Origin of the sequence: Priestia taiwanensis, from assembly GCF_014638355.1 — a bacterium.
GTDB lineage: Bacteria > Bacillota > Bacilli > Bacillales > Bacillaceae_G > Priestia_D > Priestia_D taiwanensis.
Map to the genome: position 1 here is coordinate 1 of NZ_BMFK01000002.1, position 57,671 is coordinate 57,671.

At 37.1% G+C, this 57,671-nt stretch carries 60 protein-coding genes and 1 tRNA gene; 11 read left to right on the forward strand and 50 right to left on the reverse strand.

Annotated elements, in window-relative coordinates; translation table 11 throughout:
• The 6 genes from IEV41_RS12150 to IEV41_RS12175 all read right to left on the reverse strand — a co-directional run.
• Window positions 1–5,410, reverse strand: a 5,410-nt coding sequence (locus IEV41_RS12150) for a DNRLRE domain-containing protein (RefSeq protein ID WP_188388787.1), incomplete at its 3' end; no start/stop codon positions are given.
• Window positions 5,411–6,206: 796 nt separating this feature from the next.
• Complete coding sequence (locus tag IEV41_RS20370) at window positions 6,207–6,299, reverse strand: Imm26 family immunity protein (RefSeq protein ID WP_205181490.1); 93 nt, start codon at window positions 6,297–6,299, stop codon at window positions 6,207–6,209.
• A 255-nt stretch (window positions 6,300–6,554) separates the two neighbouring features.
• Window positions 6,555–7,121: an elongation factor P gene (efp, locus tag IEV41_RS12160; protein ID WP_188388788.1), complete on the reverse strand. Its 567-nt coding sequence runs from the start codon at window positions 7,119–7,121 to the stop codon at window positions 6,555–6,557.
• A 10-nt stretch (window positions 7,122–7,131) separates the two neighbouring features.
• Complete coding sequence (locus IEV41_RS12165) at window positions 7,132–8,193, reverse strand: M24 family metallopeptidase (protein ID WP_188388789.1); 1,062 nt, start codon at window positions 8,191–8,193, stop codon at window positions 7,132–7,134.
• A 3-nt stretch (window positions 8,194–8,196) separates the two neighbouring features.
• The gene (aroQ, locus tag IEV41_RS12170; RefSeq protein ID WP_188388790.1) at window positions 8,197–8,640 is read right to left on the reverse strand and encodes a type II 3-dehydroquinate dehydratase; all 444 of its coding nucleotides are present in this window, start codon (window positions 8,638–8,640) and stop codon (window positions 8,197–8,199) included.
• Between the two features lie 209 nt (window positions 8,641–8,849).
• Window positions 8,850–9,359: a YqhR family membrane protein gene (locus IEV41_RS12175; RefSeq protein ID WP_188388791.1), complete on the reverse strand. Its 510-nt coding sequence runs from the start codon at window positions 9,357–9,359 to the stop codon at window positions 8,850–8,852.
• Between the two features lie 175 nt (window positions 9,360–9,534).
• Between IEV41_RS12175 and IEV41_RS12180 the strand changes: the two genes are divergently transcribed.
• A complete protein-coding gene (locus IEV41_RS12180) occupies window positions 9,535–10,458 on the forward strand; it encodes a DUF1385 domain-containing protein (RefSeq protein ID WP_188388792.1) in 924 nt (307 codons plus the stop codon).
• A gap of 105 nt (window positions 10,459–10,563) precedes the next feature.
• A complete protein-coding gene (locus tag IEV41_RS12185; protein ID WP_188388793.1) occupies window positions 10,564–10,941 on the forward strand; it encodes an SA1362 family protein in 378 nt (125 codons plus the stop codon).
• Window positions 10,942–10,971: 30 nt separating this feature from the next.
• Here the strand turns inward: IEV41_RS12185 and mntR are convergent, their stop codons facing one another.
• A complete protein-coding gene (gene mntR / locus IEV41_RS12190; protein WP_188388794.1) occupies window positions 10,972–11,406 on the reverse strand; it encodes a transcriptional regulator MntR in 435 nt (144 codons plus the stop codon).
• A 282-nt stretch (window positions 11,407–11,688) separates the two neighbouring features.
• Window positions 11,689–12,525 carry an octanoyltransferase LipM gene (gene lipM, locus IEV41_RS12195; RefSeq protein ID WP_188388795.1) on the reverse strand — a complete coding sequence of 279 codons (837 nt, stop codon included), beginning with the start codon at window positions 12,523–12,525 and terminating at the stop codon, window positions 11,689–11,691.
• Between the two features lie 179 nt (window positions 12,526–12,704).
• On the opposite strand from lipM, the gene IEV41_RS12200 reads away from it, so the two are divergent.
• Window positions 12,705–13,085, forward strand: a complete 381-nt coding sequence (locus IEV41_RS12200; RefSeq protein WP_188388796.1) for a rhodanese-like domain-containing protein — start codon at window positions 12,705–12,707, stop codon at window positions 13,083–13,085.
• A 59-nt stretch (window positions 13,086–13,144) separates the two neighbouring features.
• Here IEV41_RS12200 and IEV41_RS12205 read toward each other — a convergent pair whose 3' ends face one another.
• From IEV41_RS12205 to gcvT, 4 genes are all read right to left on the reverse strand, one after another.
• On the reverse strand, window positions 13,145–13,636 hold the full coding sequence (locus tag IEV41_RS12205; RefSeq protein WP_188389257.1) for an NUDIX hydrolase: 492 nt from the start codon (window positions 13,634–13,636) through the stop codon (window positions 13,145–13,147).
• 66 nt (window positions 13,637–13,702) lie between these two features.
• The gene (gene gcvPB / locus IEV41_RS12210) at window positions 13,703–15,160 is read right to left on the reverse strand and encodes an aminomethyl-transferring glycine dehydrogenase subunit GcvPB (RefSeq protein WP_188388797.1); all 1,458 of its coding nucleotides are present in this window, start codon (window positions 15,158–15,160) and stop codon (window positions 13,703–13,705) included.
• Entirely contained in the window at window positions 15,157–16,497 is a 1,341-nt protein-coding gene (gcvPA, locus tag IEV41_RS12215; RefSeq protein ID WP_229722232.1) for an aminomethyl-transferring glycine dehydrogenase subunit GcvPA, read from the reverse strand. Before gcvPA ends, gcvPB begins: the two co-directional genes overlap by 4 nt.
• A 17-nt stretch (window positions 16,498–16,514) precedes the next feature.
• Entirely contained in the window at window positions 16,515–17,615 is a 1,101-nt protein-coding gene (gene gcvT, locus IEV41_RS12220; protein ID WP_188388798.1) for a glycine cleavage system aminomethyltransferase GcvT, read from the reverse strand.
• A gap of 236 nt (window positions 17,616–17,851) precedes the next feature.
• Here gcvT and IEV41_RS12225 point away from each other — a divergent pair, with 236 nt between their 5' ends.
• Both IEV41_RS12225 and IEV41_RS12230 read left to right on the forward strand, forming a co-directional pair.
• On the forward strand, window positions 17,852–19,525 hold the full coding sequence (locus tag IEV41_RS12225; RefSeq protein WP_188388799.1) for a DEAD/DEAH box helicase: 1,674 nt from the start codon (window positions 17,852–17,854) through the stop codon (window positions 19,523–19,525).
• Window positions 19,512–20,324 (forward strand): YqhG family protein, encoded by an 813-nt coding sequence (locus IEV41_RS12230; RefSeq protein ID WP_188388800.1) that lies wholly within the window; start codon window positions 19,512–19,514, stop codon window positions 20,322–20,324. Before IEV41_RS12225 ends, IEV41_RS12230 begins: the two co-directional genes overlap by 14 nt.
• 92 nt (window positions 20,325–20,416) lie before the next feature.
• Here IEV41_RS12230 and IEV41_RS12235 read toward each other — a convergent pair whose 3' ends face one another.
• From IEV41_RS12235 to comGA, 9 genes are read right to left on the reverse strand one after another with little or no spacing between them, the layout of a single operon-like run.
• Entirely contained in the window at window positions 20,417–20,611 is a 195-nt protein-coding gene (locus IEV41_RS12235; protein ID WP_188388801.1) for a YqzE family protein, read from the reverse strand.
• Window positions 20,612–20,646: 35 nt separating this feature from the next.
• Window positions 20,647–21,159, reverse strand: coding sequence for a shikimate kinase (locus IEV41_RS12240; RefSeq protein ID WP_188388802.1), 513 nt, complete (start codon window positions 21,157–21,159; stop codon window positions 20,647–20,649).
• 3 nt (window positions 21,160–21,162) lie between these two features.
• A complete protein-coding gene (gene comGG / locus IEV41_RS12245) occupies window positions 21,163–21,540 on the reverse strand; it encodes a competence type IV pilus minor pilin ComGG (protein WP_188388803.1) in 378 nt (125 codons plus the stop codon).
• Window positions 21,537–21,971 carry a competence type IV pilus minor pilin ComGF gene (comGF, locus tag IEV41_RS12250; protein WP_188388804.1) on the reverse strand — a complete coding sequence of 145 codons (435 nt, stop codon included), beginning with the start codon at window positions 21,969–21,971 and terminating at the stop codon, window positions 21,537–21,539. The genes comGG and comGF overlap by 4 nt, the downstream gene beginning before the upstream one ends.
• Window positions 21,961–22,281: a competence type IV pilus minor pilin ComGE gene (gene comGE, locus IEV41_RS12255; protein WP_188388805.1), complete on the reverse strand. Its 321-nt coding sequence runs from the start codon at window positions 22,279–22,281 to the stop codon at window positions 21,961–21,963. Before comGE ends, comGF begins: the two co-directional genes overlap by 11 nt.
• Window positions 22,265–22,711, reverse strand: a complete 447-nt coding sequence (gene comGD / locus IEV41_RS12260) for a competence type IV pilus minor pilin ComGD (protein ID WP_188388806.1) — start codon at window positions 22,709–22,711, stop codon at window positions 22,265–22,267. The genes comGE and comGD overlap by 17 nt, the downstream gene beginning before the upstream one ends.
• Window positions 22,692–22,997, reverse strand: coding sequence for a competence type IV pilus major pilin ComGC (comGC, locus tag IEV41_RS12265; protein WP_188388807.1), 306 nt, complete (start codon window positions 22,995–22,997; stop codon window positions 22,692–22,694). Before comGC ends, comGD begins: the two co-directional genes overlap by 20 nt.
• 17 nt (window positions 22,998–23,014) lie before the next feature.
• Window positions 23,015–24,046, reverse strand: a complete 1,032-nt coding sequence (gene comGB / locus IEV41_RS12270) for a competence type IV pilus assembly protein ComGB (protein WP_188388808.1) — start codon at window positions 24,044–24,046, stop codon at window positions 23,015–23,017.
• Window positions 24,043–25,089: a competence type IV pilus ATPase ComGA gene (gene comGA, locus IEV41_RS12275; RefSeq protein WP_444544317.1), complete on the reverse strand. Its 1,047-nt coding sequence runs from the start codon at window positions 25,087–25,089 to the stop codon at window positions 24,043–24,045. The genes comGB and comGA overlap by 4 nt, the downstream gene beginning before the upstream one ends.
• A gap of 159 nt (window positions 25,090–25,248) precedes the next feature.
• Between comGA and IEV41_RS12280 the strand changes: the two genes are divergently transcribed.
• Both IEV41_RS12280 and IEV41_RS12285 read left to right on the forward strand, forming a co-directional pair.
• On the forward strand, window positions 25,249–25,953 hold the full coding sequence (locus tag IEV41_RS12280; RefSeq protein WP_188388809.1) for a helix-turn-helix transcriptional regulator: 705 nt from the start codon (window positions 25,249–25,251) through the stop codon (window positions 25,951–25,953).
• Between the two features lie 76 nt (window positions 25,954–26,029).
• Window positions 26,030–26,266, forward strand: a complete 237-nt coding sequence (locus IEV41_RS12285; RefSeq protein WP_188388810.1) for a DUF2626 domain-containing protein — start codon at window positions 26,030–26,032, stop codon at window positions 26,264–26,266.
• Window positions 26,267–26,304: 38 nt separating this feature from the next.
• Here the strand turns inward: IEV41_RS12285 and IEV41_RS12290 are convergent, their stop codons facing one another.
• Window positions 26,305–27,396, reverse strand: coding sequence for a class I SAM-dependent methyltransferase (locus tag IEV41_RS12290; protein WP_188388811.1), 1,092 nt, complete (start codon window positions 27,394–27,396; stop codon window positions 26,305–26,307).
• 4 nt (window positions 27,397–27,400) lie between these two features.
• Window positions 27,401–28,024, reverse strand: a complete 624-nt coding sequence (locus IEV41_RS12295; RefSeq protein WP_188388812.1) for an MBL fold metallo-hydrolase — start codon at window positions 28,022–28,024, stop codon at window positions 27,401–27,403.
• A gap of 156 nt (window positions 28,025–28,180) precedes the next feature.
• Here IEV41_RS12295 and IEV41_RS12300 point away from each other — a divergent pair, with 156 nt between their 5' ends.
• Window positions 28,181–28,354 (forward strand): DUF2759 domain-containing protein, encoded by a 174-nt coding sequence (locus IEV41_RS12300; RefSeq protein ID WP_188389260.1) that lies wholly within the window; start codon window positions 28,181–28,183, stop codon window positions 28,352–28,354.
• 50 nt (window positions 28,355–28,404) lie between these two features.
• On the opposite strand, the gene IEV41_RS12305 is transcribed toward IEV41_RS12300, so the two are convergent.
• The 19 genes from IEV41_RS12305 to IEV41_RS12395 form a co-directional block, all read right to left on the reverse strand.
• Window positions 28,405–30,036, reverse strand: a complete 1,632-nt coding sequence (locus tag IEV41_RS12305; RefSeq protein WP_188388813.1) for a peptide ABC transporter substrate-binding protein — start codon at window positions 30,034–30,036, stop codon at window positions 28,405–28,407.
• 110 nt (window positions 30,037–30,146) lie between these two features.
• The gene (locus IEV41_RS12310; protein WP_188388814.1) at window positions 30,147–31,205 is read right to left on the reverse strand and encodes a M14 family metallopeptidase; all 1,059 of its coding nucleotides are present in this window, start codon (window positions 31,203–31,205) and stop codon (window positions 30,147–30,149) included.
• A 104-nt stretch (window positions 31,206–31,309) separates the two neighbouring features.
• Complete coding sequence (locus IEV41_RS12315) at window positions 31,310–31,516, reverse strand: YqgQ family protein (RefSeq protein ID WP_229722234.1); 207 nt, start codon at window positions 31,514–31,516, stop codon at window positions 31,310–31,312.
• A gap of 72 nt (window positions 31,517–31,588) precedes the next feature.
• Entirely contained in the window at window positions 31,589–33,052 is a 1,464-nt protein-coding gene (locus tag IEV41_RS12320) for a spore germination protein (RefSeq protein ID WP_188388816.1), read from the reverse strand.
• A gap of 123 nt (window positions 33,053–33,175) precedes the next feature.
• Entirely contained in the window at window positions 33,176–34,711 is a 1,536-nt protein-coding gene (locus tag IEV41_RS12325; RefSeq protein ID WP_188388817.1) for a rhomboid family protein, read from the reverse strand.
• A 167-nt stretch (window positions 34,712–34,878) separates the two neighbouring features.
• Window positions 34,879–35,826 carry an L-lactate dehydrogenase gene (locus tag IEV41_RS12330; protein ID WP_188388818.1) on the reverse strand — a complete coding sequence of 316 codons (948 nt, stop codon included), beginning with the start codon at window positions 35,824–35,826 and terminating at the stop codon, window positions 34,879–34,881.
• 122 nt (window positions 35,827–35,948) lie between these two features.
• Complete coding sequence (locus IEV41_RS12335; protein ID WP_188388819.1) at window positions 35,949–36,512, reverse strand: 5-formyltetrahydrofolate cyclo-ligase; 564 nt, start codon at window positions 36,510–36,512, stop codon at window positions 35,949–35,951.
• A gap of 97 nt (window positions 36,513–36,609) precedes the next feature.
• Entirely contained in the window at window positions 36,610–36,759 is a 150-nt protein-coding gene (rpmG, locus tag IEV41_RS12340; RefSeq protein ID WP_028394888.1) for a 50S ribosomal protein L33, read from the reverse strand.
• Window positions 36,760–36,881: 122 nt separating this feature from the next.
• Window positions 36,882–37,652 carry a nucleotidyltransferase family protein gene (locus tag IEV41_RS12345; protein WP_188388820.1) on the reverse strand — a complete coding sequence of 257 codons (771 nt, stop codon included), beginning with the start codon at window positions 37,650–37,652 and terminating at the stop codon, window positions 36,882–36,884.
• Between the two features lie 161 nt (window positions 37,653–37,813).
• The gene (gene phoU, locus IEV41_RS12350; protein ID WP_188388821.1) at window positions 37,814–38,473 is read right to left on the reverse strand and encodes a phosphate signaling complex protein PhoU; all 660 of its coding nucleotides are present in this window, start codon (window positions 38,471–38,473) and stop codon (window positions 37,814–37,816) included.
• A gap of 12 nt (window positions 38,474–38,485) precedes the next feature.
• A complete protein-coding gene (gene pstB / locus IEV41_RS12355) occupies window positions 38,486–39,286 on the reverse strand; it encodes a phosphate ABC transporter ATP-binding protein PstB (RefSeq protein ID WP_188389261.1) in 801 nt (266 codons plus the stop codon).
• Between the two features lie 67 nt (window positions 39,287–39,353).
• Window positions 39,354–40,235 (reverse strand): phosphate ABC transporter permease PstA, encoded by an 882-nt coding sequence (pstA, locus tag IEV41_RS12360; protein WP_188388822.1) that lies wholly within the window; start codon window positions 40,233–40,235, stop codon window positions 39,354–39,356.
• Window positions 40,235–41,188, reverse strand: coding sequence for a phosphate ABC transporter permease subunit PstC (pstC, locus tag IEV41_RS12365; RefSeq protein ID WP_188388823.1), 954 nt, complete (start codon window positions 41,186–41,188; stop codon window positions 40,235–40,237). The genes pstA and pstC overlap by 1 nt, the downstream gene beginning before the upstream one ends.
• A 73-nt stretch (window positions 41,189–41,261) precedes the next feature.
• The gene (locus IEV41_RS12370) at window positions 41,262–42,212 is read right to left on the reverse strand and encodes a PstS family phosphate ABC transporter substrate-binding protein (RefSeq protein WP_188388824.1); all 951 of its coding nucleotides are present in this window, start codon (window positions 42,210–42,212) and stop codon (window positions 41,262–41,264) included.
• A gap of 201 nt (window positions 42,213–42,413) precedes the next feature.
• On the reverse strand, window positions 42,414–44,705 hold the full coding sequence (locus IEV41_RS12375; protein WP_188388825.1) for a peptidoglycan D,D-transpeptidase FtsI family protein: 2,292 nt from the start codon (window positions 44,703–44,705) through the stop codon (window positions 42,414–42,416).
• Window positions 44,706–44,855: 150 nt separating this feature from the next.
• The gene (locus tag IEV41_RS12380; RefSeq protein ID WP_188388826.1) at window positions 44,856–46,133 is read right to left on the reverse strand and encodes an MFS transporter; all 1,278 of its coding nucleotides are present in this window, start codon (window positions 46,131–46,133) and stop codon (window positions 44,856–44,858) included.
• A gap of 92 nt (window positions 46,134–46,225) precedes the next feature.
• The gene (gene sodA / locus IEV41_RS12385) at window positions 46,226–46,837 is read right to left on the reverse strand and encodes a superoxide dismutase SodA (RefSeq protein WP_188388827.1); all 612 of its coding nucleotides are present in this window, start codon (window positions 46,835–46,837) and stop codon (window positions 46,226–46,228) included.
• A gap of 247 nt (window positions 46,838–47,084) precedes the next feature.
• A tRNA-Ile gene (locus IEV41_RS12390) sits at window positions 47,085–47,158 on the reverse strand.
• A gap of 110 nt (window positions 47,159–47,268) precedes the next feature.
• Entirely contained in the window at window positions 47,269–48,897 is a 1,629-nt protein-coding gene (locus IEV41_RS12395; RefSeq protein WP_188388828.1) for a Na/Pi cotransporter family protein, read from the reverse strand.
• Between the two features lie 209 nt (window positions 48,898–49,106).
• Between IEV41_RS12395 and IEV41_RS12400 the strand changes: the two genes are divergently transcribed.
• From IEV41_RS12400 to ispG, 3 genes are all read left to right on the forward strand, one after another.
• A complete protein-coding gene (locus IEV41_RS12400; protein WP_188388829.1) occupies window positions 49,107–49,877 on the forward strand; it encodes a DUF1189 domain-containing protein in 771 nt (256 codons plus the stop codon).
• Window positions 49,878–49,974: 97 nt separating this feature from the next.
• Entirely contained in the window at window positions 49,975–50,328 is a 354-nt protein-coding gene (yqfZ, locus tag IEV41_RS12405) for a protein YqfZ (RefSeq protein WP_188388830.1), read from the forward strand.
• A 172-nt stretch (window positions 50,329–50,500) separates the two neighbouring features.
• Window positions 50,501–51,619, forward strand: a complete 1,119-nt coding sequence (gene ispG / locus IEV41_RS12410) for a flavodoxin-dependent (E)-4-hydroxy-3-methylbut-2-enyl-diphosphate synthase (RefSeq protein ID WP_373284216.1) — start codon at window positions 50,501–50,503, stop codon at window positions 51,617–51,619.
• Window positions 51,620–51,667: 48 nt separating this feature from the next.
• Here ispG and IEV41_RS12415 read toward each other — a convergent pair whose 3' ends face one another.
• The 8 genes from IEV41_RS12415 to IEV41_RS12450 form a co-directional block, all read right to left on the reverse strand.
• Window positions 51,668–53,245 (reverse strand): L-lactate permease, encoded by a 1,578-nt coding sequence (locus IEV41_RS12415; RefSeq protein WP_188388831.1) that lies wholly within the window; start codon window positions 53,243–53,245, stop codon window positions 51,668–51,670.
• Window positions 53,246–53,339: 94 nt separating this feature from the next.
• Complete coding sequence (locus tag IEV41_RS12420) at window positions 53,340–53,855, reverse strand: DUF2812 domain-containing protein (RefSeq protein WP_188388832.1); 516 nt, start codon at window positions 53,853–53,855, stop codon at window positions 53,340–53,342.
• Window positions 53,856–53,867: 12 nt separating this feature from the next.
• A complete protein-coding gene (locus tag IEV41_RS12425) occupies window positions 53,868–54,386 on the reverse strand; it encodes a DUF2812 domain-containing protein (protein ID WP_188388833.1) in 519 nt (172 codons plus the stop codon).
• A gap of 4 nt (window positions 54,387–54,390) precedes the next feature.
• On the reverse strand, window positions 54,391–54,708 hold the full coding sequence (locus IEV41_RS12430) for a PadR family transcriptional regulator (protein WP_188388834.1): 318 nt from the start codon (window positions 54,706–54,708) through the stop codon (window positions 54,391–54,393).
• Window positions 54,709–54,926: 218 nt separating this feature from the next.
• Window positions 54,927–55,286 (reverse strand): YxeA family protein, encoded by a 360-nt coding sequence (locus IEV41_RS12435; RefSeq protein WP_188388835.1) that lies wholly within the window; start codon window positions 55,284–55,286, stop codon window positions 54,927–54,929.
• Between the two features lie 162 nt (window positions 55,287–55,448).
• Window positions 55,449–55,865 (reverse strand): Fur family transcriptional regulator, encoded by a 417-nt coding sequence (locus IEV41_RS12440; protein ID WP_188389263.1) that lies wholly within the window; start codon window positions 55,863–55,865, stop codon window positions 55,449–55,451.
• A gap of 18 nt (window positions 55,866–55,883) precedes the next feature.
• On the reverse strand, window positions 55,884–56,711 hold the full coding sequence (locus IEV41_RS12445; RefSeq protein WP_188388836.1) for a metal ABC transporter permease: 828 nt from the start codon (window positions 56,709–56,711) through the stop codon (window positions 55,884–55,886).
• 1 nt (window position 56,712) lies between these two features.
• Window positions 56,713–57,513 (reverse strand): metal ABC transporter ATP-binding protein, encoded by an 801-nt coding sequence (locus IEV41_RS12450; protein ID WP_188388837.1) that lies wholly within the window; start codon window positions 57,511–57,513, stop codon window positions 56,713–56,715.
• Window positions 57,514–57,671: the final 158 nt, after the last annotated feature.

Genomic DNA, 57,671 nt, shown 5'->3' on the forward strand with positions numbered 1-57,671 from the left:
AATCATATTTATACGTGGTTTCTTCTGTTTTACCGTCTTTTGTACGTATGATGTTTGTACGATTACTGTCGGCATCGTACTTGTATGTTTCATGTAGGAGGCTATTTCCTTGTTGATCCCCAATAGAGAGTAAATCAACCTTCTTCGTATGGTCGTAATGGAATGCTGTACCTATTCCGTTACTAGATGTATACGTTCGGACGTTTCCATATTCATCATAGTCGAAGCGGTATGTTTTGTCTCCATCTTTGACTTCTGTGTTTTGGTTTAGTTGGTCGTATACGTAACTCGTTGTATTTTGGTAGGAACCATGTGCAATCTTCGTTTCTTTTAGTTTGAATGTTTTATCGTAGTAGCTCCAAGAAACGGTTCCATTCCGATCTGTCATACTTGTAATGCGGTTTCCTACATCATATACTTTATCACGCGTTATATTGTTTACTGAATCAGTAACTTTTGTCTCATTACTATTCGCATCGTATTGGAATGAATATGCAACTTGTCCATCTCGCTTGTTTTCTGTTAAACGGTTCGCTGCATCATACGTTAACTCGATTAAATTACCATTTGGTGTCTTTGTGCTAGCAAGATTTGCATTTGCATCATACGTATTTGTAACCGTACGTCCCAATGCATCTTTAAAGACTAGTGGCTTATTGTCAACATCATATTCATACGTCACTTTTTGTGTTTTACCATTCGCTGTAATAAGCTTTTCGGTTGTATTGCCGTTATGGTCATACGTATACGCAACAGATGTACCGTTCGCTAGTATCGTCTTTGTTAACTGGCTATCTGCGTTATATTCATATTTCTTCGTGTTATTTGCTTGATCTATCTCGCTTAGTTTCTTCCCATATTCATCGTATGTGAATGATACTTTGCGATTTTCTTCGTCGTAGACAGCTGTGACAAAGTTGCCATTTGGATCGTATTCTTGTCGCGTTAAAATACTTCCTTCGAGTAATCGAATCGTATCAAACCATGCTTTTCCGGTATGTGCCCCTTTATAGCTTACAGTCACGTCAATTGTTTTGATTGGTTTTGTCTCATTAATGACTACCGCACTTCGATTCCATTCATGTGTACCAGTTGGGAACATCGCATGTGCCTCTCCTGTTGTTCCATCCTGGAATGTATAATATGCAGAAATAGCATAATCCTTAGACTCTTTCACACCCCCAGTATGTAAGACATTCTCAGCTTTAGACATACCAGTTAGTGTCAGAGGTTTGGCTTTATCTTGATTCACATTAACTTGTTGTTTGTAAGATTTCGTTGGATCAGATGTACTTGCTCGTTGCATAAGAATGGAAAATTCTCCATCGAATCCTCCGTAACCTAAGTTGTTAGGTTCACATCCATTTGAACAACTCCATTCCCAATGTGGAAATACTCCCATGTCGTTCATCGTTCGTTCAAAACTGCTGTTCATAATTGGATTGAACGATGATGAAACAGGACTTTCCTCTACTTGTACATTATCAAACCAAGCCGTACCTACTTCATTTGCTGAAGTACCTACCTGTTCTTCTAATTGAAGATGAAGACGGGCTATATATGCTTTACTATCTGCAGTAAAGGTCATTTGACGCTCTGTCCAATCGGTTGTACCAGGCACTTGGTTAGATCGATTATCTATCCAACGATAAGTATTACCATCTCTATCAACGAAGCTTATGTTAAAGAACGCTCCACCATTTCGCACGCCTGCTGTTTTAATAAATGAACTAATTGTATAGGCTTTATTTGGTTCAATACCGAAATCTTGATAAGCCATAACATGGCCTTTTTGATTTGCGGAAGGCTTTGAAGTTAGTTTCAGTGAATAATTCCCACCAATTTCTGGCGCACGTAGGCTATTATCACGCTCCATGGATCCAGCTTCATTATTACTTTTCCATATGTTCCATCCTACCCCATACTTATCAAGTAAATCAGTTTCAAAGCCAGGAACCATTAGTTGGTTATGACTTGTTGTTAAATCTCCACTACTTGTTATTAAATTTCCAAATGAGTCAAAACGAGATACAGAAGATACCTTTCCAGCTATTTCTGTTTCAGATACTGGATCAACACCACTATATGCAACAGTTGTTTCTTTCCCCTCCGTATCTGTTGCTTTTTTTACATCATTGTTTTTATTATATTCAAATTTTTCCGTTCCAATTGTATCTGTTGAAGTAAGTATGTTCCCATTTCCATCATACGTATACGATTCTGATACACGTTTCCCTTGGTCATTCGGATGGATAGTCTTAGTTAAGTTGTTCGCTTGATATTCAAATGTTGTTGTTAGCTTTAGACCAGCTGTATCTACTACAGTCTTTTCAGGATTTCCAGCTGCTGTATACGTGTATAAGTCTTTTACACCTTTTGAATCTGTAACGGTCGCTTCCCTTACCCCATCATTGTATGCAATAGTTGTTTCTTTTCCTAACGGATCCGTTACTTTTACTAATTTATCATTCTCGTACGTGTACGTAGTTTTATATGGTGTAGCATCTGTATGCTTTGGATCGTACGTATAGCGTAATTTCCCACCTTCATACCCATAACGATAGGCCTTTCCACTTGGTGTAGTAGAGCCGACTAAGTGCTTATTATCATACTCAAACGTAACGGTACGATTTTCTGGCCCAGTAATCTTACTTACAAGATCTCCACTGTAAGTAAATATAAACTTCCTACCAGAAGCGTCAGTAATGGTTTGTAATTTCCCACCTGTATACTGATAAGAAACTTCATTCCCATGTGTATCTTTCTCTTTCAGCAGTTTTCCTTCTTTTGAGAAATACGTAACTGACTGATCTTTACCTTTTATTTCAAAACCCTCTGCTGTCTTCTTCACCTCAAGGAAAATGCCAGTTGGTGATTGATACTGATTTTCTCCTAATCTCGTGAATACAATGGTTCCTTTATCCGCCTCTGTGAAAAGAATATTTTTACTCTCGTCTTCTTTTACAGACTCTTCAATAGAACTAAACCAACTTGTTCCAAATAAACCTGTACCTGTATCTTGACTATTATATGTTCGATTAATACTTACTCCCGGCCCTCGTCCATCCAATTGAATATCTGTTTCATCCATGATGAAATTACCATTGGAAGCATTAACACTACCTCCAATTACAGCAATACTTGGCCAGTAATCCTTCATCCCTAACCAATCTGTTTTCGAAAATACCGGCATAAATGCTTCTGATATCTGACTTTCTCGATGACCATCTTTACTGTATGCTGTCACACGGAACCAATAGTTTTTATAATTCGGATAAGCTCCACCGGAATTTTTATATACAGGTGATGGATCTAATGCTAAATCTGTTCCTTTCTTATCACTGTGTAACTTATACGCTCCAGCCGTAATCTCAGTCAAAGTTGGCCAAATATTCTGATTTTGAGTTGTCCAATTCGTTACATTTCCAACGTCAAATGCTTCATACTCTTTTCCATTGTATATCCATACTTTATAACCAGCTGCACTAGGAACGCTCTCCCAACTAAGATTTATATAGCCTGTATCTGATCCACTTAAATTAGGATAAGCTCCCCCAAGAGGTGCTTTAAGTGTTTCCATTGGCATATATACCGTTGTTCCTGCTGATAATGGACTATCGCCACTTGGGTACTCTGCAACAATACGAATCCAATATTTATGTTCATTGCCATAATCACCGAAAGGACTCCCCGCAGCAAATGCATTTTGATACACAGGAGCTGGATCAAAGGCAACTTCTTCTCCCTTACCATCTAAGTGGAGACTAAATGCCCCTTTCTCAATTTCCTCTTTCGTCGGCCATAATTTCTTTCCTTTTGAACTCCAACTTGTCACATTTCCAACTGGGATATACTCATATTCATACCCGTTAAAGATAGCTACTTTATATCCGGTTGCACCTGGTACTGCATCCCATTTCACATCGAAATAGCCGGTACCACTTCCTGGGCCATTAGAATATGTTGTAGCAGTAGGACCTGTTGGTTGTGAATAACTATAAGTAATAGATAAATACGGAGCATTCGTTGAGTTCTCAGAAGAAACGAATTTTTTCCAATGAGTTATTCCATTTGCATTTGTATGCAACATAAACCCATTGTTATTTTTGGTTCCATTCACCCAAGATTGTACAGTTTTTGTTACATTAAATTTTGCCCACTGACCTCTACCTACATTTACCTGTGTTAAATTTGTTGTGCTTGGTTTATTGTTCCATGTTAAGGCAGAAGGATTCCAACCACCATTTACTTCATCTAACCAAACAGCATTTGGGGTGTTCCCATAGTAATGCCATATTGCATACATGTTTAAGGTAGCTTCTTGTATAACTGCATGTTGGAAAGAACTCACATCGTGCTTAATATATGCATGATTGTTACCCGTGCTACTATCGTACTTTCCGACTTTTAATGTGAACGCCCCTTGTCCAGAATCCCATAACTTGGCGCCGGAGTAATTCGTTCCTTTAGCAATATCTGATACATAAGCATTTGAAGAATTCTCAATCGTAATAGTTGGATCAATATAGACAGGATACTTACGTTCAGGAGCTTTCAACCAATCTTTATCGGCAGTCAATGTTAAATGATAACTATTATCTTCCTGTTTTTCTAATTTATACGATACTTTCTCTGATTGCTGAGATTCACCAGACTCGGGATGAACTGCTGAATCAGTCATAATTGGTTTCGGTAAGACAAATATTTCTGTATCTGATTTATCCGTAAATGAAATAGACCCATCTTTATTTATCTTTGGGGTCAGTGCTGTATCTAACTTATATGAAAAAATATTATGTCCTGTATATCCATGTAACACGATATCTTCTTTTACTGTCGTGTTAAACGTAATACTACGTAGATCAATTTTAGGGAATATTCCTTTGTGCCATATTGTATTCCCTTCGAATATCGATGGAACATCAGTAACTTTAACTTTCCCCTGTTCACCACTTGCTTCTAAGAGAGAGTACTTTACCTTATGTCCATCTTTTTCAAATTGTACATATTCACCTTTCTCCATCTTAGATTTAAAGGTAGCGCTTAATTGCGTATTTTCTGTAACAACTGCTTTTTGTGGAGATTTAATTAATTCCGGAGATATCTCTTTCCATTCGTCTCCTTTTTTAATATGAATAGGATCTTGATAAATTTTTTGAGTATACGTACCATCTTTATTATCAAAGATTTTGGACGTTTCGCTCCGTTCCTCTATTATTTCCTGTGGAGTTTCTTGTGCTATGTTACTTGCTTCCTTTTCCTTTTTTTTCGTCTCTTCCAAGATTAAATTTTCATGCTTTTTACTTTCCGTTTCTGCTAGTACATGTAGCGGCATAGAAGAAACTATTAAAGTAAATAACATCACATGGATAAGGAATTTTACATACCATTTCCTCTTCTTTTTGGTCATCTTTTGTGTCCCCTCTTTACACATAATAAGATTAATCAATAAATTTTAATATTATTCTGAAGTTTCAGAATAATATTAAATTAACCTTTATTATTAAACAAGTCTTTATTTATGTAAATTTAAATGTTAAAATAAATTGTCATAATTTGTAATATTTAATAAAATTAAATATTCATAAGAGTAACTAAAATACCAAAATACTGTGTGACAGCTTTTTATATAATCTTTCAACACATCAACCTTTATTTTTTCTCTACAGAAACGAAAACAAAAAGGCCCTAATAGTTAAAATACTATTAGAGCCTTTTTTTGTTGGATGACAGTTTATTTATGTTTCAAATTTAAGATATACTATTATACCTTTATCATTTGGTAGTCCTCATCTAGTAAAAAGTTGTTCAATTTCTTTGTATTTATATCTTCTAAGCATGAAAGTAAAGGGAATTACTCTTAAAATACCAATCCTATTTACTCACACACTTCCCATTAAAAGGAGTCGCTATTTAACTAAACCACTCACTAATTCAAAATATTATCTCCCATCAGTCTATCAAGGATATGGTTTTCATCCGATACTGATGCCTTTTCTAATCCTTCACAGTCAGCTTGACTAGCATCTATAAATTCACCCTTATAATAAATTAAATACTTTCCAGAAATAACATCCTTCATATATAAAAAGCCTTTAATCAACAATTATCCAGATTTCAGTACATGTTCATATATTCCTACGATAAAATGATATTCTTCCCTTTTTGGGATATCATTTATTGAATCTCCGATATGTTATATATAGCTAACCATCCTCATAGACCCTTCCAAAACCGAATATATTATTTTGAAGAGGTATCGCAAAGACATCTCCTAATTTGTATTTTTTTCTTGTCAAATGTAACCACTCCTATCATTTTAATTTTAAATCTTACCTTAAATAATATTGACGTTTTGGATTAGATAAGAAAATACCATTACTCTTATTCCTAGATTCCCTCCATTGACTTAGCACCACCATAGAAATCCATCAGTTGTTATCCCTTCTTCTAATCTAATTACTCTCTAACTATTTTCTCTGAGATATACTGCAACTCCTCTTGAAACATAAAAAAACCTCCCCTAGCTAAGCTAGAGGAGGCTTAATACTTTATTAACCTTTTGAAGCACGTGATACGTATTTAGATTCACCTGTGTTGATGATTAACTTCTCACCTGCGTTGATGAAGATAGGTACTTGAACAACAAGTCCTGTTTCCATAATAGCTGGTTTTGTTACGTTAGAAGCAGTATCACCTTTGATTCCTGGCTCTGTTTCTGTAACTGTTAATTCTACAGTGTTCGGAAGTTCTAGACCAAGCGTCTCACCTTGGTAAGACATGATGTATATTTCCATGTTTTCTGTTAAGAACTTTAACTCATACTCAATTTGAGTAGCTGCAAGTTCAAGTTGCTCGTAAGACTCGTTATCCATGAATACATGTTGGTCGCCCATTGCGTATAAGTATTGCATTTTACGGTTTTCGATGTGTGCTTTCGCTACTTTTTCACCAGCACGGAACGTTTTCTCTTGTACTGCACCTGTGCGAAGGTTACGAAGTTTTGAACGTACGAACGCTGCACCTTTACCTGGTTTTACGTGTTGGAATTCGATTACTTGCCATAGGCCTCCATCAACTTCAATTGTTAAGCCTGTGCGAAAATCGTTTACTGAGATCATAAAAATCCTCCTACAAAATAATTAATTCTTTTGGTGAATGAGTTAATACTTCGTTTCCGTCTTCCGTGATAACTGTATCATCTTCAATACGAACGCCACCAAGACCAGCTATATAAATACCAGGTTCTACTGTTACTACCATATTTGGTTCTAACACAAGGTCTGATTTAGATGCAAGCGATGGTCCTTCATGCACTTCCATACCTATACCATGCCCTGTTGAATGGCCAAAGTATTCACCATAACCCTTTTCTGAGATAACATCTCTCGTTAAAGCATCTGCTTCACGACCAGTCATTCCTGCTTTCAATTCTTTCATGCCTCTAAGCTGTGCTTCTAACACGGTATTATAAATTTCGCGTAATTTAGGGTCTGGTTCCCCAATAGCGACAGTTCTCGTAATATCCGATATGTAGCCTTTATAATAAGCACCAAAATCAAGTGTAACCATGTCACCTTGTTCGATTACTTTGTCAGTTGCCACACCATGAGGCAATGCAGAACGATAACCTGAAGCAACAATTATATCAAATGATGATGACGTAGCACCATTCTTTCTCATGAAAAATTCAAGTTCGTTCGAAACTTCAATTTCTGTTACTCCTGGACGAATGAATGTTAAGATATGTTTAAATGCAGCATCTGCTATCTCCGCTGCTTCCTTTAATATCTTAATCTCTGATGGATTCTTAATCAAGCGTAACTTTTCAATAACACCCGAAACAGGAACAAGATTTGTATCAATGCTTTCTTCATATGACTTAAATGTCGCATATGTTACATGACTTTGTTCAAATCCTAATTGTGTAATACCCATTCTTTTTGCTTGTTTTGCTACTTCTTCTACAATGCTTCCTTCATGTTTAATGATTTCGAAGTTTGCAATCTCTTTAGCAGCTTGTTCTGTATAACGGAAGTCTGTAATAAATACCGCTTCTTCTTTTGATACAAGCGCAACTCCTGCCGTACCTGTAAAGCCAGTCATGTAGCGACGATTATATCCATTTGTCACTAATAAACCATCAATATTGTGCGCTTCAAAGCTAGCACGTAAATTTGCCAATCTCTCCATCTTCTATTCCCCCTCTAATATATGTAGTAACGCGAAAAGCGCTAACTGATAACCGTGAAATCCTAAGCCAACAATTTGACCTGCACAAACAGGTGCTAGTACGGATGTATGCCTGAACTCTTCACGCTTATGAACATTACTAATATGTACTTCGATACACGGAACATGAACACCTGCGATTGCATCACGAATTGCATAACTATAATGTGTAAAGGCACCGGGATTCATAATAATCCCATCATATACTTCCCCTGCTTCGTGAACCCAATCAATGATATGCCCTTCATGATTGGACTGCTTGCATGTTAACTCCACTCCGTGTTGCTTTGCTACTGCGCTAACTTCTTCTTCTAAATCTGGTAATGTCTTTGCACCGTATACTCTAACCTCTCGTTTTCCTAGTAAGTTCAAGTTCGGACCATTAATAAGAAGAATCTTTTTGCTCATATACATCACCTACTTTTTATCATTCCCTCTTCTACAATACAGGAGAATATATGAATCTTACATTCTGTTAACAAAAGGTATATCCTCACAGCTATATCCCTCATTAACCAACACGCCAAAGAGCTGTAGGAAAGTGAGGGCATATATGTATGTAATACCATTTATAATCCTATATTTACGAAGGAATTGTCCACTCTATTCTACCATATTCACGACTTGTTTGAATAGTTCGACTCATTCCGTTTTCGCTCCATCGCTTCAAATGAAACAGAATATGCAATAAAGACGCCGTATAAAATAAAAATACAGACACTTGTTGTAATTGTTGCTATTTGTAACTCCTTCACTGGTCGAATAACTGACATGAATAACGGACTCAAGAGAAATAGAATCGCCCACATTGCAAGTCCGTAGATGATACCAGGCAGCACTCCTTGAAATTGCTTAAAGAATGCTTGGTACAAAAAGGCCACAGCAATAGATACAACCGACAACACAAAAATACTAACAAGTTGACCGGTAACAGCATTCGCCCATCCACCTACTTGAAAGGATGTTAAGAAGAAATTTGGACCAACCTCTGTAAAATGAAAAATAAACGAAATATACGCAATAACACTCCAGATTAAACCACCCACAAATCCAATAATAGTAACTTTGGAAAAGGAAGACTGTGGTTTTTCTTTCTTATTTTGATCTAATTGTTTACTGTTTTCCATTGGTTATTACACCTCCTTCCACTAGTATGTTCAAAAAAATCACTCTTATCAGCAGAATATAGTTTAGAAACAAAAAAGGTTGGCAATAAAGAAAATAGACAAACGTGTAATTGTTACTTGCAAGAAGCTACTCTTCCTAGATACAATAAAAGTAAAACAACAGGTTGGTGTATGTATGCAAGAGAGGAAAAAAGTATACGGCGGTCAAGCTGTAGTAGAAGGAGTTATGTTTGGTGGAAGAGAATATACTGTTACAGCAATCCGAAGAACAGATAACTCAATTGAATACTACCGTTTACCACAGCAAGAAAGCAAGACAGTACGCACGTTAAAGAAGATACCATTCATTCGAGGTATTGTTGCGATAATGACAGCTAGTATTACTGGCTCAAAACATTTAAACTTTGCAACGGAACGCTACGAACAAGATCCAAGTGAAGACGAAAAGCTTGAAGAAAATAAGCAGAAAGAATCGAAACTTGTAACCTATCTTGGTCTATCCGTAGTAGCAATCCTATCATTCCTATTTGGAAAAGTTATTTTCACGTTAACACCTGCGATTGCTGCAGATTTCTTACGCCCGATTTTCCCATCGGATTTTGGTCAAATCGTTGCAGAAAGTATCCTAAAGGTTATTCTCTTACTATCGTATCTTTATTTCATCTCCCTCACTCCGCTTATTAAGCGAGTGTTCCAATACCATGGTGCCGAGCATAAAGTAATTAACGCATATGAAAACAATATGCCGTTAACTATCGAACATGTTCAAGCACAAACGAGATTGCATTATCGATGTGGTAGTAGTTTTATTATGTTCACTGTTGTCATTGGAATGTTCTTATACGCATTCTTCCCAACGGATCCATTATGGTTCCGTATCGTCAATCGTCTCCTATTAATTCCGGTTGTATTAGGTCTTTCATTCGAATTCTTACAACTTACGAATAAATTACGAGACGTTCCTGTATTACGTTACTTAGGATTACCAGGACTATGGCTACAACTACTCACAACAAAAGAACCGACAGACGATCAAGTAGAAGTAGCAATCTATTCATTCAAAGAACTATTACGCTTAGAAAATGAAAAAGCAAGTTGATTGTTCCTAAATACTTATTTAGAAACGTCTAATTGATGTATCTACGTAGGATGGTCCAAACTATCCTACGTACCATTTTAATGATTTCATGAGGAGGGGTTCACAATGAGCAATCGATTATTTACTCCTATCGTGCTTACCATCATTGGATTAGCTATTTTAGGAATTGCCTCTAATCCAACTGGATTGTTGAAACAAGTAGCTACAATTGCAATTATTGTATTAGTATTCTATTTACTGTACAAAATGTTTACTCAGTCCTCAAGCAGAGGAAATAATGGGAAGTCAGGTTATAATCGTGCGGCACGAAAGTCAGCAAAAAAATATGCTTCATCCACGAAGCAAGAGGGCAACGCTTCAAAAAAAGTCGCTCCAATTCAATTATTAAATCCGAAAGCAAGTACAATTAAGAAGCGAAAACAAACGCACTTAACTGTAATAGAAGGAAAAAAAGGCAAGAAAAAAGACCGAGCGTCGTTCTAAAGAAAAAGGCTAAGAGATATCCCTTATCTCTTAGCCTTTTTCTTCGTCGTTCTCATTATTCTTCTGCACTAGACGTAACGCTTCTATTCGTTCATCTTTTTCTTCGAAATATTGTACTAAATCACCAATTCGATCGATTGCTTCCCAACTTAAATGATGTTCAATTCCCTCTACATCATCATATATCTTACTTTCATCAACACCAATAATACGCATAAATTGTTCAAGTAACTCATGACGATACACAAGTCGTTTCCCAATCTTCTTTCCTTTTTGCGTTAGTACTAAGCCTCTATACTTCTCATAGATAAGATAATCATCTTTATCTAACTTTTGTACCATCTTCGTGACAGACGATGGATGCACCGAAAGCGCTTCAGCAATATCAGACACACGTGCGTACCCTTTTTCTTCAATTAACAAATATATTTGTTCAATATAATCTTCCATACTAGGTGTAGGCATCGAATTCCTCCATTATCTTTCACTTTTCTTTCGCATTAACACGGAACTACAATATGCTCATACCACTTTCAATTGGCATAGCATCCTTATACTTATGCCTTTGTAAATACTCCGTAAAAATGAAACCAATAAAAGCATACAATAGAAACATCCCAATGACAAGGAAGAATACATTCTTCTTTTCAAATACCTTCTTTTTACTTATGTACATAGCAGCATGTAGATTATACCAGGATACTACTTCCTAGACAGTGAAAAAACAGGAAGAATTTCTTCCTGTTTTTATCTACGATGATTCCATTCATCTGATTCATATTTTTCTTTCGCAAGAGCTAATACGGCTTGCTCTTCCTCTTCTGACAATGTGTATAGTTCTAACTCAATGTTCAGACCTCGCTCAAAGCCAACTTCAAATGCACGAAGTAAGTCATCCATTGTGAATACTTTATCTGTTAGCTCACTCATTGCAACTGCTTTTGTTTTGAACATGCTTTTCATACGTTCTTTTACTTTCTCATTCGAGAACAAGAATAGATCATACAATTCATCTACATCGATTGTTAACGGAATAGAGCCGTGTTGCAAAATAACACCTTTTTGTCTTGTTTGTGCACTTCCGGCAGTTTTACGACCTTCTACAACAATTTCATACCATGATGGAGCATCGAAGCACACTGCTGAACGTGGATTCTTTAACGCTGCACGCTCTACTTCTGATTCAGGAATAGAGAAGTACGCATCTAACCCTAATTCTTTAAATCCTTCTAAAATCCCACGTGAAATGACACGATATGCTTCTGTTACTGTTTTTGGCATTTCAGGATGGTCTTCTGGCACAATTACGCTATACGTTAACTCATTATCATGAAGAACCCCGCGTCCGCCCGTCTGACGTCGTACGAAGCCGAATTCACGCTTCTTTACTTCCTCCATGTCAATCTCTTTCTCTGCCTTTTGGAAGTATCCTACTGATAACGTCGGAACTGCCCATTGATAGAAACGAACCGTTGGAGGGAACTTCTTTTCACTTTGCCAATTTAAAATCATTTCATCTAATGCCATATTGTAAGACGGCGAACAACTACCCGATTGGATAAAGCGCCATGTTTCTTTTTGCATATGTAAACACCAACTTTTTATTGTTATTTTCCTATAGTGTAACAAATCACGTACAAAACGTAAAAATTTTTCGTATAAAACGACAAATTACCTAACCAAAAAGATGAATCTATTGCAAAACATACCCTCTCATTATAATATTAAAGATAGAAACTAGATAAAAAGGAGTCGATCAAACCATGACTTCATGGATGATACTTATAATAGTAGTTGTAGCAATTATCGCATATTCAGCTATTATGTATTTCTACCAACGCAAACTTGTGAAGCCTATGTCACAAGAAGAGTTTATTAATGGCTATCGTAAAGCACAGTTAATCGATTTAAGAGAATCTGAAGAATACAAAGCTGGTCATATTCTAGGCGCTCGTAACATCCCAATGTCACAGCTTAAAATGCGTATAACAGAGATCCGTGCTGACCAACCAGTATACTTATACTGTCACCAAGGCGCTCGTTGCGGACGTGCTGGACAATTATTAAAGAAAAAAGGCATCACTAATTTATACCAACTACAAGGCGGATTTAAGCAGTGGACTGGTAAAATCAAAAAGAAATAACGCACAAACACTCTACTTAGTTACTTCTCCCAAAGAAGTGGACAAGTAGGGTGTTTTTTCTATTCTCCTACCTCTAAAGCAGCACAAAGAATTCCTTCATACAAGTCATTCCACTTATGATAGTATACCGACACCTCATCTGGATGAATGAACACCCTGTCCTTCGACTCAAACTGACCATCAAAAGAATGAATGGTATCAATATCCATCCGGTAAAATACTTGATACCCTACTTTTGGATACGGACTATTTTCATTCCATACCGTATTCTCACTATGATCAACAATGATATGTCCTAATAATTCACAAACACCTTCTACATACCCCTCTTCCAACGCTTCACGCTTGAAACACGCTTCTGCGCTCTCTTCTTCAATATGTCCACCTGGAAAATCCCAGCCTCGTTCATGTAAATTCACTAACATGATTTTATCATCCTTAAAACAAAAGCCATGTACACTCGTAATTAACTGGCTTGGCGGAAGCTCTTGATGATGTATCCATGTTAACTTCACGCTTGCCTCTCCCCAATGCACATACTTAGTAATCATCATCTCTCTCCTCCCCATAAAAAACGGGTATAAAACCAAGGATGATTTTATACCCGATGTTGATACTTATTTTTGATAACGTAAGATCGGCTTACGTGCTGCTGCTGTTTCATCAAGACGATTAACAACTGTTGTATGTGGTGCTTCTTGAACGATTTCTGGATTCTCTTCTGCTTCTTTAGCAATTTGAATCATAACATCAATGAATCCATCTAACGTTTCTTTGCTTTCTGTTTCCGTTGGCTCGATCATCATGCATTCCTCTACATTCAATGGGAAGTAGATTGTTGGTGGATGGTAACCAAAATCTAATAAGCGTTTTGCAATGTCTAATGCACGAACACCTAATTTCTTCTGGCGTCTTCCTGATAATACAAACTCATGCTTACAATGACGGTTGTACGGTAGATCAAAATGCGGCTCTAAACGACGCATCATATAATTCGCATTTAATACCGCATCTTCCGTTACTTGCTTCAATCCATCTGGTCCCATTGAACGAATGTACGTGTACGCACGAACGTTAATGCCGAAGTTTCCGTAATAAGGTTTCACACGTCCAATTGCTTGTGGGCGGTCATAATTGAAACGGTATCCTTCTGACGTCTTTTCTAATATTGGCTTCGGTAAGAATGGGATTAAATCTGCTTTTACTCCTACTGGACCAGAACCAGGACCGCCACCACCGTGAGGACCTGTAAATGTTTTGTGTAAGTTCAAGTGAACAACATCAAAGCCCATGTCACCTGGACGCGCTTTATTTAATACCGCGTTCAAGTTCGCTCCGTCATAGTATAATTTACCACCAGCGTCATGGATGATTGCTGCCATTTCTAAAATGTTCTCTTCAAATAATCCAAGTGTATTTGGATTTGTTAACATTAAGGCTGCTGTATCACTACCAACAACTCGCTTTAAATCTTCTAAATCTACTAAACCATTCTCATCTGATTTAACTGTAATTGTCTCAAATCCAGCTACTGTTGCAGATGCAGGATTCGTTCCATGTGCAGAGTCTGGAACGATTACTTTCGTACGACCTGTATCACCATTCGCTTCATGATATGCACGAATCAACATTAAGCCTGTCCACTCACCGTGTGCACCAGCAGCAGGTTGTAGTGTTACTTCATCCATTCCTGTAATCTCAATTAAATGTTGCTGTAAATCATACATTAACTCCATTGCACCTTGAACTGTCTTCTCATCTTGAAGTGGATGAACACTTGAGAACCCTTTTAATCTCGCTACGTATTCATTTACTTTCGGATTGTACTTCATCGTACATGATCCAAGTGGGTAGAAACCTGAATCCACACCGTGGTTACGTCTTGATAACGCTGTATAGTGGCGCATAATATCTAACTCAGACACTTCGGGTAATGCTGGTTCCACTTCGCGAATGAATCCTTGTGGTAACACATCCTCAATCTTCACTTCTTCCACATCTAGTGTTGGTAAGCAATAACCTACGCGACCTTCTTTGCTAATTTCAAAAATGAGTGATTGATCTTTCGTTATCATTTGTGTTCCCCCATTTCTTTCACGAATGTGTCGATATCTTCTTTTGTTGTTAATTCTGTTACCGCAACTAACATGCAATTAGCAAGGTCGTCATCGTTCTTTCCAAGGTCGTATCCACCAATAATTCCTTTTGCGAAAAGAGCATCATTCACTTCTGTTACGCTCTTATTGCACTTCACAACGAACTCGTTAAATACTGGTCCTTCATGTACAATTGTAAATCCATTCTCTTTAAATGTACGTAGTGCATATTGTGTCTTCTGAATGTTTTGTGTTGCAATTTCACGAATGCCTTTCTTTCCAAGCGCTGTCATCGCAACAGATGCTGCAAGTGCATTCAATGCTTGGTTCGAACAAATATTAGACGTCGCTTTGTCACGGCGAATATGTTGCTCACGTGCTTGAAGCGTTAATACGAATCCACGTTTGCCATCTAAATCCGTTGTTTGTCCAACAAGACGTCCTGGAATTTTACGCATTAATTTTGTCGTTGTCGCAAAGTATCCACAGTGTGGTCCACCAAATTGTGTTGAAATACCAAATGGTTGTGCATCTCCAACAACAATATCTGCACCGAATGCGCCTGGTGGTGTTAAAATACCTAACGATAACGGATTGCTTGATACAACGAACATTGCTTTCTTGCTATGTACGATTTTCTCAATTTCTGCTAAGTTCTCCACTTGTCCAAAGAAGTTAGGATATTGTACAAGTACGCACGCAACATCATCTTCCATATGCGTTTGAAGTGCTTCTATATCTGTCACGCCATCTTTCGTATCAATTTCTACAACTTCTAAATGCTGTCCTAGTGCATATGTTTTTAGTACGTCACGTGATTCAGGATGAACAGATTTCGATACAAGAATTTTCTTTCCTCTCGTATGTCCAGCAGATAGCATCGCCGCTTCTGCAAGCGCTGTTCCACCGTCATACATTGAAGAGTTCGCTACATCCATACCAGTTAATTCACAAATCATCGTTTGGAATTCAAAAATTGCTTGTAATTCTCCTTGTGAAATTTCTGGTTGGTAAGGCGTATAAGCTGTGTAAAATTCAGAACGCGAAATAACATGATCCACAATAACAGGTACATAATGACGATACACGCCAGCACCTAAGAAGAATGGTACATCTTCCGTTGTTGTATTCTTGCTCGCTAATTCTGTTAACTCTTTAATTAAAGCAGGCTCTGATAAAGCCTTCTTAATATTTAGTTCCCCTTTAAAACGTACACTTTCTGGAATATCCTGAAATAATTCATCTACAGTTTCTACCCCAACTGTTTGTAACATTTCTTTGCGATCTTGCTCTGTCATTGGCAAATAACGATGCATATTCCTTTTCCCCCTTTTTACTTCGGACGCTTATAAAATGGTTTTTCTACTACTACAGCTTTCGCCTTTTTATTACGAATAAGAACGTCTACTTCTGTCCCAAGTGCTACATGTGCTACATCGATAAGAACTAGTCCGATGTTACGCTTCGTCGTTGGAATTTGTGTACCTGTTGTCACTTCTCCAACTTTCATCTCGCCAATTACTACATCGTAACCATGACGTGGGATTCCGCGTTCCTGCATTTCAATTGCGACAAGTTTACGCGTTGCGCCTTCTTCTTTTTGCTTTTTTAACACTTCTTTTCCGAAGAAATCACATTCTTTGTTTGTCTTTACCGCAAATCCAATTCCAGCTTCAATTGGTGTAATATCCTTTGATAACTCTTGGCCATATAACGGTAACGTCGATTCAAAGCGAAGTGTATCACGCGCACCTAGTCCACATGGTACTAAGCCTTTGTCTTTACCAGCTTCCAGAATAGTTGCCCATAAGAATGCAGCATCTTTGCTGTCACAATAAATCTCGACACCATCTTCTCCTGTATAGCCCGTGCGAGATACTAATACTTGCTTACCTGCTACGTCAACACCGTCTTTAAATTTGAAATATTTAATATCAATCAAATTTTCAGACGTCAATGTTTGCACGATTTCAAGCGCAAGTGGACCTTGTACCGCAAGTTGCGCAACATCATTTGATATATTTGTAACATGCACATCACCTTCTACATGCGATGCTAACCATGCATAATCTTTTTCAATATTTGAAGCATTGACTACTAATAAATAATGATGGTCAGATTTTTTGTAGATTAATAAATCATCAATAGTACCGCCACCCTCATAACACATTGCACTATATTGTGCCATACCATCGTGTAACAATGAAACATCGTTCGTCATTATTTTTTGTAAGAATGTTAAACTATTTGCTCCCTTTACATCAATTTCACCCATATGAGAAACATCAAACAGACCAGCAGTTCCTCTTACTGCTTCATGCTCTTCTTTAATACTTGAAAATTGAACAGGTAATTCCCAACCACCAAAGTCGATTGTCTTTGCACCTAATTTTTTGTACTCATCGAATAATGGTGTGCGCAATAAAGTAGTCAATCTATACTCCCCCTTTATATATCTGTACATATAAGAGATTACATGTAATGTCTTTTCCTATCAAGAATTTTCTATCATCTCTTATACATATATTTTCCAACAAATTGGATACACTAACAGGCAACGATACGATAGTTGCTGTCACGTTCCATTACTATTCTATCCTAACATTAATTTATGACTTTATCCAATGATAGCAACTTGGCAAAACACGAAAGAAAGGTAGGTGTTATGTCGTGAACGTTCACATTTCATTCGACCGCTCATGGCACGAGAATTTCTTAAAACGAGTAGAAGATGATAGCCCTTGGGCACATTGGGACTTATTCCAATTAGCCTATGAAACCGAAAATCAGCTTGCAGTACCTACATTCGAAGGACTACTAGCGCCTACACACTTATCAGATTTAACACCGCTTCCTCATCAGTTAGAAGTCGCGACGACTGTTATCGAAAAAATGAACGGAAAAGCGATTTTGGCAGATGAAGTAGGTCTTGGCAAAACAATTGAAGCTGGGCTTATCTTAAAAGAATATATGATTCGGAAACTCGTGAAAAAAGTATTAATACTCGTTCCTGCCTCTCTCGTCTCACAATGGGCATACGAACTAAATAAAAAGTTTTATATTCCTGCTGTTCCTCACAAGAAGGGATACGTATGGGAAGAATGCGATGTTGTTGTATCCTCTATCGATACAGCGAAGCGGAATCCACACCGTGACATCATTTTAAATATTAACTATGACTTAATTATCATTGATGAAGCTCATAAATTAAAAAACAATAAGACACGAAACTATGAATTCGTTCAGCTACTAAAGAAGAAATTTTGCCTACTCTTAACTGCCACACCAATTCAAAACAGGGTAGAAGAAATTTTCAACTTAGTATCGCTTCTAAAACCTGGACATCTTGGCAATCAATCGAACTTTGAAGAATACTACAGAGCGAAGAAGCGCTCTGTCCAGAATGAAGATCATTTGAAAGAATTAATTAATAAAGTCATGGTACGAAATCGTCGTGGCGATACAGGTATTGATTGGCCAAAACGACACGTCCATACCGTTTTAGTAGAATTTAACGAGGAAGAACGACAGCTCTATCAATTAATTGAACAATGGAAGAAGTCAAAAGGCCATACACTATCGTCTGCTTTCTCCTTCCTCACATTTCAACGAGAAGCATGTAGTAGTCGAGAAGCCGTTTACTTTTCTATTAAAAAAATGCTTGAGAAGAACGAGGAAAATACAGATGCATTCATTCCGCGTATTATGGAAGCCATTAACGTCATTCCACATAATACAAAAGCACAAAAGGTATTAGAGTTAATTAAAGAAATCGACGACAAAGTCATTATTTTCACAGAATATCGTGCAACACAAATGTTCCTACAATGGTTCTTGCAGCAACACGGCATTACATCTGTACCATTCCGTGGTGGCTTCAAACGCGGAAAGAAAGATTGGATGAAAGAACTATTCCAACACCGCGCACAAGTATTAATTGCAACGGAAGCTGGTGGTGAAGGGATTAACTTACAATTTTGTAGCCGGATGATTAACTACGATCTTCCATGGAATCCGATGCGACTTGAACAACGGATTGGTCGTATTCATCGTCTCGGTCAGAAAGAGGATGTTCATATTTATAACTTAGCGACAAAGCATACAATCGAGGAATATATTTTGAAGCTGCTCTATGAGAAAATTCAATTATTCGAACGTGTCGTAGGAGAGCTTGACGATATTCTCACAAAAATTGATATGAAAAATATTGAAGATTATTTACATGACATTTTCCATCATTCCGCTAGCGAAAGAGAACTCAAAATCAAAATGGATAATTTAACTTCAATTATCGAACTAGCCGCAAAATCAGATGGAGAGGAAGAACACTATGCAACAACATGATATCCACCATTATTTAAATCGATTTTTTACCACGACTGAATGTGATGTGACATCTAACCCGCATGGATTAGATGTCCAACTAACCATGGATATGGATAAGAAACTTATGAATCGCCCGTTCTACTGGCATTACTTAGAGAAAACAGGTGGGACTCCAAATCCAATGAAACTAAGCTTTATCACAAATCCAAACGACGTACCGGATGACATCCAAGGTGAAACAATCCATTATGGCTCCACACGACTTCATCAAATTTTCACTGTCGTGCAAGAACTCGGTGGACATATACGCCTTTTCGAAGAAGCAAGAAACATTACGAACAACACACCACTCCATCCGTGGATTTTGCTGAACATGAAAGTATCGTATCAATGTGACAGAAAGAAAGATATACTTTATTCATTTGGTATACATCTACTTAGCGGTAGAATTATCAAGTCATTTTATGACACATTACACACGCTCTCTTTCTCACCGAAAATACCTGATTTCTGCTTTACACTATCGCCATTTATCAAACCACAAAGCGGTATAAAGCGTATTGAAGATTTACTCACATCCATGTTAGAAAGCGAAGAACACATATGGGCAGACGAAGCCCGCAACAGGTGGGAACACGACTTACAATTATTAGAGAAGTTTTATGAAGGATTAGAGGAACTCCCAGAAAGTTATCATATCGAGAAAAGTGCTTTGAAAGAGCAGTACGAACCGAAGATTCATATATCAGTTATAAATGGTGGATTATTTTATTTAACAGAACCGTCTACGCAAGTTTGTTTAATGAAGGAAGCATGAATAACCATTTTCAAGCTTCCTTCATCAACAAAAAAGAGTTAGCATAGACCATTCTATTTGTCTATGCTAACTCTTTTATTGTACATATACCTCTATGCATCTTTCTTATCCCTATATCGTCTATACATAAGTGACATACCCAGCGGTAATACACCAAACCAACGATTTGCGAAAGCTTCTTTTTCGCTCTTCTTTACTTGGCGCTTTTGTTTACGTACTTCCTTCGGGCTATCAATATATGTGACAAATTGCTGCGTCATGTATTTGACATAATCATTTGTTTTCATTCTTTCACCACCATGAAAAATAGATTATACCTACATTATACCCATGTTTTTTCAATCCATTCTGTTAACTGCTGGACGATTTCTTCCACTGTTTTATCTGTTGTATTAATGATATAGTCTGCTTCTTCATAAAAAGAATGACGACTCTTGTACAATTCATTTATACGATGTACATCTGGTCCTGCGAGTGGACGTGTTGTGTCCTGTTGTAAGCGTGATAGTAGTAACTCCCAGTCACAATGTAAATATACAACATAACCTGAAGTCATCATATACTCCCGATTACACGACTGAATAACCATTCCTCCGCCAGTCGTTATAATTGTATCCTCCTTCGGCAGAAGCTGTAATACTTCACGTTCATAACGACGGAACTGCCCCTCTCCTTCTTCAGCAAAAATATCTTTAATACTTTTTTGTTGTTGCTGCTCAATGTACTGATCTGTATCAATAACATTCATTCCTAACTCTTTACTTAACGCTTGTCCAACTGTTGTTTTTCCAGCTCCCATAAATCCGGTCAAAAATATCGTTCGTTGTTTCTCCATTTCCTACTCCCTCCAATTTGTAATCTTATCCGCCTCTGGATCGTATATATATCGTACAATATATTTCCGCTCGTTAATAGTTCGACATTCCACACGAACACGAAAAGAAGTCTCTATTAACTCTGCTTGTATATGTGCCGTCCCTTCTTGAAACTCCTTCGTATATTCTACTTTCGCACTGTTTTGTTCAACTTGTAACAATTGCTTCGCATCACTAACAGCTTGTTGCATTAAATAATCCAATTCCACTATCTCTTCGCTTTCTTTATAGAACCGTTTCTCTGTTATATACATATTTGCTTGATGAATCACAAAAAGCATAAAAATTGTTACACTTATGACCGTCATTGGTAAAATAAACCCTCGTTCACTTCGTATCAACGAATCATCTCCACTGTCCCCATATGAGTAATGACTCGCTTATATACGTGCTTTGTTGTATCCACCACTTTAATAATAATCCCTTGTTCAATCGGAATGAATCGGATTGTATCAACATGTTGTAACAACACTTCATGCCCCGCTCCGTTTACCCTTCTTCGCAACTTACCATTTTTCTTTTCATACATTATTCGTTCACCTTCTTTTCCTATAAACAACAAATCATTCGTACTCACCGTTACTTTTTGTGAGCCTCGTAACTCCATTTGTGCTTGCTGCAAAAAAATTTCCCATTCAAACATATGTAATCCCTCCTTCTTTTGAAAATCATTGTGAAGCAATTGAATGAACAATGGAAGAAGGGACACAATTACAATTGTAATGGAGAGTGCTAATAATGATTCTAATAAAGTAAAACCTTTAGTATTCACTAATCGTTCTTCCTTTCCTTTTCTTTCTGCCAAGTAAATCTGTCCATTCAATCGATATACTCACTTCATCCCAGGACACAACATACTCCACGCCATTAATGACATCTTTTTCTTCTGTAACTGCTCTGTTTAACATATATTCATGCATTTTCTCTTGTAACAACACATTCGCTGCATGTTGTGCTGTATTATTCTTTCGTTCCACTAAGAGTAACGTAAAAGCTGGTAAAATAAACGCAGTCAACAAAATGACGATACTAAAAGATATCAGTACTTCTAAAAGAGTAAAACCTTTATCTGATTTTCTCATAGTAGACCCTACCTCTTCCGAGTTGAAAAACCACTTTAAAACGACTACCTTTATATCCGACAAATAATGAACCAGCCCTTTCAATATTTCCAGAAGGCTTGAACACGATGGGATTTTGCATTGTCATGACATCAACTTGAATACCATCATCATACGTACGCTTTAAAATCGTTGGACCTGCATACGAACTGCCTCTAATCTCATAATGTCCATCTCGCAGATGCACCTTCATATCTACATAATGGCTCATTGCATATTCTTGTGTATATAATAAATCAATATAAAACTGCTCCATAAAATGATCGATTTTCCTCTTATCATATGCCGTTGAAATATTAACAAATACAAAGCTACTGACAACAGAAACAATAAATAAGACAAGAAGCATTTCTACAAAAGTAAAACCTTTATTATTGTTTACGCTTTGCACCAGAGACGACTCCTTCGCTGGATATCGTAATAGTACTCCCATCTGGACATGTTGATTCTTTTACGTATTTCCCTGTTACTAATTGCTCCATTGATGGAATTTCATTATGTTCTAGTCGGTATGCCTGTACTTGTGCCTCTACCGTTTTTATATACGCCTCACACCCTTTTTTCTCAACCGCATTTTGCTGTGTCAGTACATTTGGTATCATAATAATTAGTAGAACCGCAATAATTAGCATAACAATCATCATTTCAATCAGAGTGAATCCGTTTTCATTCTTCATTTCTTTTCCCCCGCTCATTAAATAGATCCTAATAATTGAAACATTGGGATAAGCATCGCAATGTACACCATGATGACAATAACAGCAATCGACCCATATACAACTGGTTGAATAACTGCCATCCCAGCCTTTAATTTTTGTTCTAACTTCTCTAATAAATACTCACTATAATCTTCTAACTCGATACTTAACGTACCATTTGCTTGTCCGTGTGCAATAATATACGAAATATCTTGTTCATAATACGTTCTATTAGCCATTAACTCAGAGAAATCTCTTCCCTCCTTCAGTAACTCCATTAACTCTTTCGCCTCTTCACGAAAGAATGTATGATGTCGTTGCTTATTCATAATCGCTAACGATTCCGTGACAGACAATCCCCCTTGAAGCAAACTGCTAAATTGGCTGGAAAAGTAATAAGTGTACATGATTCTTACAATTGTTCTTACATATGGAATTAATAATTTGTACTGTACTTGTTGTTTTTGTGGAAGCTTACAAAAGAAATAGTGGTAGTAGAGGAGAAACAAAAGAAGAAAAACAATAAAAATAACAAACATGGAAGGAAATGTACGTAGTAGAAAAAACACAACGACTGTAAAAGATGAGGTAGAAACGTTCATCGTTTCAAATAAGGTTTGAAACTGTGGCAATAAAATCATGTTAAAAAACAGAAGGATAAAAAAGAGAAACGTAACGAGGAAAAGTGGATATCGAGCTATTTTTGACAACTGCGTTTGATACGCTACTTTCTTTTGCAAAATAAGCGCTGCCCTCTTACATGCAAACGATAAATCGCCGTGATTATGCGCATAGAAGAAGTACGCTAATACGTCACGATGAAAGTAAAGCTCCTTTAATACATCGTGTAAAGCTGCTCCTTTCTTTAATTCATCAACACTTTTCATTAGTTGTTGTTGCTCTCTCAGTGACATCTGTAGGTGTAAAAATTCTAACGCTTGTAATAACGAATATCCTTTGCCTAACAAATCACCGAGACGCTGTAAAAAAAGGGCTTGGTCTTTTAGTTTCCATATTTGCTTCTTCATACCATTATCTCACCATCTGTGACATAACCTAACCCGTATGCTTTTCTCAGTAATCGAGGTAACGTCATATACGAATACGTCACTTCTTCTCCTCTTGCTTCTCGAATCACTTGTTTTAAATTATATCCATATAATATTTCATAAACTCCAAGCCTTCTACTATCCCTCGCTTGGCAATACAATGAACATTCCTCTCCGCAATATGGACAAATGACTTTTACCAATCGTTGTGACACAATGCCTACTAACGTTTGCTCGATATCATGCAGAGAAATACCAAGTTCCATCAATCGATAAATAGCGCCCTTTGTATGATGTGTATGTAACGTGGTCAAAACAAGATGACCAGTTAATGATGCTTGGATAGCTATTTTTGCTGTATACTCATCCCGGATTTCTCCAATCATAACGATATCAGGATCATGTCTAAGAATGGCACGTAATCCTGTTTGAAAGTTGATTCCAGCTTTCTCATTTACTTGAACCTGGATAAACGTTTCATTTCGTTGCTCAATTGGATCTTCTAGCGTAATGATATTACACGCTCGTCGTTTTGCTACTTCTTCTAATAAGGAATAAACAGTTGTCGTCTTCCCACAACCCGTTGCTCCTGTTAGAATGAGCAGGCCATGAGAATGATGTAGAAATGAAGATAACGTATGGATACTTCGCGGAAATAAAGAAAGTTTTGTGAGGGGTGTTCGTTTGTTTTGAGGATGTATGCGGAGCACAAGGCTTTCTTCCGAGGCATTTGGTAACGTGGATAACCGAAGTTGAAGAATATCTTCTTGTAGTTGAACTGTTAATGTACCACCTTGTGGCCTACGCTGTTCTCCTATATCCATCGCCGCCAAAAATTTAAAATGTGAGATAAGGCGTCTACATAGTACTTTATCGAGCTTTTTATACAGAAGTAACTCCCCGTCTATTCTGTACTTTACCATTCCTTCATTCGCACCAATAATGAAGTGAATATCACTTGCTCGACGTCGCCATGCTTCGTTCAAAATTAAATCACTCATTTGTTCGATTGTTTCTTCCACTATTACTCTCCTCTCCTTTAATGATGTACTACACCTTTATTCTATCATCGTTTTAAAGAGGAATTTATGAACTTTTTGTTAACATCTTTACAAAAAATAACATACGTCTTTTTTCTATACTATAATAACATTATCACAGTAGAAATTAGGAGAGAGAACATGAAACACACATTAAAAGTGACAAATGTATTATCCGATCCAACTAGATTCCATATCTATCATTATGTTACAAATAAAGGCGATGAAGTAACAGTATGTGAAGTTGCAGAAGAATTCAACATTCACCCAAACGTCGCAAGATTGCACTTAACGAAATTAACAGACGTAAATATGCTCGTATCCGAAACAAAAAAATCTGGAAAAGGTGGCAGACCAGGTAAATTTTATCGCTTATCAGAAGAACTTGTTCAACTGACATTCCCGTACCGTGACTATCATTTACTATCCAAAATCACGTTGCAAGCACTTATGTCACTAGGTGATGCCGGTATTCAAGCTTTGTATGCGACAGGAAAAGAATTCGGCAAAACGCTAATGCAACAAGAGATTGCTTACTATGGATATGCGAAAGAAACATTAACCTTTGAACAAAAGTTCTCTATCTTAAAAAATGCAGCAAAAAGTGCGGGCATTCAATCCGTTTTCCATACAGACGAAAACAATGATATTATCTCCTTTGAATTATGTAATTGTCCGTTCAAAGAGTGTGCCACAGAGCACCCAGGAAATGTGTGCCAGATGCATATATCTCTTTTACGTGGAATTTTCGAAGCTTTATTTGATACTGTTTCACTAATAGAAGGGGACAATATGATAAAAGGATGCAAATCTTGCACATATAAGGCTTTTATATCTCAGGTATAAATATTTACAATAAACGAAAAATTACTATATAATGAAAAAGGGATTGCTATAAGTTCAACAAAAAGGGGGGATACTCATGGATCGTATGTTTCGAGTATTAGGATTTTGGACTGGTATCTTTGCAATCATGTTTTATATAGGGGGGATGTATGATACTGCTCTAGTTTTCCTTGGTCAAACAGGTTTCTTCGTTCTATTGAGTTACTTAAAATTAACAGAACGCATGTATATTTATGTGTTCGGTGCTTATTTAACGGTATTTTTCATTGGATTTACGTATTATACAACTTTCTTCATGACAACTGGTCATTAAGAGCAAAAAAAGGTAGCGATGACGCTACCTTTTTTTCGTTATGATGGCATGTATGTATTAATTGATACATTCATATTTTTCTGTTGAAGCATCACTCGAAAATAAGGACTCATTCCATCTGACATAACAAGTGAACGGATCGCTCTATTTCGTTTACTCGCTTCTGAGAATGGATTTGAGTCATGGTGTTCTTGCAGATACTGCAAAATACCAATACGAAGCAAGAAATCACGCTGATTCCATTCCCCTATATATGTTAATCCAACTCGATTTCCTTCTTCTTTCAGCATATCTATATGAATATGTGTCGTCAAATCCATCTCACCTAGATGTAAAAGCGGATTTGTCACCATTTGATGTTTATAATAGCCACGTAAACTTCCGTCACGATGATACGGTTGTTGCCACTCTTCAAATGTATATCCATAATCAATCGTCATCACAAGACTCTTCGAAATATACCTACTCAATTTCTGAATATATTTCTCCATTAACAACGGAATTTCAAAGCGTTGTCCCTCTTCCAATTCAATATGATACGTATGCAAATAAGCGCTAATTTCTGGATGCTCTAGCTTTTTCGGTATCTCTATGAATTCTTGCTGTTCATTGAATGAAATCATTATTTCATATAGATTCCCATTACGTTTCTCAATCACATGAACAGGAAACGCATCAAACAACTCATTTGAGAAGACAAACCCTTCTATCTCTGTTGATAATTCTTCTAATGAACTATATTGAATAACTTCTTCTCCTAGTCGCTCTCGTTGCAACTGACGATGATGAGGACTCGTTTCAATAATGATATATGTTAGCCTTTCATCCGTTAATCTCTTCCATTCTTGAACAAAATCGAAGGCAAACTTTCCTGTTCCACCTCCAATTTCACATACAACAGGAGGAAGAAGTCCATCCTGCACAACCTTATAAAAGAAACGTGCAATCATTTGGGCAAATACACCCGACACATTACTTGTCGTAATAAAATCCCCAGATGCCCCTATTTTCGTACACTCTTTGTTGTAGTAACCAAGCGTTGGATGATATAACACATGCCCCATATATTCTTCATATGTTATAGCACCTTTCTCCTCTATGATCCCTTGTAGTACCTCTTGTATCTTCATTTATTTACACGTATGGATTATTCATTTTTTCAAAACCAATTGTTGTTTCTGGGCCATGACCATTATAAACAATTGTTTCTTCTGGTAACACGTATAATTTATCTTGAATACTCTCTTGCAACGTGTCAAAGCTTCCACCTGGTAAATCTGTTCGCCCAACTCCACTATAGAAGAGAATATCCCCTGAGAAGATTGCATTTGCTTCTTTCAAGTAATAGGTCACACTTCCTGGTGAATGACCTGGTGTATGAAGCACATCCAATACGAAATCACCAATTGTTAAAGTCATCTCTTCCTTCATCACCTCATCGGCATCTTTCATAACAACAGGAGGTAAACCGAAGAAAGCAGAACCATTATATTTCGGATTCCCCAACCATTCTTGTTCATACTCATGAACATAGACAGGGATATTCCAAGCTTGACGCACATCGTCTACCGCTCCAATATGATCAAAGTGAGCGTGTGTTAATAGGATAGCAAGTGGCTTCAATTCATTCTCTCGTATATATCGATTCACACGTCTTCCTTCGTCACCTGGATCGACAATAATACATTCTTTTTTATCATTGCTTATAATATAGGCATTCGTTTGAATTGGGCCTAATGACATCGTTTTGATTTTCATTTCGTTTCCTCCAACACTTCTTTTTCTTTTATCATACAAAAGAACCGTCTTATTTGCATCCTTCCAACTCGACTTTTTTCTCTAAACTAGATAGAATAGTAGTGAATATCCTATTCTCTAACATACATAGGAGGAAAAAGACAAGGGGGATGTATGATGGGATTAGTTATTATTTTAGCACTTGTTACTGTTCTTAGCTTAGTAGGTACACTTAAAACGCTAAAAGACAAAAACTTCATCGGCGCTGGCTTTGGATTTGCAAGCGTTGTAACATTTGGCTGGTTCGTAATTATGACTGTATTAAACAACGGTTATCCGCCAACACATTAATCACACAAAAAATGCTAGTGAAGTAACTCCTTCACTAGCATTTTTTACATTTATTTCTTAATATCAGCCCACTTATACGAGTAATCTCCGCCAATCATATGCTTTGCAATATCCTTTACATATGGCTTTTGCAAGTAAGATTGACCAAATTGATACACTGGTAAAATAGCTGCATCTTCAAGTAAAATCTTATCTGCCTCTTGCATTGCTTTATAACGAGCAGCAGGATCTGTTAATAGCTCTGATTTCGACTTAGCAATTAAATCATCATACTTAGGATTCGAATACCCCATCTCATTCATACTAGAAGATGAAATGAATAATTCAAGGTATGTCATCGGGTCTGGATAGTCAGGTCCCCAACGGCCTAATGATGCCTCGTATTGCATCGTTTCTTCCAATTTAAGTTTTTGCTTGTATGGCATTTGTTTCAAGTCTACCGTTAATCCTACTAAATTCTTCTCTAATTGTCCTTTCAAATATTCACCAATTTTCTTGTTGTCGCTATCATCATAGTTCATTAATTCAATTTTGACCTCTGATTTCCCTAATTCTTTCTTCGCTTCTTCCCAAAGTGACTTCGCCTTATTAAGATCCATTTTATTCAAGTCACCAACTGTTTCACGGAAGTCTTTACCATCTGGTCCTTTTGAGAAACCTTTTGGAACAAGCCCATATGTAGCTTGTGAACCGTTATTCAAAATTTGACTAGCGATTGCTTCTTTATCAAACGCTAAACTCATTGCCATACGCGCCTTCTGATTTTTCATCACGTCACTTGCTTTTTGATTAAATCGAATGAAATACTGCCTAGCTTCTGATTCTGAATAATATTCTTGTTTCCCTTTATACGAATCTACGAACTCTGCCGAAATGTTCGCACGATCTACTTCATCTGTATTGTATAAATTTACTCCTGCTGCAATATCTTTTACAATTTTGAATTGAATTTCGTCTAACTTAACAGTAGCCTTATCCCAATAGCCATCATTTTTCTTAAATGTAAAGCTCTCCTCATGTTTCCATTCTGATAAAACAAACGGACCATTATAAATTAAGTGCTCTACTTCTAAACCATAGTTTTTCCCTTTTTCCTTTATGAATTTCTCGTTAAGTGGGAAGAACGTCGGGAACGCCATTAACTCTAAGAAATAAGGAATCGGATTCTCTAATTCTACTACTAACGTACGGTCATCTTGTGCTTTAACGCCTAACTGGTCTAATGGGAGCTCTCCTTTATTTACTTTCTCACCATTTTTTACACCAAATAGAATAAACGCATATTCAGATTTTGTAGCAGGATCTACTGCACGTTTCCATGAAAACACAAAATCTTTTGCCATTACAGGCTCACCATTTGACCATTTTGCATCGCGTAGCTTAAATGTATACGTCTTCTTATCATCACTTACTTGCACACTTTCAGCCATACCTTCAACAGGCTTGTTATCCTTATCTAAGCGATATAAACCTTCCATTACGTTGTTAAATACACGGAAGGATACTCCATCTGTTGAAATGGAGGAGTCGAGTGATGGAAGTTCAGACATTTCTAGCAATCGTAATACTTTCTTCCCATCACTTGCTGTTTCTTTCTTTCCAGCCTCTTCTTTGCCACAAGCAGCAATAAACAAACTACAAATAAGCATAAAAACTACTAATTTCATATAATTCCGCTTCATCCTAGTGCCTCCCTTATTGTTAATCGAAGTGCTTATCCAGTATTTTACTAAATTTTTAGAATATTTAAAATATAATTTTGAATATTTTTTATTTTTCTTCTATTTAATTATCAAAATGACGTCTTTAATGCCGTATACATACTCGCTAGTAATATATTTCGACACTCTGCATAAGTAGAGTCAAATGTCGATAAAGGAAGCGGATTGATTCCTTTCCCCACTTCAATCGTAAAACCAGGACGCCCAAATTCTTGAATGAACCAATCTCTATATCCCGCATGACTATCAATGTTTTGGATGGCTTTATATCCACTTACTCGCTCCATTTCCTCTACTATCTCTCCTGCATACGTCGGCTCATAGCCCTCATAGCCCCAATATATTTCTTTCCCTTGACTATGTAAGGCAACTAACATATCAAATTGTTCTCTATATGCTACTTCGGCCATTGCAAGTGCTTCTGGTTCTGATAACGGTTCATCTCCTGGATAATCTCTCGGAGCATATGTTTTCGGAATTTTACGCTCTTTCTCAATATCCCATTTTGCCGGAAACTGATTATTCAAATCTACTCCATTCACATTTGCTTTCCACCATGTAAAGTCATCATCTGCATTGTTAATTGCATGTAATCTATCCATATCTGTTCCGGTTGTAGCACCTTGATTAATGACTAAGTCTACCCCATCAGGATTTACCATCGGTACAATGTGAAGCGTGATATTCTCGTACAAATGCATTGCATCTGTCCCTAGCATCTGTTCATTATTCGTGAGTGCTAACATATATTCATTCACAAACCGCATTAACAGAGAGGACGTCATCCATTCATTTGCATGAAAAGACGCATTCATATGTACTTTCGTTTCCCCATTTCCAATTTGCAGGGCATATAATTCTTTTCCAAGTACACTTTTCCCGATTGAATGGACATCCATAAATGGATATACACGTTTTAATAGCGATATATCCCCTTGTAGTCGCTCATATGTATACGGACCTTTGTAACGAACAAGCGGGGTGAAAATACGAAATAAATCTCCATCTGCTGAAGCTAAGTGACCTGGAATACGTATGTATTCATCGTCATCTTCCTCACAGTTGCTATCTACTAATATACATTCTGGTAAGCCATACATCTGTGCATACTCTAGCCATTCACTCGTCATTGTTATTCCTCCTTTAACATTATTACTAATATGAAAAGAGAAAATAAAAAAGACCTAGCACATAAATAGAAAAGACAACGCTAATCTAACGTTGTCTTTTCTATTTATGCGTTCAATTTCGCTTGTTCTTCTGCAATTCGTTTACGAAGGATTAGTACCGCTGTCTGATAGTCTTTCGTTTCTAGCAAACGCGCTTGATATAATTCTTTCAGTTCATCTCCCATTAAATCTAAGTCCGCAAGGCGATCTCCCGTATAAATAATTGTGCCGTATTTCTTCAGTAATTGTTGAACATCAAATAGTGAATTCACTGTACCTCGTCCTCCTTGCATTATTCCTACTCTCTATTATAGTACAAACAAAAAGAGCGTCAAACGCTCTTTTCATCGATCAGGATCATTCGGATGCAAGACAGTCGGTCGTTGATCTTTCAATGGCATTGGAGAACGTAACAAAATATCTCGTAATGCTCGTGAATTGAATGGAACTAACGGCCATAAATACGGAACTTGATATGATTTCATGCGGATTAAATAGAGCATCCACAGCGTAAATCCAATAACAAAGCCATTTACTCGGAAGAACGCTGTTAACAGCAGTAAAATAATTCGGAACATACGATTTGCTAAGCTAAGCTCGTAACTCGGTGTCGTAAATGTACCTAATGCTGCAACAGATAAATACATCACGACATCAGCCGTATAAAACCCTACATCAACTGCTACCCCACCAACTGCAACAGCTGCAACTAAGCCAAGTGCAGAGCTGAGCGACGAAGGAGTATGAATCGATGCCATACGAAGTACATCAATACCAAGCTCTATCGTAATAAGCTGAACAATTAACGGAACACTTCCAAAGTCCGTTGGAATAAATTGTACTAAATTTGCTGGTAGCAAGTTCGGATTTGTCGCCAGTAAATAAAAAAACGGCAAGAAAAAGATTGAAGAAAAAACAGCTAAGAAACGAACAAAGCGTAGATATGCTCCAACAATTGGTTTATTTCTGTAATCTTCTGCATGTTGCATATGATGCCAAAATGTCGTCGGAGTGATCATGACGCTCGGTGATCCATCGATAATTATTAAGACGTGGCCATCATACAAATGCGAAGCGGCTGTGTCTGGTCTTTCCGTATATCGAACGGACGGATACGGATTCCAGTGGCGTCCTGCAATATATTCTTCAATCGTCTTATCCGCCATCGGTAGTCCATCTACATCAATAAGTTCCAGCGACTTCCTCACCTTATCTATAAGTGCGTCATCTGCAATATCCTCAATATAACAGACACACACATCTGTTTTGGAACGTCTACCAATTTGTAAATAGTTCATAACCAATGTACGATCCCGAACTCTTCTGCGAAGAAGTGCTGTATTAAAAATAATTGTTTCAACAAATCCATCACGTGAACCACGTACAACTCTTTCTAAATCAGGCTCTTCCGGGCCACGTACTGGGTATGTTCGCGCATCAATAAGAATAATTTCTTGTTCGCCTTCAACAACGAGCGCTGTTTGCCCAGCTAATACACTATCAATGATAGTGTCCAAATCATTATTCTTATCAACCTCTACGTAAGGGATATACAAATGAATAAGCTTATGTAACGTATCTTCTTGTAAATCACCTACACGTAACTTCGCTAAATCTTGCATAATGTAGAGCATCATATCATCTTTCACGAAACCGTCTACGAAGAAGAAACTCATTTTCTTTCCTGCGTATTCCATTTCTTTATGAATAACATCAAAACTCTTCGATACCCTCATTTGCTCTTTCAAATAATGAACATTTTCTTCGTATGTACTTGCTAAGCGTGTTTGTTTTTTTTCTTTTGTCATTCCTATCATCCTTTGATTTTCACTTTGTGCATACCTTTATGTTCTTCCATCTCCATATTTTTCATACAACAATAACAAAAAAACGAGGAAATGATTTATTCATTCCTCGTTCCTCTTCATACTTTATAATGGTAGTCGCTTAATCTCTTTTTGTAACGCTTCGTACTCTTTATTACCTTTATCATATTTTAACGCTTTTTCAATATACTCACTCGCTTCTTTCACATTCTTCTCTTCTAAAGAGAGAATGGATAAGTAATAGTAAGCTGGAGCGAAATTTTCTTTCTCACTTACTACATGAAGAAACTGTTCTTTTGCCTTTGTGTAATCTCCTTTTCGTAAGTTCATAAACGCCTCTAAATAGTATGCATCTAACGGTTTCTTCTCATATTTCGAAAGCTTCTCGGACAATTCTTCTGCTTCTTTTTGATTATTATTCGACAATGCTGTTCGTAATTGCTCTGTTAGCTGGATGGCTTCATACTGTCTGCCCTCGTTCTTAAATCCATACACTGAAGTGCCGATGACAAGTGCCACCGTAAGAATAGAAAGAGCTACTCGCATCCCAACATTCTTCTTCTCATTTGGAATTTGCACAATCATAGCAATTAAAAAACCACCAATAAGTCCGCCAATATGTCCTGAGTTATCAATACCTGAAATAGAAGCTCCGATTCCGATGTTTAATCCAATAATCATCATAACATTCATCATGACAGATCTTGACAACACATCTCTGTACTTAATACCAATATACAAGAAAGCACCGAAACATCCAAAAATAGCGCCTGAAGCACCCGCTGCAACCGAATCATTCATCGCAAAACTTAGTAGTACTCCCGTTATTCCAGAGAATAAATAAATACATAAGAAACGGGCATTACCGAATATCCTCTCCACTTGTGCGCCGACGTAATAAAGTGCTAGCGTGTTCATTGCTAAATGGATAAATCCAATATGAAGGACAATTGGTGTCACGAATCGCCACCATTCTCCTTCCACAATAAGCGGATTATATTTCGCACCGTATTTAATCAATGTTTCTGTATTTGTACTGCCTCCATTTAGTTCTAACAGAAGAAACATTAATCCTTGCAATGCAATAAAAAAGTACGTAACAAACGGTTTTCCGTAATTCAGAAGACTATTTCGCTTATTCTCACGCTCTTCTAAATAAGTAGCTAATTCTCTCGCCACTTCTGCTTCTCCTAGTGATAGAAGGTGGCGAAGGTGATCTGTATCCTCATCAGAGAATCCGTACACTTCTTTCGCTTGTTGCACACTATGCTCTACCTCATCTGTCACAATTAATTCATGATGTATCTCTCCAAGTTTCTTATCCTTTTCCGTCAACGCACTTTCCATTACTTCTTTATAATCATCTACCGGCTCCGTAGCCACCATATATGTATTGATACACTGAAGATTGCGTAATGCATTGTCTTTCTTAAACGCATATAGACGCTCATACATATCAAAAATATCGTTCCGTAATACCGCACCAAACTCGATGTTGTCGCGTTTGCACCTAACAATTGTTTGCTTATGTTTCAACCATGCCTCCGATTGGTCAGATGATACATGAATAAGCTCATACCTCTTTCTGAAAACAAGTACAGAGATAACTGACCAAAAGAACGTATTTCGTTGTTCGTTCAATTATATCTCCCCTTCCTTCCACTTCTACAGTGGTCTGTTCCTTTTATTATAGCACAAGATATAACCGTGTTTTAGCTCCGTCTCCTTATCCTCTCCTCCATAAAGAAAGCGACACGTACTCATTTTACTACGAGATACGTGTCGCTTTACCTATCTTATCCTTCTATTTAATCTAGTACAGGTGCCATCGTCTCTTTCAACACTTTAATCGAATGATCCATCTTTGCTTGTTCCTCTGTAGACAAGTTCAGTTCTACTATTTCACGAATACCGTTACGATTAACAACCGCTGGAACACCAATAAAGACGTCTTTATGATTGTATTCGCCATCTAGATAAGCAGCTACCGTTAAAATACTATTTTCATTTTGTAGAATTGCTTTCACTAAACGTAATAAGCCCATTCCAATACCGTAATACGTAGCGCCTTTTCGTTCAATAATATGGTACGCCGCATCACGAACATTCACAAAAATATTTTCTAATTCTTTTTTATTATACTGTTCATGAGCATCCATAAACTTTTCTAACGTCTGTGCCCCAATTGAAGCATGACTCCATACTGGGAACTCCGTATCTCCGTGCTCTCCCATAATATACGCATGGATATTCCTTGCATCTACGTCCAAGTAATCGCTTAACATATAACGCAGGCGAGCTGTATCCAAGATTGTTCCAGAGCCAATAACACGCTCTTTCGGAAGCCCAGAGAATTTCCATGTAACATACGTTAAAATATCGACAGGGTTTGATGCAATCACAAAGATACCATCAAATCCGCTATCCATAATTTCACCAATCATTTTCTTGAAAATCATTGCGTTTTTCTCCACTAAGTCTAAACGCGTTTCACCCGGCTTCTGAGGTGCACCTGCTGTAATAACAACAATATCTGCCTCTTTACAATCTGCATACGTACCTTTCCAAATTTTCGTCGGAGACGGTGCAAATGGAATACCATGGTTTAAATCCATTGCTTCTCCCTCTGCTCTTGCTTCATTTATATCAATTAAGACTAGCTCTTCTGCTACTCCTTGATTTAACATTGCGTAAGCAAAGCTACAACCGACTGCACCAGTGCCTACTAATACTACACGATCAATATCATTTCTCATATTAATTCCGCCTTTCACATCAGTTATGTATGTACACGTTTTATTTTATACCATATACACAGTGAAATACGTAATAACAAAATATAATTTATGTATATTTTGTGAAAAGCAATCTTTTCTATCTAAAATACATATACCTTCTCTTCTGTAACGACTTTCTTCATTTTTTTATCATGTTCATTTATTGGAATATCTTTCACCATCTGACTTTCATACGCTAATGCAAGATGATTACCAGTGAAGATGGATAAATAACGGTCATAATACCCTCCACCGTAACCGAGACGTCGGCCATCTCGTGTGAATGCAACTCCAGGTAAAACAAGTAAGTCAATACTATTCTGTGCATACGCTATCGTTTTCTCCACAATTGGTTCAAATAAATTACTGTAGGACTCCTCTACATCAGCAAATGAAGTAATGCGGTAAAACGTCATTTCCCTCGTTGATGGTTTACATTTTGGAACAACAACTATTTTCCCTTGCTCCCATGCAGCTTCTATTATCGCCCGCGTATTTACTTCGTATGATAAAGAAATGGTAATCCCAATAACATTAGCAGACTGCCACTCAGATTGCTCGAATAATAAAGATGTAATAGCAGTAGATTTCTCCTGATTTTCCTCTTCACTCTGTTTTCTTAATGCTTGCAACATCTCTTTTCGTATTACTCGTTTTTCCCCCATCATCATGTCCCCCTCTTTTTTGCTCCTTCTAGCATACCATTTTTTACATGTACGAAAAATGAGCATAAAAAAAAACAGCAGGATAAAATCCTACTGCTTACTTTGTTTCACGATGAACTGTAGCTTTTTTGTCTCTTGAACAATATTTCTTAAGCTCAAGGCGATCTGGGTTGTTACGTTTATTCTTTTTAGAGATATAGTTACGCTCTCCGCATTCAGTACATGCTAACGTAATATTTACACGCATCTTTATTTCCCTCCAAACATTGTATACATAAATCAGACCTTTCTACTATACCACTTTCCGAAAAAAATTTCTACATTTTTTATTATGTGGTCGACAACAAATGATAAATAAAAATTTTTAGACTATTTCATACGATTTTTTACTATATAAGAAGAAGATTCCCGTTTCTTCAGAATAGATATTTTCGTCTTTTTCATTAGTAAATCATGCTTTGCTCGTTTGTATCGTTGGAATGTACCTACATCAATCCAATAACCCCTCGTCATATACCCGTATACTTGTTTGTTACTCTCTATCATCATCGGAATAATATTCCGGCTGAAATCCATAAAACAATTTCGATGTATCCCCTTTAAAACAGACGGATCCACAATATAAATACCTACATTTACCATATAAGAAATAACTTCCTGCCATGCCGGTTTTTCCACGTAACGAGTAATCTTTCCATATTCATTCGTCATAATCATCCCAAAGTCAATTGGATTTCTTTCTTCTTTCATAAAAATTGTGAGGTCTGCACCTTTTTGTTGATGAAATTGCATACCACCCTGTAAATCAATGTTCGTCAATGTATCCCCGCTAATAACAACAAATGTTTCATCCAAAAAATATTCCGCTGCTTTAATACTTCCTGCCGTACCAAGAGGTGGATTATCTTCAAAATATATTAATTGTACACCCCACTTACTACCATCACCAAAGTAGGTTCTGATTTGTTCTCCATGATACTGGATCATAACTGCAATCGTTGTAATGTTATGTTGCTTTAATAACTCGATACTATACTCCATCACAGGCTTTCCTAATAACCGCAACATTGGCTTTGGTATATCGTCTGTTAAAGGACGTAATCGCATCCCCTTTCCACCAGCTAAAATAACACCTTTCATCACAACCGCTCCTTATCGATCGATGTTTCTTCATTCAAATACATATTATAATGGCATTTTCCAGTTATATCGTTTTATATGCTTTACATATTTACTCTATTCATTGTAATTTTCTATAGATAAAAGACACGTTCCTGCGCAGAACGTGTCTTTTATATATCTTATTCATTAAACGTATATCTTCTTCCCTTCACAAGGTAGAACGTATTCTCCGAAATATTTGTTGCATAATCCGCAATACGCTCAAAATATCTTGTGATGAATGTTAATTGCATAATTTGCCCAATTTCTTCTTGATGGTTTGGAACGAGCTGCATTAATGTTCGCATCATATTTCCGTACAATGCATCGACTTCATCATCCATTGTAGCGACCTTCTTCGCTTCTGCTAAATCTTCTGCATCATATGCACGTAACGCTAGACGAACCATGTCAATACTTCTACTATGCATCTCTTCCAACAAATCAAATGACGTAATAACGCGCTTTTCACCAATACGAATAGCTGCTTTTGCAATATTCACCGCATAATCTGCAATTCTTTCTAAATCAGATGAAATTTTTAATACAGTCGTAATTTTTCGTAAATCGATTGCAACTGGTTGCTGCTTCGTTAACAACATAATCGCAAAATCATTGATTTCTTCTTCTAAGTCATCCGCCTTTTCATCATTCTCAATGACAGATAACGCCTTATCTATATCCTGATGCTTCAATCCTTCAAAAGCGAGGTTAATAGACTCAATTGCCATATCTCCTAATTCCATAACCATTGTATGAAGAACGTGTAAATCGCCTTCGAACTTCCCGCGAATTCCCATTGTATCCTCCTCTTAACCGAAACGACCTGTAATATAGTCTTCTGTACGCTTATCAGACGGCGTTGAGAACAGACGGTTTGTCTCCGTATACTCTACTACTTCACCATTTAAGAAGAAAGCCGTGCGATCTGAAATACGTGCTGCTTGTTGCATGTTATGTGTAACAATAACGATACTATAGCTCTTCTTTAACTCTTGAATTAACTCTTCTACCTTTAATGTAGAGATTGGATCTAAAGCAGATGTTGGCTCATCCATTAAAATAACGTCTGGCTCAATCGCAAGGCAACGTGCAATACATAAACGTTGTTGCTGTCCACCTGATAGGCCGTACGCATTATCATGCAAGCGATCTTTTAATTCGTCCCAAATCGCTGCACCGCGTAGACTCTTCTCCACAATTTCATTTAAGATTTTTTTATCTTTAATACCGTGAATTTTCGGTCCGTATGCAACGTTCTCCCAAATAGACTTCGGGAATGGATTTGGCTTTTGGAATACCATTCCTACTCGTGTACGTAATTCTTCTACTCCATATGACGCATCAAAAATATTACGTTCGTGGTATAAAATCTCACCGCTTGTGCGAACGATCGGAACTAACTCAACCATACGATTTAATGTCTTTAAATACGTTGATTTACCACAACCACTCGGTCCGATAATCGCCGTTACTTCATTTTCATATATTTTTAAATTAATATCTTTCAGTGCATGATCTTGACCGTACCATAAGTTTAAATTTTTCGTTTCATACACAACATTTTTTTGTACTTCTTTCTTTTCTTGATTAGAAGGATGTTCCATTTTCATTTCCTCGTTTCGTTTCAAAGCAGTAAATGTAGACATATGCCTTCTCCTTTCAGCCTGAAGAGTCTTCTTAATAGTTCTTTTGGAATTTGTTTCGGATAAGCACAGCAATTGAGTTCATTACAATTAAGACAATAAGCAACACGATAATACCTGATGCTGCAACGAATTGGAACTCTTCTTGCGGGCGACTCGTCCAGTTAAAGATTTGCATCGGTAATACAGTAAATGTATCCATAAACCCTGACGGTAAATAGTTAACGAATGATAAAGCACCAATAACGATTAGCGGTGCTGTCTCTCCAATCGCACGAGACAGTGCTAAAATACTCCCGGTTAAAATACCTGGTATTGCTGCTGGTAACACAACACGGCGAATCGTTTGCCACTTCGTTGCACCCATACCATATGATGCTTCTCGAAGCGCCTTCGGAACTGTTCGAATAGCTTCCTGTGACGCTACTACAATAATTGGTAAGATAAGCAAACTCATTGTTAATCCACCAGCTAAAATACTTCCGCCTAAATTCATTCCACGTACGAATATTGTTAATCCAAGTAGACCGAAAACGATTGACGGTACACCTGCTAAATTCGAGATGTTTAATTCAATAAAACGTGTAAAACGGTTTTTCTTCGCATATTCTTCTAAATAAAGGGCTGTTCCTACTCCTAAGAAAATAGACAACGGAGCAATAATAACTAACAGCCAAAGTGATCCAACAAGTGCTCCTAAAATTCCCGCTTCAGACGGACGGCGAGAAGCAAAACTAGTAAAGAAATCTACATCAAAATATTTCATTCCTTGAGAAAATATTCTATAGAACAAGATTACTAACACCGCTAATGCAAAGATAGTAGCGACGATGAATAATGCTTTGTATACGTTATTCTTGAACAAACGAGAAGACATTTCTTTTTTCACTTGCTCTTGATTAATTAATGTACTCATTAGTATTCCTCCCTAAAGCGACGGGAAATATATTGTGCAAGTAGATTCATAAGAAGGGTGAATACGAACAACGCCATTCCTACTGCATAAATACTATAGTAGGTGATAGAACCATGACTAATATCTCCACCACTCACTTGAACAATATAAGCTGTCATCGTTTGAATTGATTGCGTTAAGTCTAGTGACATACTTGGCGTTGCACCACCTGCCACAGATACGATCATCGTTTCACCAATTGCACGAGAAAATGCTAATACAAAGGATGAAATGATTCCCGATAACGCTGCTGGAATAACGATTTTCCACGCTACTTCAAATTTCGTACTTCCAAGCCCTAATGCACCTTCACGCAATGCTTTCGGTACAGCTGTCATTGCATCTTCAGAAAGAGATGCAACCATCGGAATAATCATAATCCCTACAACAATACCTGGACTAAGTGCGTTAAAAATTCCTAATGAAGGAATGAAATCTTGCAGTAAAGGTGTAACAAATGTTAAGGCGAAGAAGCCATATACAATTGTCGGAATACCTGCTAATACTTCTAAGATTGGTTTAATGATTCTTCTCGTCTTATCAGAAGCATACTCACTTAAATAAATCGCACATGCTAATCCAGTTGGAATAGCTACAATCATCGCTACAATCGTAACTTTGAGCGTTCCCATTAATAGTGGATAAATCCCAAACTGTGGGTCACTACTATTGAAAGGTGTCCAATCTGTGCTCGTGATAAATTCTATAAACGGTATTTTCTGAAAGAATGTAACAGATTCTGAAATAAGTGTGAACAAAATACCAATTGTTGTTAACACGGATATAATCGCTGTTACAAGTAATACTTTCGGAACAATTTTCTCAACAACACGCGTTGTTGATTGTTTCTTTTTATTTTCTTTTATTAAGTCTTGCACCGAATATGTTGGCTGTTCTTTCTCAAAAGTAGCCATTTGAAAACCTCCCTCAACCTCATCAGGAAGGGAGAAGTGACCCTTCACCTTCACTTCTCACCTCTTATTCTTCTTATTTCAATCCTTCTACGTCTTGTACTTGCTTATCGTAGTCTGCTTTCGGTAATTGAATGTAACCAACGTCTTGTGCTAATACACCTGCGTTTTCTAACGCAAACTTAACATAGTTATGAACTTCTGGCCTATCTTTTAACGATTGCTTGTTCACATAAATATATAGCGGTCTTGATAGTGGCTTGTACTCGCCAGACTCAATTGTCTTTTCATTTGGCTCTACACCGTTAATCGTTAAAGCATTCAATTTACCCTTGTTCTCGAAGTAGTACGAATATCCAAGGAAGCCAATCGCATCTTTATCACCAGCTACACCTGTTACGATTGCATTCGGATCATCTGACTTCGATACATTCTTTGTTACTAATTCTTTCTTTTCTAAAATTACTTCATCAAAGTAGTCATATGTTCCGTGAGAATTTGTTGGAGAGTAGAACTTCACTTCACGATCTGGCCATTCTGGATTAATATCTGACCATTTCTTCGTCGTTCCATCTTCTAGCCATAACTTCTTTAAGTCTTCTACTTTTAAGTCTTTCACCCAATCATTCTCTTTGTTCGTAATGATTGTGATTCCATCAAATGCTACTTTATATTCTGCAACATCTACTTTTTTCTCAGCAGCTGCTTTCTTCTCTTCTTCTTTCATTGCACGAGATGCGTTCGCGATGTCAATCTCACCTGCGATTAATTTCTTAATGCCGCTACCAGTACCAGCTCCACCAATGCCGGCTTTTACTTTCGGTTGTTCACTACGGTACTCTTCTGTCACAGCCTCCATAATTGGACGTACTGTTGTGGATCCATCTATTTTCACTTCACCTTGAAGTTGCTGCGTTGCACCTTGTTCAGCTTTTGAGCTTCCGTTCGTCGCACTTCCACATCCAGTTGCCGTTACTAGTACAGAACCGATAATTGCCGTCATTGCCAAAAACTTTACCTTTTTCATCTCAACGTATTCCTCCTACAATTTAAGGTTTGTTTTCCTTTGCTACATTTAGAATAACGTCGAACTATTAAAGTGGTTTTAACCAAGTGTAAACCTTTTGTAAATTAAGGTTATAAAAATGTTAAGAATATAACTATACAAAAAAACACTGCCGATACGTTCCATTAGAACGATCAACAGTGTTTCTTTTGCCAAATAGGCTTATCCACTATTCTCCGAATCAGATTCTTCTCTCGTAGCAGGAGGTGTTCCTACTTCTTGCTGCATATTATCTTGCTCATTCTGCTCTGATTCGTTGTTATTTCCAATTTGTTCGTTATTTTCTACTTGTCCAGAAGTATCTGGTTGCTCATTATTTGTTGAACTATCTGTACCACTTTGAGACTGTGTATTACTTTCTTCATTTGGAAGTTTACCATTTAAACCACGAGCTTTTTTCAGTTCGAAATACTTCTCCATTGCACGTTTTCCAATATCTTGAGCGATTTTGTTGTCCCGTGCTGTTTGGCGAACACCAGGTACTGCAACTGCAAAAGCAATTTCTGGCTTCTGCTCTGCTGTTTCGTACGGAGCATATCCTACTAACGTATAATTATACGTATCAACATACGTATCGTTATGTTTCGTTCGACTTTCAGCTGTACCTGTTTTAAGAGCTGGATTATGAGGGCTACCAAAAAATGCAGACGCTGTCCCGCCAGATTGCCCTACCATTCTAAATCCTTCCTGAACACGTTTAATTTGACTTAGTGGCATATCAATACGATTCATCACAACCGGATCAATTGTTTCAATTACTCGTTGTGGTTCATCAGGTTTGTTTGATGCTTCCGTTATCGAGTGAAGAATTTGTGGCTTCATACGATACCCACCGTTTGCAATTGTCGAAATATACTGTGCTAATTGAAGGGTTGTATACGTATCATACTGACCAATCCCTATATCAAGCGCCAGACCAGGGTTTTCCCCTTCTCCTTTAAATCCTAACGCTTCATTCGGTAAATCAATACCCGTTGGAACACCTAATCCAAATTGGCCAAAGTAATAGCGTAAATCCTCAAACACATTCGTCTCTCCTGGTAGCGGCAGCGGCATACCTTTCGTATAAGGACCTGCCTTCATCATGTTCATTACGATTCTAAACATATATACGTTCGATGATCTTTTCAGTGCCTCTAGATCGTTTATCTCGCCCATTCCATTCGGATTACTAATCCATGACTTTTTAGGTTTTTCACTTGAACCAAAATAGTACGGTTGGTCTCTAATAACTTGATTTTCTTTTATCGCACCCGTCTGGTACCCAGTTAAAACAGTCGCACCTTTGACAACCGAACCCATTTGGTACGCACTTGACATCGTACCTAATGCATAATCCTTGAATTCACCCTTCTCATCGATTTGCTTTCCAGCCATTGTTCTTACTTCACCAGTGTATGGATCCATCATTACAACAAACGCTCGGTCCATTACGTCATAGCCTGGCTTCTGTTTATACTTTTTCATCTCATCGATAATAATTTCTTCTACTGCTGCTTGTAACTCAGCATCAAATGTTAAGTTCAAGTTACTTCCAGATTCTCCTGGATAAATAACTTCTGTATCAAGGACGGTCTTACCATCCTTATCAAGGTTTGTCTTTACTTTTTTCTTCTTACCATGAAGGACATCCTCATACTGTTGCTCAATATAACTCTTTCCAACACGGTCATTCCGGTTATAATCACGTACTAAATAGTACTGTAAGTTCTCACTTGGTAACCCTTCATTATCCTTAGATACACTACCTAATACGGAGCGTAACGCATCACCATTTGGATAAGACCTCTTCCAATCCGATGTAACATCAACACCTGGTAAGCTCTCTAAACGTTCACTTACAATCGCGAATTCCGCATCTGTTACTTCTTCGTTTTTAATAATTTGCGGCGTCATTTTATAACCGCTTTTCATTTTACTGAATATTGATACGATTTCTAATTCATCATCCAGTTCCGCTAGTTTGGCATCTGTTACTCTCTCCAATCGCAACTTATAAATATCGTCATCAGTCTTCTTCTGTTCTTTTAACGCTTTTTGTTCTTCTTTTGAAACTAATTTATCTCCTTCTTCATCACGAGTAATTAACCAATAATCTTTTTTATCTCGTTGTTGAATTTTATCTGTTGGAACATCTATATACTTCGCCAAATCTTTAGCTATCGTTAACATATCTTTATTAGCAACATTTGTATAACGAGTATACGTAATAGCACGTTGTTGTTCGTTATCTACAACAACTTTCCCGTTATGGTCGTATATTTTACCTCGTGGCACACTCATGCTTACCGTTGAATTCCCTTGCCTTGCTACTTCTTTCTTGAAATCTTCATTCTTTACAATTTGCACATTGGCAAGTTGAACGATTAGAACAGAAAATAGCAAGAATACAATTAGAAATAGTATATTTAGCCGTATCGGCACATGATTCTTTTTTTGCTTTTCTTTTTTCATTGCAACTCCCTCTACCGTTTCAAATTATTCTCTTCTATGTAATACTAAGTTTATTTTGTATCATTCATAGGAAAAAGACACCTGTTTAAGGTGTCTATTCACTCTTTCTATTCTAACCGATTATACGTACTTTTGCTATATAAAACTGAACTAACCTTTTCCTCCTGGAAGTTCATCCCCTTCCTTCGCTACTTGTACACTTGGTTTTGTTTCTGTCTGCGAGGTATCTTGAATTCCTTTTACAATCGGATAAATACATGCATGACCTGCACCAAATATCAGCAAGAATGCTGGGATAGCTACCTTCAGCTCAAACAACGTAATCATCACGATAAAACTTAAGACAGATGCAATCCTTCCAGCATATAGGAACCATTCTCGTACAACGATATACTCTACTCTGCGTGCCTTTATGTCCTTCGCCTTTCCAATTATGTCATACGTCATTGATCCATATGGTACAAGTAATATCGGATAAGCAATCGCAATGCATGCCGCATAAATAAGGAAATTTGTATAAGTCAAACGGAACACAATAAGCGCTACAGATAAGAACAGCATTAGCCCACCAATTAAGATAAATTTCTTTCGATGTTCTTTCTTAATAAAACGCGAGGCGATATAGTATGCAACAAAACTTACAAATGAATTTAGCATTCCATACGTTCCTAACGCTAACTCACTATTTGTTACGATGAAGACATAGATGGAGATAACGAACATAAATGACCCTTCACGTAATCCTTGAAAAAAATGTGCAAGAGTAATTCTCCGCCATCCATCATTATATTTCCTTTCTCGTAGCACATGGAATACCGCATATGTTCCGGGTACCTCTCGTCGGTGCAAGAATAAGCTAGCAACAACAGCTAAAGCAAATAACGCGAGTGAGATACAAAAGATAACGACATATCCTTTGTCTTGAAACATTCGAGAAATAGTAAAACCTGCAATCATTGGCCCCGCTATTCCTGCAAATGATGTAATAATCCCAAGCGTACCGTTAAAGAAGTCTCTTGTCTCCGGCTCTGTTATTTCAAATATTAGCAAATTAAACGCAAGCCAATAGAAGCCATATCCAATTCCAAGGAGAACCCCAAGGAAAAAATAATAGCGAATAGCGTGTTCACCAGCAATTAACACCGCAATATAAAAAAGACCAAGTGTTGTAACACCGATACGTAACGCAAAAACTCGGTCTACTTTTGAAGCTAGTTTTCCAGCACAATAAAAAGCAAGTGGTTGTATAATAAAAATAGTTAAGTTATATAATGCAATATGAATAAATTGCCCTGATTGTTTCCACAAATAAATATTCACGAACGTATTCGATAATGAGACGCTTAACGTATACAATCCACCTATGATAAGTAATAACCAAAAATCACGCGCTACTTCCGCACTTCCAGTTAGTTTCTTTATATTCATTGCAAACTCCCCTTTACGTTAAGGGTAGTTTACCTCTATAAGCCATCTTTATGTACAAAAAAAGAGAGGCATAGATCGCCTCTCTCGTTTTATTATTTCGCTGCGTTGTATAACTCTTCTACTTTTTCCCAGTTTACAACGTTCCAGAATGAACCAACGTAGTCTGGACGACGATTTTGGTAGTTTAAGTAGTAAGCATGCTCCCAAACATCTAAACCTAAAATAGGTGTTTTGCCTTCCATGATTGGTGAATCTTGGTTTGGCGTGCTTGTTACTTCAAGAGCACCGTTATTTACTACTAACCAAGCCCAACCAGAACCGAAACGAGTTGCTGCTGCTGCTGCAAATTTCTCTTTGAAAGCATCTAAGCTTCCGAATGTACTTTCGATAGCTGCCGCAACATTACCAGTTGGTTGTCCGCCACTGTTTGGAGAAAGAAGTGTCCAGAATAATGAGTGGTTAGCATGGCCTCCACCATTGTTACGTACAGCTGTACGAATCGCTTCTGGTACTTCATCTAAGTTAGCAATTAATTCTTCTACTGACTTAGAAGCTAATGCTTCGTGTCCTTCAAGAGCTACATTTACATTTGTAATGTATGTGTTATGGTGTTTCGTATGGTGAATGTTCATTGTTTCTTTATCAATGTGTGGCTCTAATGCATCGTATGCATAAGGTAATTGTGGTAATTCATATTTTGACATAATAATTCCCTCCTAGTTTTTTATCCTATATTATGTAGTCAAACATCTTGTAGTCTATCCAATGGAAATAAGCTTTATTTCCTATCTCATCTTATCAAAAAACATAGGAGTTTTCAAATGATTCTTCTCCATTATTCACACATAATCAATCGGTTTAATCAAAATAAAAAACTTCCTATATAAATTAGGAAGTTACATTATGTACTATGGCAGTAAAAGGGAGCTTTGAATCCCTTTTACTAATCGATGGACCTTGTAGGACTCGAACCTACGACCGGACGGTTATGAGCCGTCTGCTCTAACCAACTGAGCTAAAGGTCCTATATTAATCTGATAATTTAAAATTTAACACACAATATAAGTATCGTCAATAAAAAAAGCTAGAGTAATCACACTGACTACTCTAGCTGACATACAACGATATCGTCTACTTATTTTGTTACTAATACTGCTTCTGCAATGTTCATTGCATGATCACCAATACGTTCTAAGTTACTTACGATATCAACGTACACGATGCTATTAGCTGGTGTTGATTCACCATCATTCAGACGCTTAATGTGCTTCTTACGAAGTGTACGTTCCATCTTATCAATTAAGATTTCGTGTTGAATAACTTCTTCTGCTAATTTATGATCTTTCTTCTCTAATGCAAGAATTGCTTTTTGTACTGTTGTAATCGTTAATGTAAACATCTCTTCTAAGTCTTCAATACCAGCAAATTCACTGTTCTTGCTTGCTGCAAGCTGATACTCTACATGCTCAACGATGTTCTCGAAATGGTCCCCGATACGCTCGATATCACGAACTGTATCAATTAACATTGAATGCTCTGCAGACTCATGAGCTGATAGTGATGCAGAAGATAACATTACTAAGTAATCCGTAATTTTACGGTCTAAGTTGTTAATTGCTCCCTCTAATTGAAGAGCTGTTTCTGCATGCTTAGATTGCTTTGATAATAAGAACTTCTTCGTTTCTTCTAATCCTACGTTTGCAAATTCACCCATACGAACAATTTCTTCTTTCGCTTGTCCTAAAGCAATAGAAGGAGATTGCTCAATAAAGATTGGATCCAAGTGCTTCGCTTTATATTCGATAACAGAGTCTTCCCCAGGAATAAGCTTCGTTACGATTTTTGCTAATAAGCCAATAAACCAGAACTGAATTAACGTATTTGTTACGTTGAAAATACCGTGTGCAAATGCAATTGTCATTTCTGGATTTAATCCTAGTGCACCTCGCATCATTTCAATCACCGATGTAAACAACGGTAAAATAAGTAAGAAAATAATAGATCCAACTAAGTTAAAAATTACGTGTGTTGCTGCCGCACGTCTTGCTGCAACAGATGCACCAATTGCAGCAAGTACTGCTGTAATTGTCGTACCAATGTTATCACCAAATAATACTGGTAATGCTGCTTCTAATGAAATCGAACCTTGTCCGAATAATTGTTGTAAAATACCGATTGTCGCACTAGAACTTTGAACAACCATTGTAAATACTGTACCAACGACAACACCTAAAATTGGGTTATCACTCATACTAAGTGTTAAATCTTGGAAAGATTCTAATCCCGCTAAAGGTTTCATCCCTTTACCCATTAAGTCTAAACCATAGAATAGGGCACCAAATCCGAACATAACTTGTCCAACATTTTGAACTTTTTTACTCTTGAAGAAGAATAACAATACTGCCCCTGCTGCAATAATCGGCAATGAATAGTCAGATAATTTGATACCGATAATGAATGCTGTAACCGTTGTACCAATATTTGCACCCATAATTACACCAATTGCTTGACGTAAGTTCATAAATCCTGCACTAACTAATCCAACCGTTAATACAGTTGTACCAGAACTACTTTGAATAAGGACTGTTACAATAATACCAGCAAGTACACCCATGAACGGGTTTGTCGTATATTTATCAAGAATATCTCTTAATTTATCCCCTGCTGCTTTTTGTAAACCATCTCCCATGTATTTAATTCCAAAAAGGAAAATACCTAATCCTCCTAGGAAGAGAAATAACATCTCCTGATAATCGATCGTCATACATTCAACTCCTTAATATTCAGTCAATTTAATTTCGACAAATTTTCACACAACGATTTCAATATTAAGTGTTTATAGACACATTGTAAATATAAATGGATTGAAATTTACAATCTCTTAACATTTCCTTAATTTTTCTTCCTTTCTTGTTTCGATATTCATTGTCATGTACAATAAGAGTTGCTTATTAATGGAAAGGAAGTGAACGAATGTCTATATTCACTCAGTTCATCAGAAGTTTTTATTCAACTAAAGACATTGCAAGTTATCGTTTTCAGAAGATCGGAAAGACGATTCTATATGTATTCTTCTTAGCACTACTTGCAGCTCTTCCGATGATCTATCACCTTTATTCTATCTCGAATAAAGAATTACAATTCGTAAAAACAGTCGCGGCGGAAGAATTACCAGACTTCGAAATCAAAAATGGTGTACTAGAAACGGCTAATCCTACACAAATCGTAAAAGAACGTCCCGACTTTACATTTATTTTTGACCCAAACGTAACAGAAATACCTTCTACATATAAAAATAATCCTGTTACAATTGCGGTGCTAAAAGATAAATTTATTGCAAATATACCAGGACAAGAACAAACAGTTATGTATGATACTCTTGGTGATTCTCCTATGACAAAGCAACATGTTATGGATTTATTCCAGACATTAGAGGACATTGCTCCTATCTTATTCGGAATCGTCGCAGTAATTATGTACTTGTATACTTGCTTCACTCAATTTTTCTATACAACAATTTTTGCGGCACTTGCGCTTCTCCTAAGACGCCAAACACCACAAAAATTAACGTACAAACACTTATGGACAATGACAGCATATGCAATGACAATTCCTACAGTATTCTTCATTATAATGGATGCGTTAATGATTACCATCCCATTCTCTCATTTCTTACTGTACAGTTTTGTAACGATGCTTATTCTGTTCCTATCCCTTCGTGAAATACCAACACCTAAGAAATAATTACAACGAGAGGGAATTTTCCTCTCGTTCTTTTTTTGAAAAAATAAGCATATTTTCTTTGGACAGGCATATATACTCTACAAAGGAGTGAACGTCTATGGTCAAAAAACTAGTCTTTCTTATTTCTATTCTCATGCTTGGATATATTATTTTTTATGACATAAAAGTAGGAACATTGTCTCTTACAACACCTTCATCTCATGTTTCTCCTGAAGAAAAAAGCGTTCAAACATCTACTACTACAAAGAAACAAACACAACCAACAATTCCTTATCGCGAAATCGAAGTCAAAAGTGGAGATACCCTTCTAACCATTCTCGAACAACTACATAACAATCGAAAACTTCCTCCTATTAAGCAAATTACGGACGACTTTAAAACGCTAAATACTTCTATTTCACCAACAAAACTAACGATTGGCAAAACATATAAATTTCCAATTTATGAATAATGATAGAACATGTACGTACGATAAGAAAAGATTATTCTTGTCAGATAATAAGAAGCGCTGATACAATGGGGGATGAATATTCTTTTATAATAGGAAAAGAGTAAGAAGGAACAAACATATTATAACCTTCTATTACCATATACTTATTCTTTTTTGAAGGAGCGAACGATTCGTGAATGAAATTACACATCGTACCAATACACGACCTGTCAAAGTAGGTCCATTAACAATTGGTGGCAATAATGAAGTTGTTATTCAAAGTATGACAACGACAAAAACACATGACGTAGAAGCAACAGTAGCGGAAATTAAGCGATTAGAAGAAGCTGGATGCCAAGTTGTTCGTGTTGCCGTGCCAGATGAGCGCGCAGCTAACGCAATTGCAGATATTAAGAAACAAATTAATATTCCTTTAGTAGCCGATATTCATTTCGATTACAAATTAGCATTAAAAGCAATTGAAGGCGGAATTGATAAAATCCGTATTAACCCAGGTAATATTGGTCGTCGTGAAAAAGTTGAAGCAGTAGTAAAAGCGGCAAAAGAAAAAGGAATCCCAATCCGTATCGGGGTAAACGCTGGTTCATTAGAACGAAAAATCCTTGAGAAATACGGGTATCCAACAGCAGATGGAATGGTTGAAAGCGCCCTTCACCATATTGCAATTTTAGAAGAGCTTGACTTCCATGACATCATCGTATCGATGAAAGCATCGGATGTTAACTTAGCGATTGAAGCATATGAGAAGGCATCTAAAGCATTCAGTTACCCACTTCATTTAGGTATTACAGAGTCAGGTACATTATTTGCTGGAACGGTAAAGAGTGCTGCTGGGCTTGGTGCTATTCTTTCTATGGGTATCGGTAACACATTACGTGTATCATTAAGTGCCGATCCAGTAGAAGAAGTGAAAGTAGCACGTGAGTTATTAAAGTCATTCGGATTAGCCGCAAACGCAGCGACATTAATTTCTTGTCCAACATGCGGACGTATCGAAATTGACTTAATTTCGATTGCAAATGAAGTAGAAGAATACATTCAAAAGATTAAAGCACCTATTAAAGTTGCTGTACTAGGATGTGCAGTAAACGGACCTGGTGAAGCTCGTGAAGCAGATATCGGTATTGCTGGTGCTCGCGGGGAAGGTCTTCTATTCCGCAAAGGTGAGATTGTTCGTAAAGTACCGGAAGCAACAATGGTAGAAGAATTAAAGAAAGAAATCGATAAGATTTACGAAGAATATTTAGAAAAAGCAGAAGCAGAAAAAGCTGCTGCTGAAGCTACAAAATAAACGTAAAAAGGAGCGTCCTCATCTTGAATGAGAACGCTCCTTTTTCATTTACGTTATAAACATTGCCAACACAAATGTCCATATACAAACAAAGGCTAGCAATGCAAAGCTGTATTTAATCGTCATTTTCGTTACATCTGCTTCTTTCCCTGTTACGCCAACTGCTGCTGTTGCAATGACAATTGACTGTGGTGAAACTAGTTTCGCCATCACGCCACCCGCCGTATTCGCTGCCACTAGCAAAGATGGATTTGTCCCAATAATCTTTGCTGCAGTTACTTGTATTGGTGCAAACAACGTATTGTTGTTCACAACAGACCCTGTCATAAATACACCAATCCACCCTAATATCGGAGACAAAATCGGAAATGCGCCGCCTGTTGTAGCCACGGCCTCTCCTAATGCAGCTGTTAAACCTCCGTACGTCATTAGCTTTGCGATACCAATAATTGCACAAATCATAACAATTGGAATCCAAAACTCCCTAATCGTTCTTTTGAGTAATCCGAAACCACCTCGCATATTCATCGCTTCAGTCGTACCAATTGTAATCAATGCAGCAACCAATATTGCCGTTCCCGTTGCCCCTACTATGTCAATAGTCACACGAATAGAAGACCCAGGTATCATGAATTTTATGACGGAAGCCGCAAGTAAACCACCGCTCGCGAACAATCCTTTAAACATCGGCAAACTCCATATTAAAATGAAAATTGTCAACAAGTAAAAAGGCATCCACGCTTTAATAATCTCACCGAATGAATATTTCTTCACCTCTTCTTCACCAGCATGTAACCTAAATACATGCTTTGGCTGCCATTTACGTAAAAATAATGCTAGCCCTCCCATCGCTACTAAAGCAGGTATAATATCCGCTAGCTCTGGCCCTAAGAAAATTGTAATAATGGCTTGAAGGATGGTATATGTGACCGATGTCACCATAATAGCTGGAAACACTTCTTTAACCCCTTTTAAGCCGTCAATTAGCCATACGATCAAAAAAGGAATAGTAAAATTAATAATCGGAAGCGTATAAGCAGTCATTATCGATACACTCTGCGCCGTTACATTTTCCCCTAATCCAAATGTATCAATAATACCAACAGGAATACCAATTGCTCCGAATGCCCCAGAAGCCGCATTCGCAATAAGGCAAAGCATCGCTGCTCGTAACGGTTCAAATCCTAATGATACTAAAAGAACCGAACAAATCGCAATTGGAACTCCAAATCCTGCTGCCCCTTCAAGAAATGCGTTGAAACAAAACCCTATTAATAACAATTGAATGCGCTGATCTTGTGAAATACCGGCAATACTCCCTCTTAGCACATCAAATTTTCCAGACTCAACCGTAATCTTATATAACCAAACAGCCATCACAATGATATATCCGATTGGCCATAACCCTTGAATAATCCCTTGGATAATACTAGCTATACACTCACCGATAGGAAGCTTAAAAATAAAAAGGACAATCACAAATGTAATCCCTAAATTAACTAGCGCTGCATAAATCCCTTTCATTTTGAAGACAGTCAAACATAACAAAAACAATAAAATCGGGATTGATGCTACAAGCGCTGACAAAAATAAGTGTTGGAAGGGATCATATGTAGATACAAGCATGATAACAGCTCCTTTACATAGTTATTTTTTAGGCTGTTGTATCATGTCTATTGTTTTCTACTATTTAACCTATTATCCAACTACATTTATCCTCTTACCACACTTCCTTTTCTAAAGCTTTTCGTTTCGTCCATAATTTCCATAGGGCTCTTACCCCTACTATATGAGCAAACACCATTAATATACGAAACCAAGGAATCGCATCAAAAGTAGATGAAAATGCACTTATTGAACTTATACACACTGAGCCATAAGCCATTGCAACTAATTTAAATTGCTTCGTTACTTGACCTATTTTTGATTCTACATCTGTATATAGTTCGGGTACGTCAGCTTCGTTTGCTGAAATGCGGAAATAATATACATCTCCTTGTTTCGTTACATATTCCCAACCACTCTCTTCATACAACTTAATGTACTCTTCACGCTCTTGCTTTTTTAATCCAGGTTGCAAATCCCGTTTATAAATTACCTTTTCCGGTTGGCCATATTCAAATTGGAAACGCACAAATATCTTTTTCAACATCCAACCTTGTTGATGCATCTCACTTAACCAGCTCTCTTCTTCTTCGCTTTTCCAATGTGGAGATAACCTAAACACCTTTTTCATATCTCATCCCCCTTACAACGCTTCTTTTTTCCCTTTTCGAATTTCATAAGCTAACCGAGCAAAGTAACTAATATAGAACAAATTAAATAACACCACGAATCCTTTCATCACGAACGAATCACCAAATACCGTACCAAACAAGATTGTCAACGAGCTAAGAAAAATAACAATGTAAGAACGGAACAGCATCTTCCACATATACGTCATTTTCTCTATCTTCGTTTCATTTTCAGAATAAATTACTGGTTCTTCAGCATTTGCCTCACAGCGGAAATAATACTTGTCACCAAACATCGTCACATATTCCCAACCACACGCTTCGTAAAGTGAGATGTATTCCCCTATGTTCGCACTATCTTCCTTGTGATCGATTTTGTACATCATATTCCGTGATGTTGTTTGCTTAAATGTATAACAAACCATGTTATAGTCATAGAGCTCTAAGCCTTGCGCTAGCATCCTCGTAAGCAACTTCTCTTCTTTCTCTGTCTCCCATATAAAAAAGTGTTTGAATACACGCTTTTCTCCCATTCGCTCATCCCCTTATACTACTCGCATGCTCCACCGCTCTTTCTAATCGCCTCACCTCAAGAAGCAACACGTCTTTACCTAATGGTGTTAACATATAGCACTTTTTGCGGTCACTTCCTGATGCCACCTCTGTAATTAACTTTTCATTCATTAGCTTCGTAATTGTTCCGTATAACGTCCCAGGTCCAATTTTCACTTCCCCATTCGTAAGTTCTGTCACGTGTTGCATAATACCGTAGCCATGAAGGGGTGTAACAAGTGATAACAAAATATAGTACGTCCCTTCTGTTAACGGAATGTATTTCTTCGCTTTTGGATCCACAAATACTCCTCCATCTATATCAACATCCGCTATATCGACCACCGATATAGTATATGCTCAGTATAAGGGAAAAAGAGACAAAAATAAAGAAAATATATCCAATTCATCACTTATTCTCCTCTATTCCTGAACCTTAATATGTATAAAATGTTCATTTTTATATCAGCATCAGATACAAAAAGAAGAACACCTATAGTAGATGTTCTTCCTACAAAAACTTATTTATTTTCTTTTAGCTTATTTAACGCTTTTTCCGGCACTTCATTTCCCTTCACTTCTTCCCATGAAGTTACACCTTTATCATCTGAGTAGTATACACGTAAATATGCATCTTTACGAAGGTTCTTCGTTGCCGTGAACTCCATCTCTTTATCATTTGCTTTTTCATCGAAACCAGTTAATTTATAGTTGTAACTCTTGAAGTCTTGACCACCATCAGCTTTCTCAACCTTAAATTCACCATCTCCTGTTATTTGCACGTAATATTCATCTTTGAACATTCTATTAAGGCTGCTACATCCCATTAATGCTGTTGTCAAAATAACTAACACACTTAAAATTCCAATTGTACGTTTCATATTTTTTCTCCTTTATTGTTTCTCTTGTTTCGTTACTTGTATCTTAACAAAACATCGAAAACAGAGTAATCTCTTTTCCTTACACAATCCTTACATCTTTGTAATAATAAGCGCAAAAAAAGATTACCTATCACATGCTAGGCAATCTTTTCTACTCTATTCTTATAAAACAACACACTCTGGACACTTCCCGTATACTTCGAACTTATGACCCGTCACTTCAAACCCTTGAAAATTATCACTTATATCATGCATCGGACACGTTTCAATCGTTTTCGTCTTTCCACATTCTAGACAAATAAAATGATGATGATGAGAAGTCGTTTTGCATTTACTACGGAAATGCTTTTCTCCTTCTAATTCTGTTTGTTCAAGGATACCAAGGTCCGCAAACAGCGATAAATTTCGATAAATCGTGTCAAAACTCAACCCTGGATAATCAGCTTTCATATATTCGAGCACATCTCGTGCAGATAAGTATTTATTATTCGCTGAAAAAACGAGAATCATATCTTGGCGCTTATCCGTATATTTATATCCATGCTCCTTCAACACTTGCATCGCATCTTCTACATGCATCATAATCCCCTCACTTTATTATGAAGTTCTCCACTTTTTAAATAAGATTGCACCCATTAGAATAACTATCGAAATCATAACAATTGCACCACCTGGCGCAATATCTAATACATACCCTGAGAAAATCCCACCAATTACAGCAATTTCACCGAAGATAATCGATAAATAAATTGTTTGCTTAAATCCATTCGCAATACGAATACTAGCCGCAACCGGTAACGTCATTAACGACGATACTAATAAAATACCGACAACTCTCATCGATGCTGCAATAACAAGCGCTACCATTACAATGAATACAAAGTGAATCGTCTTTGCTTTTAATCCTGTAGCCTTCGCGTATTCTTCATCAAACGATAACAGGAATAATTCTTTGTATAGAAACACAATTGTTAGGACAACTGCGACTGCAATACCGAAAATTAACCATAAATCTTCTCTTGTTACTGCACTTACACTACCAAATAAATAACTAAACAAATCTGCATTGAATCCATCTGCTAACGAGATGAAAATAACACTTAATCCAATACCACCAGATAAAATAATAGGAATTGCTAATTCTTGATAGTGTTTATATACACTACGTAATCGCTCAATAAATAGTGCCCCGATTACTGAAAAGCTCATACCCGCGTATAACGGATTAGTGCCTATTGCATACTTCTTATCAATAAATAAACTAAACGCAATACCAGCTAAAGCAACGTGACTTAAGGCATCTGCGATTAATGATAGACGTCGAATAACGACGAATACACCTAGTAGCGGTGCGATAAATCCAATAATAATCCCTGTATATAATGCATTTTGTAAAAATTCAAATCGAAAGAAATCCATTAACATGTTAGTTTACTCCCCCATGCGCGTGATCGTGGCTATGACAATGATCGTGATTATGATCATGTGTCACAATATGCACATGATGTCCATAAATTTGCGAAAGCTCATCTTCATTTAATCCTTCAAACTCTTGCTTGTCCCCGTGGAAATGCAAACACTTATTTAAACAAGCAATATGAGTTACTTGATTCGAAACAGCTCCCATATCATGTGTTACTAATAATAATGTAATGCCTAAGTGCTTATTTAAATGCTCCAGCATATTATAAAAATTTTGTACGTTACTCACATCTACTCCTACTGTAGGTTCATCAAGCACAAGCAGCTCAGGATCACTTACTAACGCTCTAGCAATAAATACACGCTGTTGCTGTCCACCTGATAGTTCTCCAATATTTCGATAGGTGAATTCACTCATTCCCACTGCTTCAATTGCCTCTAACACTTTTTTCTTATGAGATTTGTTAAAAAACGTAAATAATCCCATCTTCGAAACAAGCCCTAACGATACTACTTCATATACAGTAGCTGGGAAACCAGAGTTAAAGCTATTTGCCTTTTGTGAAACATAACCAATCTTATTCCACTCTTTAAATACTTTTCCATCCGTACCAAATAACGAAATGCTTCCTTCTTTCGGTGTCAAAATCCCTAGAATACATTTTAATAACGTTGATTTCCCCGACCCATTCGGACCAACAAGTGCCAAAAACGACCCCTTTGGTACACCTAATGAAACATGCTCCAATACATTTTGTTTTTCATACCGATAACTTACATTTTTTATTTCAATTATATTATCCATCCGTTTTTCACCTTCATATCAGAATGATTACGATTTATTCTCCATTAAGAAAGATAGTATCTCTACTATCTAATCGATTCTCTATCAATAAAATAATAGTATATCTTACTCATTACGATTTGTAAAGGTTGTACTTCACAAATAAAAAGGCTATATTC

Excerpts from the sequence above, each read along its gene's own strand:
- efp (WP_188388788.1), bottom strand. The coding sequence starts at position 7,121 with ATGATCTCAGTAAACGATTTTCGCACAGGCTTAACAATTGAAGTTGAT.
- IEV41_RS12165 (WP_188388789.1), bottom strand. The coding sequence starts at position 8,193 with ATGGAGAGATTGGCAAATTTACGTGCTAGCTTTGAAGCGCACAATATT.
- aroQ (WP_188388790.1), bottom strand. The coding sequence starts at position 8,640 with ATGAGCAAAAAGATTCTTCTTATTAATGGTCCGAACTTGAACTTACTA.
- IEV41_RS12175 (WP_188388791.1), bottom strand. The coding sequence starts at position 9,359 with ATGGAAAACAGTAAACAATTAGATCAAAATAAGAAAGAAAAACCACAG.
- IEV41_RS12180 (WP_188388792.1), top strand. The coding sequence starts at position 9,535 with ATGCAAGAGAGGAAAAAAGTATACGGCGGTCAAGCTGTAGTAGAAGGA.
- IEV41_RS12185 (WP_188388793.1), top strand. The coding sequence starts at position 10,564 with ATGAGCAATCGATTATTTACTCCTATCGTGCTTACCATCATTGGATTA.
- mntR (WP_188388794.1), bottom strand. The coding sequence starts at position 11,406 with ATGCCTACACCTAGTATGGAAGATTATATTGAACAAATATATTTGTTA.
- lipM (WP_188388795.1), bottom strand. The coding sequence starts at position 12,525 with ATGCAAAAAGAAACATGGCGCTTTATCCAATCGGGTAGTTGTTCGCCG.
- IEV41_RS12200 (WP_188388796.1), top strand. The coding sequence starts at position 12,705 with ATGACTTCATGGATGATACTTATAATAGTAGTTGTAGCAATTATCGCA.
- IEV41_RS12205 (WP_188389257.1), bottom strand. The coding sequence starts at position 13,636 with ATGATTACTAAGTATGTGCATTGGGGAGAGGCAAGCGTGAAGTTAACA.
- gcvPB (WP_188388797.1), bottom strand. The coding sequence starts at position 15,160 with ATGATAACGAAAGATCAATCACTCATTTTTGAAATTAGCAAAGAAGGT.
- gcvPA (WP_229722232.1), bottom strand. The coding sequence starts at position 16,497 with ATGCATCGTTATTTGCCAATGACAGAGCAAGATCGCAAAGAAATGTTA.
- IEV41_RS12230 (WP_188388800.1), top strand. The coding sequence starts at position 19,512 with ATGCAACAACATGATATCCACCATTATTTAAATCGATTTTTTACCACG.
- IEV41_RS12235 (WP_188388801.1), bottom strand. The coding sequence starts at position 20,611 with ATGAAAACAAATGATTATGTCAAATACATGACGCAGCAATTTGTCACA.
- IEV41_RS12240 (WP_188388802.1), bottom strand. The coding sequence starts at position 21,159 with ATGGAGAAACAACGAACGATATTTTTGACCGGATTTATGGGAGCTGGA.
- comGE (WP_188388805.1), bottom strand. The coding sequence starts at position 22,281 with ATGAGAAAATCAGATAAAGGTTTTACTCTTTTAGAAGTACTGATATCT.
- comGC (WP_188388807.1), bottom strand. The coding sequence starts at position 22,997 with ATGAAGAATGAAAACGGATTCACTCTGATTGAAATGATGATTGTTATG.
- comGB (WP_188388808.1), bottom strand. The coding sequence starts at position 24,046 with ATGAAGAAGCAAATATGGAAACTAAAAGACCAAGCCCTTTTTTTACAG.
- IEV41_RS12280 (WP_188388809.1), top strand. The coding sequence starts at position 25,249 with ATGAAACACACATTAAAAGTGACAAATGTATTATCCGATCCAACTAGA.
- IEV41_RS12285 (WP_188388810.1), top strand. The coding sequence starts at position 26,030 with ATGGATCGTATGTTTCGAGTATTAGGATTTTGGACTGGTATCTTTGCA.
- IEV41_RS12290 (WP_188388811.1), bottom strand. The coding sequence starts at position 27,396 with ATGAAGATACAAGAGGTACTACAAGGGATCATAGAGGAGAAAGGTGCT.
- IEV41_RS12295 (WP_188388812.1), bottom strand. The coding sequence starts at position 28,024 with ATGAAAATCAAAACGATGTCATTAGGCCCAATTCAAACGAATGCCTAT.
- IEV41_RS12300 (WP_188389260.1), top strand. The coding sequence starts at position 28,181 with ATGGGATTAGTTATTATTTTAGCACTTGTTACTGTTCTTAGCTTAGTA.
- IEV41_RS12305 (WP_188388813.1), bottom strand. The coding sequence starts at position 30,036 with ATGAAGCGGAATTATATGAAATTAGTAGTTTTTATGCTTATTTGTAGT.
- IEV41_RS12310 (WP_188388814.1), bottom strand. The coding sequence starts at position 31,205 with ATGACGAGTGAATGGCTAGAGTATGCACAGATGTATGGCTTACCAGAA.
- IEV41_RS12320 (WP_188388816.1), bottom strand. The coding sequence starts at position 33,052 with ATGACAAAAGAAAAAAAACAAACACGCTTAGCAAGTACATACGAAGAA.
- IEV41_RS12330 (WP_188388818.1), bottom strand. The coding sequence starts at position 35,826 with ATGAGAAATGATATTGATCGTGTAGTATTAGTAGGCACTGGTGCAGTC.
- IEV41_RS12335 (WP_188388819.1), bottom strand. The coding sequence starts at position 36,512 with ATGGGGGAAAAACGAGTAATACGAAAAGAGATGTTGCAAGCATTAAGA.
- rpmG (WP_028394888.1), bottom strand. The coding sequence starts at position 36,759 with ATGCGTGTAAATATTACGTTAGCATGTACTGAATGCGGAGAGCGTAAC.
- IEV41_RS12345 (WP_188388820.1), bottom strand. The coding sequence starts at position 37,652 with ATGAAAGGTGTTATTTTAGCTGGTGGAAAGGGGATGCGATTACGTCCT.
- phoU (WP_188388821.1), bottom strand. The coding sequence starts at position 38,473 with ATGGGAATTCGCGGGAAGTTCGAAGGCGATTTACACGTTCTTCATACA.
- pstB (WP_188389261.1), bottom strand. The coding sequence starts at position 39,286 with ATGAAAATGGAACATCCTTCTAATCAAGAAAAGAAAGAAGTACAAAAA.
- pstA (WP_188388822.1), bottom strand. The coding sequence starts at position 40,235 with ATGAGTACATTAATTAATCAAGAGCAAGTGAAAAAAGAAATGTCTTCT.
- pstC (WP_188388823.1), bottom strand. The coding sequence starts at position 41,188 with ATGGCTACTTTTGAGAAAGAACAGCCAACATATTCGGTGCAAGACTTA.
- IEV41_RS12370 (WP_188388824.1), bottom strand. The coding sequence starts at position 42,212 with ATGAAAAAGGTAAAGTTTTTGGCAATGACGGCAATTATCGGTTCTGTA.
- IEV41_RS12375 (WP_188388825.1), bottom strand. The coding sequence starts at position 44,705 with ATGAAAAAAGAAAAGCAAAAAAAGAATCATGTGCCGATACGGCTAAAT.
- IEV41_RS12380 (WP_188388826.1), bottom strand. The coding sequence starts at position 46,133 with ATGAATATAAAGAAACTAACTGGAAGTGCGGAAGTAGCGCGTGATTTT.
- sodA (WP_188388827.1), bottom strand. The coding sequence starts at position 46,837 with ATGTCAAAATATGAATTACCACAATTACCTTATGCATACGATGCATTA.
- IEV41_RS12395 (WP_188388828.1), bottom strand. The coding sequence starts at position 48,897 with ATGACGATCGATTATCAGGAGATGTTATTTCTCTTCCTAGGAGGATTA.
- IEV41_RS12400 (WP_188388829.1), top strand. The coding sequence starts at position 49,107 with ATGTCTATATTCACTCAGTTCATCAGAAGTTTTTATTCAACTAAAGAC.
- yqfZ (WP_188388830.1), top strand. The coding sequence starts at position 49,975 with ATGGTCAAAAAACTAGTCTTTCTTATTTCTATTCTCATGCTTGGATAT.
- IEV41_RS12415 (WP_188388831.1), bottom strand. The coding sequence starts at position 53,245 with ATGCTTGTATCTACATATGATCCCTTCCAACACTTATTTTTGTCAGCG.
- IEV41_RS12420 (WP_188388832.1), bottom strand. The coding sequence starts at position 53,855 with ATGAAAAAGGTGTTTAGGTTATCTCCACATTGGAAAAGCGAAGAAGAA.
- IEV41_RS12425 (WP_188388833.1), bottom strand. The coding sequence starts at position 54,386 with ATGGGAGAAAAGCGTGTATTCAAACACTTTTTTATATGGGAGACAGAG.
- IEV41_RS12435 (WP_188388835.1), bottom strand. The coding sequence starts at position 55,286 with ATGAAACGTACAATTGGAATTTTAAGTGTGTTAGTTATTTTGACAACA.
- IEV41_RS12440 (WP_188389263.1), bottom strand. The coding sequence starts at position 55,865 with ATGCATGTAGAAGATGCGATGCAAGTGTTGAAGGAGCATGGATATAAA.
- IEV41_RS12445 (WP_188388836.1), bottom strand. The coding sequence starts at position 56,711 with ATGTTAATGGATTTCTTTCGATTTGAATTTTTACAAAATGCATTATAT.
- IEV41_RS12450 (WP_188388837.1), bottom strand. The coding sequence starts at position 57,513 with ATGGATAATATAATTGAAATAAAAAATGTAAGTTATCGGTATGAAAAA.